This is a genomic window from Streptomyces rimosus, from assembly GCF_008704655.1.
In the GTDB taxonomy this organism is placed as follows: domain Bacteria; phylum Actinomycetota; class Actinomycetes; order Streptomycetales; family Streptomycetaceae; genus Streptomyces; species Streptomyces rimosus.
The window spans coordinates 2,122,396-2,180,066 of sequence record NZ_CP023688.1 but is presented as its reverse complement, the minus strand read 5'-3'; the positions used below and the strand labels follow the sequence as shown (position 1 = coordinate 2,180,066).

Annotated in this window: 45 protein-coding genes and 1 riboswitch (2 of these 46 only partly in view); of the genes, 20 read left to right on the top strand and 25 right to left on the bottom strand. The window is 72.4% G+C overall.

What is annotated here, in order from left to right; all coding sequences use genetic code 11:
* From CP984_RS08955 to CP984_RS08910, 10 genes are all read left to right on the top strand, one after another.
* A protein-coding gene (locus tag CP984_RS08955; protein ID WP_003987290.1) for a tubulin-like doman-containing protein crosses the window boundary here: on the top strand, positions 1-692 show its final stretch. It extends 2,797 nt beyond the left edge of the window; the window shows 692 of its 3,489 coding nt (coding positions 2,798-3,489); its start codon lies off the left edge, out of view; the stop codon is at positions 690-692.
* Complete coding sequence (locus tag CP984_RS08950; protein ID WP_030181874.1) at positions 689-3,343, top strand: hypothetical protein; 2,655 nt, start codon at positions 689-691, stop codon at positions 3,341-3,343. The genes CP984_RS08955 and CP984_RS08950 overlap by 4 nt, the downstream gene beginning before the upstream one ends.
* Positions 3,340-4,416 carry a serine/threonine-protein kinase gene (locus CP984_RS08945; protein WP_050498826.1) on the top strand — a complete coding sequence of 359 codons (1,077 nt, stop codon included), beginning with the start codon at positions 3,340-3,342 and terminating at the stop codon, positions 4,414-4,416. The genes CP984_RS08950 and CP984_RS08945 overlap by 4 nt, the downstream gene beginning before the upstream one ends.
* On the top strand, positions 4,413-5,498 hold the full coding sequence (locus tag CP984_RS08940) for a TRAFAC clade GTPase domain-containing protein (RefSeq protein WP_050498827.1): 1,086 nt from the start codon (positions 4,413-4,415) through the stop codon (positions 5,496-5,498). Before CP984_RS08945 ends, CP984_RS08940 begins: the two co-directional genes overlap by 4 nt.
* Positions 5,495-7,471 (top strand): hypothetical protein, encoded by a 1,977-nt coding sequence (locus CP984_RS08935; protein ID WP_003981112.1) that lies wholly within the window; start codon positions 5,495-5,497, stop codon positions 7,469-7,471. Before CP984_RS08940 ends, CP984_RS08935 begins: the two co-directional genes overlap by 4 nt.
* Positions 7,472-7,551: 80 nt before the next feature.
* Positions 7,552-8,775, top strand: a complete 1,224-nt coding sequence (locus tag CP984_RS08930; protein WP_003981111.1) for an arginine deiminase — start codon at positions 7,552-7,554, stop codon at positions 8,773-8,775.
* 129 nt (positions 8,776-8,904) lie between these two features.
* A complete protein-coding gene (argF, locus tag CP984_RS08925) occupies positions 8,905-9,912 on the top strand; it encodes an ornithine carbamoyltransferase (RefSeq protein ID WP_003981110.1) in 1,008 nt (335 codons plus the stop codon).
* 210 nt (positions 9,913-10,122) lie between these two features.
* Positions 10,123-11,586, top strand: coding sequence for an amino acid permease (locus CP984_RS08920; RefSeq protein WP_003981109.1), 1,464 nt, complete (start codon positions 10,123-10,125; stop codon positions 11,584-11,586).
* Between the two features lie 171 nt (positions 11,587-11,757).
* On the top strand, positions 11,758-12,585 hold the full coding sequence (locus tag CP984_RS08915) for an enoyl-CoA hydratase family protein (protein WP_003981108.1): 828 nt from the start codon (positions 11,758-11,760) through the stop codon (positions 12,583-12,585).
* Between the two features lie 2 nt (positions 12,586-12,587).
* Entirely contained in the window at positions 12,588-14,888 is a 2,301-nt protein-coding gene (locus tag CP984_RS08910) for a bifunctional salicylyl-CoA 5-hydroxylase/oxidoreductase (RefSeq protein ID WP_003981107.1), read from the top strand.
* 222 nt (positions 14,889-15,110) lie between these two features.
* Here CP984_RS08910 and CP984_RS08905 read toward each other — a convergent pair whose 3' ends face one another.
* The 3 genes from CP984_RS08905 to CP984_RS08895 all read right to left on the bottom strand — a co-directional run bounded on the left by CP984_RS08905 (position 15,111) and on the right by CP984_RS08895 (position 17,846).
* Entirely contained in the window at positions 15,111-16,097 is a 987-nt protein-coding gene (locus CP984_RS08905; RefSeq protein ID WP_003981106.1) for a ScbA/BarX family gamma-butyrolactone biosynthesis protein, read from the bottom strand.
* Positions 16,098-16,357: 260 nt separating this feature from the next.
* Entirely contained in the window at positions 16,358-16,954 is a 597-nt protein-coding gene (locus tag CP984_RS08900) for a ScbR family autoregulator-binding transcription factor (RefSeq protein WP_226048631.1), read from the bottom strand.
* A 286-nt stretch (positions 16,955-17,240) separates the two neighbouring features.
* Positions 17,241-17,846 carry a TetR/AcrR family transcriptional regulator gene (locus CP984_RS08895; RefSeq protein ID WP_003981104.1) on the bottom strand — a complete coding sequence of 202 codons (606 nt, stop codon included), beginning with the start codon at positions 17,844-17,846 and terminating at the stop codon, positions 17,241-17,243.
* A gap of 463 nt (positions 17,847-18,309) precedes the next feature.
* Here CP984_RS08895 and CP984_RS08890 point away from each other — a divergent pair, with 463 nt between their 5' ends.
* On the top strand, positions 18,310-19,074 hold the full coding sequence (locus tag CP984_RS08890) for an HAD family hydrolase (RefSeq protein ID WP_050498828.1): 765 nt from the start codon (positions 18,310-18,312) through the stop codon (positions 19,072-19,074).
* A 9-nt stretch (positions 19,075-19,083) separates the two neighbouring features.
* Here the strand turns inward: CP984_RS08890 and CP984_RS08885 are convergent, their stop codons facing one another.
* Both CP984_RS08885 and CP984_RS08880 read right to left on the bottom strand, forming a co-directional pair.
* Complete coding sequence (locus tag CP984_RS08885; protein WP_003981102.1) at positions 19,084-19,953, bottom strand: PaaX family transcriptional regulator; 870 nt, start codon at positions 19,951-19,953, stop codon at positions 19,084-19,086.
* A 153-nt stretch (positions 19,954-20,106) separates the two neighbouring features.
* Positions 20,107-21,732 carry an AMP-binding protein gene (locus CP984_RS08880; protein WP_003981101.1) on the bottom strand — a complete coding sequence of 542 codons (1,626 nt, stop codon included), beginning with the start codon at positions 21,730-21,732 and terminating at the stop codon, positions 20,107-20,109.
* A 267-nt stretch (positions 21,733-21,999) separates the two neighbouring features.
* On the opposite strand from CP984_RS08880, the gene CP984_RS08875 reads away from it, so the two are divergent.
* Complete coding sequence (locus CP984_RS08875; protein WP_003981100.1) at positions 22,000-23,139, top strand: acyl-CoA dehydrogenase family protein; 1,140 nt, start codon at positions 22,000-22,002, stop codon at positions 23,137-23,139.
* Between the two features lie 33 nt (positions 23,140-23,172).
* On the opposite strand, the gene CP984_RS08870 is transcribed toward CP984_RS08875, so the two are convergent.
* The 8 genes from CP984_RS08870 to CP984_RS08835 form a co-directional block, all read right to left on the bottom strand.
* Positions 23,173-25,713 (bottom strand): GmrSD restriction endonuclease domain-containing protein, encoded by a 2,541-nt coding sequence (locus tag CP984_RS08870; RefSeq protein ID WP_003981099.1) that lies wholly within the window; start codon positions 25,711-25,713, stop codon positions 23,173-23,175.
* A gap of 119 nt (positions 25,714-25,832) precedes the next feature.
* Positions 25,833-26,639: an enoyl-CoA hydratase gene (locus CP984_RS08865; protein ID WP_003981098.1), complete on the bottom strand. Its 807-nt coding sequence runs from the start codon at positions 26,637-26,639 to the stop codon at positions 25,833-25,835.
* Positions 26,636-27,595, bottom strand: coding sequence for a 3-hydroxyisobutyrate dehydrogenase (mmsB, locus tag CP984_RS08860; RefSeq protein ID WP_003981097.1), 960 nt, complete (start codon positions 27,593-27,595; stop codon positions 26,636-26,638). Before mmsB ends, CP984_RS08865 begins: the two co-directional genes overlap by 4 nt.
* The gene (locus tag CP984_RS08855) at positions 27,592-28,662 is read right to left on the bottom strand and encodes an enoyl-CoA hydratase/isomerase family protein (RefSeq protein WP_003981096.1); all 1,071 of its coding nucleotides are present in this window, start codon (positions 28,660-28,662) and stop codon (positions 27,592-27,594) included. Before CP984_RS08855 ends, mmsB begins: the two co-directional genes overlap by 4 nt.
* A complete protein-coding gene (locus tag CP984_RS08850) occupies positions 28,659-29,861 on the bottom strand; it encodes an acyl-CoA dehydrogenase family protein (RefSeq protein WP_043979505.1) in 1,203 nt (400 codons plus the stop codon). The genes CP984_RS08855 and CP984_RS08850 overlap by 4 nt, the downstream gene beginning before the upstream one ends.
* Positions 29,862-29,875: 14 nt before the next feature.
* Positions 29,876-31,375: a CoA-acylating methylmalonate-semialdehyde dehydrogenase gene (locus CP984_RS08845; protein WP_003981094.1), complete on the bottom strand. Its 1,500-nt coding sequence runs from the start codon at positions 31,373-31,375 to the stop codon at positions 29,876-29,878.
* Between the two features lie 205 nt (positions 31,376-31,580).
* Positions 31,581-31,753: riboswitch (cobalamin riboswitch) on the bottom strand.
* Between the two features lie 47 nt (positions 31,754-31,800).
* Entirely contained in the window at positions 31,801-33,207 is a 1,407-nt protein-coding gene (locus CP984_RS08840) for a short-chain fatty acyl-CoA regulator family protein (protein WP_003981093.1), read from the bottom strand.
* A gap of 188 nt (positions 33,208-33,395) precedes the next feature.
* Entirely contained in the window at positions 33,396-34,112 is a 717-nt protein-coding gene (locus CP984_RS08835; RefSeq protein WP_003981092.1) for a hypothetical protein, read from the bottom strand.
* 165 nt (positions 34,113-34,277) lie between these two features.
* On the opposite strand from CP984_RS08835, the gene CP984_RS08830 reads away from it, so the two are divergent.
* Positions 34,278-34,643, top strand: coding sequence for a hypothetical protein (locus CP984_RS08830; protein WP_030190279.1), 366 nt, complete (start codon positions 34,278-34,280; stop codon positions 34,641-34,643).
* A 79-nt stretch (positions 34,644-34,722) separates the two neighbouring features.
* Here CP984_RS08830 and CP984_RS08825 read toward each other — a convergent pair whose 3' ends face one another.
* From CP984_RS08825 to CP984_RS08810, 4 genes are all read right to left on the bottom strand, one after another.
* Positions 34,723-35,739, bottom strand: coding sequence for a zinc-dependent alcohol dehydrogenase (locus CP984_RS08825; protein ID WP_003981090.1), 1,017 nt, complete (start codon positions 35,737-35,739; stop codon positions 34,723-34,725).
* Entirely contained in the window at positions 35,736-36,713 is a 978-nt protein-coding gene (locus tag CP984_RS08820) for an inositol monophosphatase family protein (RefSeq protein WP_003981089.1), read from the bottom strand. The genes CP984_RS08825 and CP984_RS08820 overlap by 4 nt, the downstream gene beginning before the upstream one ends.
* Positions 36,710-37,978 (bottom strand): aspartate aminotransferase family protein, encoded by a 1,269-nt coding sequence (locus tag CP984_RS08815; RefSeq protein WP_003981088.1) that lies wholly within the window; start codon positions 37,976-37,978, stop codon positions 36,710-36,712. The genes CP984_RS08820 and CP984_RS08815 overlap by 4 nt, the downstream gene beginning before the upstream one ends.
* Before the next feature lie 697 nt (positions 37,979-38,675).
* Positions 38,676-39,266, bottom strand: coding sequence for an HAD family hydrolase (locus CP984_RS08810; protein WP_003981087.1), 591 nt, complete (start codon positions 39,264-39,266; stop codon positions 38,676-38,678).
* Positions 39,267-39,370: 104 nt separating this feature from the next.
* Here CP984_RS08810 and CP984_RS08805 point away from each other — a divergent pair, with 104 nt between their 5' ends.
* From CP984_RS08805 to CP984_RS08790, 4 genes are all read left to right on the top strand, one after another.
* A complete protein-coding gene (locus CP984_RS08805; RefSeq protein WP_197049352.1) occupies positions 39,371-40,222 on the top strand; it encodes a DeoR/GlpR family DNA-binding transcription regulator in 852 nt (283 codons plus the stop codon).
* Positions 40,223-40,494: 272 nt separating this feature from the next.
* Positions 40,495-41,625, top strand: a complete 1,131-nt coding sequence (locus tag CP984_RS08800; protein WP_231512672.1) for an MFS transporter — start codon at positions 40,495-40,497, stop codon at positions 41,623-41,625.
* Entirely contained in the window at positions 41,622-42,089 is a 468-nt protein-coding gene (locus CP984_RS08795; protein WP_003981084.1) for a PTS sugar transporter subunit IIA, read from the top strand. Before CP984_RS08800 ends, CP984_RS08795 begins: the two co-directional genes overlap by 4 nt.
* A gap of 87 nt (positions 42,090-42,176) precedes the next feature.
* Positions 42,177-44,267, top strand: a complete 2,091-nt coding sequence (locus CP984_RS08790) for a UvrD-helicase domain-containing protein (RefSeq protein WP_003981083.1) — start codon at positions 42,177-42,179, stop codon at positions 44,265-44,267.
* Between the two features lie 14 nt (positions 44,268-44,281).
* On the opposite strand, the gene CP984_RS08785 is transcribed toward CP984_RS08790, so the two are convergent.
* Positions 44,282-46,120: a TerD family protein gene (locus tag CP984_RS08785; RefSeq protein ID WP_003981082.1), complete on the bottom strand. Its 1,839-nt coding sequence runs from the start codon at positions 46,118-46,120 to the stop codon at positions 44,282-44,284.
* A gap of 176 nt (positions 46,121-46,296) precedes the next feature.
* Entirely contained in the window at positions 46,297-47,826 is a 1,530-nt protein-coding gene (locus CP984_RS08780) for a helix-turn-helix domain-containing protein (protein ID WP_003981081.1), read from the bottom strand.
* 112 nt (positions 47,827-47,938) lie between these two features.
* Between CP984_RS08780 and CP984_RS08775 the strand changes: the two genes are divergently transcribed.
* Complete coding sequence (locus CP984_RS08775; protein ID WP_003981079.1) at positions 47,939-48,970, top strand: hypothetical protein; 1,032 nt, start codon at positions 47,939-47,941, stop codon at positions 48,968-48,970.
* 1 nt (position 48,971) lies between these two features.
* Positions 48,972-49,331, top strand: coding sequence for a GntR family transcriptional regulator (locus CP984_RS08770; RefSeq protein ID WP_003981078.1), 360 nt, complete (start codon positions 48,972-48,974; stop codon positions 49,329-49,331).
* A gap of 144 nt (positions 49,332-49,475) precedes the next feature.
* Here the strand turns inward: CP984_RS08770 and CP984_RS08765 are convergent, their stop codons facing one another.
* The 6 genes from CP984_RS08765 to CP984_RS08740 all read right to left on the bottom strand — a co-directional run bounded on the left by CP984_RS08765 (position 49,476) and on the right by CP984_RS08740 (position 55,616).
* Positions 49,476-50,315: an alpha/beta fold hydrolase gene (locus CP984_RS08765; RefSeq protein WP_003981077.1), complete on the bottom strand. Its 840-nt coding sequence runs from the start codon at positions 50,313-50,315 to the stop codon at positions 49,476-49,478.
* Positions 50,312-50,743, bottom strand: a complete 432-nt coding sequence (locus CP984_RS08760; RefSeq protein ID WP_003981076.1) for a helix-turn-helix domain-containing protein — start codon at positions 50,741-50,743, stop codon at positions 50,312-50,314. Before CP984_RS08760 ends, CP984_RS08765 begins: the two co-directional genes overlap by 4 nt.
* Before the next feature lie 117 nt (positions 50,744-50,860).
* On the bottom strand, positions 50,861-52,939 hold the full coding sequence (locus tag CP984_RS08755) for an iron ABC transporter permease (RefSeq protein ID WP_003981075.1): 2,079 nt from the start codon (positions 52,937-52,939) through the stop codon (positions 50,861-50,863).
* A gap of 23 nt (positions 52,940-52,962) precedes the next feature.
* Entirely contained in the window at positions 52,963-53,940 is a 978-nt protein-coding gene (locus tag CP984_RS08750) for an ABC transporter substrate-binding protein (protein ID WP_003981074.1), read from the bottom strand.
* The gene (locus tag CP984_RS08745) at positions 53,937-54,872 is read right to left on the bottom strand and encodes an ABC transporter ATP-binding protein (RefSeq protein ID WP_003981073.1); all 936 of its coding nucleotides are present in this window, start codon (positions 54,870-54,872) and stop codon (positions 53,937-53,939) included. The genes CP984_RS08750 and CP984_RS08745 overlap by 4 nt, the downstream gene beginning before the upstream one ends.
* Positions 54,873-54,959: 87 nt before the next feature.
* Positions 54,960-55,616 (bottom strand): class I SAM-dependent methyltransferase, encoded by a 657-nt coding sequence (locus CP984_RS08740; protein ID WP_003981072.1) that lies wholly within the window; start codon positions 55,614-55,616, stop codon positions 54,960-54,962.
* 261 nt (positions 55,617-55,877) lie between these two features.
* Between CP984_RS08740 and acnA the strand changes: the two genes are divergently transcribed.
* Positions 55,878-57,671, top strand: partial view of an aconitate hydratase AcnA gene (gene acnA / locus CP984_RS08735; RefSeq protein WP_003981071.1) — the 5' portion only. The gene runs 924 nt beyond the window's last position; 1,794 of the gene's 2,718 nt are visible here — the first part of the coding sequence; it begins with the start codon at positions 55,878-55,880; its stop codon lies off the right edge, out of view.

The following is a 57,671-nucleotide window of genomic DNA, read 5'->3' as shown; positions in this document are numbered from 1 at the left end:
GGGCGTACGAGCGCTGGGCACTGCTGGACGCCGGGTCGGCGGTCAAGGACTTCTGCTCGGTGCTGATGGAGGCCCTGCCGGACGGGCTGAGCACCACACCGAGGGACCCGGACCCGCTGTTCTGGACCTTCCTGCGCAAGGTGGCGCCGCAGCAGGCCGCCCGGCTGCGGCAGCGCGCCCGTGACCTGGACGCGGACGACCAGGAGTGGATCGAGCCGCTGCTCCACTTCTGGACCACGACCCTGGAGGGCGCGCTGAAACTGCGCTTTCCCCGGGGCCTGCGGGCCAACCGGCCCTCGCTGCACGCCCTGGCGCAGGCCCGGTCGCCGAAGGACGGCGGCACCCCGCCCCGGCTGCACCAGGTCAACGGGCACGAGCCGGCCGGTGAGGACCGGGCACGCGAGACCCGGCCGTACGGGACCGATCCCTACGGGGCCGACCCGTACGAGACCGATCCGTCCGAGAACGGACGGTACGGGCCCGAACGGCACACGAAGGAACGGCACGCGAACGAGCGGCACACGAACGAGCGGCACACGCCCGACCCGTACGAGCCGCCGCCCCGCCGGAAGACCGGACCGCACGAGCGGCGCCCGGAGGCCGAGGGGACGGCGCGCCCGGCGGGCCGTGACGACGACGACCTGTGGGCCGACCCGTGGGACGAGGAGCCGAGGGAGGAGGACCTGCTGTGAGCTCCCGGACCACCGCTCCGGTCGTCACCCTCGACCTGCGGGACGGCCCCGGCGACCTGGCCGGCGCGGACGGGCTGCACCGCGCCGTCCGCGCCGCGCTCGACGGCACCGCCGGGCAACAGGCCGAACGCTTCCTGCTCGTGGACACCGCCGACGGCCTCGCCCGCCACCAGCGGACCTACGAACAGGTCCTCTCCTACGGATCCGGGCACGCGCTGTGCGTCGCGGTCGGCGCCCCGCCCGCCGAACCGGGCGACGGCATCGCCGTACCGCCCGCGCCGACGCCCTGGGCCCTGAACCGGCCCTCGCCGCTGCGCCCGCCCGCCGTCGGCGTGCTGTGGGTCCTGGACCCGCACGGCGGCACGGCCACCGACCCCGCGCCGGGGGAGGACGCGGGCGCGCTCCGCCCGCTCCTCGAACTCCTCGCGGCACCCGCCGTGTTCGACGCCGTCCTGCACGCCGTCTCGGAGGTCCCCGACGGTGTTGCCGTGCCCGCCCTGCGCGTCCTGGAGCACGACCTCTCGCCCACCGCCCGCGCCCGCGTCTGGCGGCAGGCGCTGGCCGACCTGGTCGGCCAGGACGACCCCGGCGGCCGCATCTCGGTCGCCGACCCGGAGGCGGGCGGCGTGCCCGCCGTCCTGGCGCCGCTGGTCGGCGCGGGCATGCCGCGGAGCGTGGAGCGCGCGGAGTGGCGGCGCGCGGGCGGCGAGGCCGACGAGCGGTTCCGGGCCTGCGAGGCGGCGCTGGACGAGGCCGAGGAGGTGTACGAACGGCAGCGCGGCGCGGGCGGCCTGCTGCGCGGCCCGGTCGGGGACGCCGACCTCGCCGAGAGCCTGGACGCCGCCGCCGGCGAACTGGCCGCCTACCGCGAGACCGTCGCCGAGACCCTGCGTGACGGCGACGGCGTGGGACTGCCCCCGGAACAGCGCCGCCGGCTGTACGAGCACGGCATCGACCTGCCGCGGGTGCCGGAGGCCGCCCGCGACCGGATCGGCCCCGGTCTGCGCGGCTTCGCCCAGAACCTGCTGGCGCGCCGGCTGCCGCTGCGTTCGACGGCGGCCCGGCTCAGTGCGCTGTCCGACCTGGCCACGCCCACCGGCAGCGCGGCCCGCCTCGGCAGGCTCGACGAGCTGTGCCCGCCGGACCTGCCGCGGCAGCTGGCCGGGCCGCGGCCGTTCGAGGTGCGCGGCGCGGCGTACGGGGAGCTGGCCGGCGGCTGTGCCTTCGCCGCGGCGGCGGGGCTGTGGCCGGGGCCCGGCTGGGCGCTGGGCCCGCTGGCGGCGCTGGCCGCCGCCGGGCTGACCGCGCTCGCCCTGGCCCGCCGCCCCGGCCGCGCCGGGGACGGGCACCTGGACGGCGGCGGACAGTCGGGCGCCCTGGCGCAGTTGTGCGCCGGGCTGGCCGGCGCGGCCATCGGCATCACCCTCGGCCACGCCCTCGCGGTCCCCGCCTGGCTCGGGCTGAGCATGCTGCTGGTGGCGCTGATCGCGCTGCCGCTGCTGGCCGTACGCCGGTGGACCGGGGCCCTGGACTCCTGGTGGGCGGCGGGCGGCGGCCCGGAGGGGCGGGACGTGCTGCACTCCCTCGACGGGCTGCTGGCGGACGCCGTCGTACACGACTGGCTGCTGGCGGACGCCCGGCTGTACTGCGCCGACGGGGCGCGGGCGGTGGCCGGGATGATCCGCCGCGCGGCGGCCGCCGCCGAGGGCCGCGAACCGGTGCCCGCGGCGGGCCACGACGGCGGTGGGCGGGCGGGCGCGCAGGCACCGTCGGACGGCCTCCTGGACGACGACTGGTTCGGCCCGTCGTACGACCGGCGGGCCGCGCCACAGCCGTCGTACGACTCCTTCGAGACCCCCGGCCCCCGGTACGACGACACCGCGCAGAGCTGGGACGACTGGGACAACTGGGACCGCGGACCGGAGCCCGGGGGACGGGACGGCGCCGGTGCCGCTGACGCGGACACCGCGCACGGCACCCCCTGGCAGGACCCGCTCGCCGACACCGACCCGCCGCCCCGGCAGGCCGCGGACGGCCCCGCGCCCGCACCGGCCGCCGTCCCGCCCGACGACGTGCCCGTCCCCTGGCTGGAGCGCGAAGCGGGTGACGGCGGGCCGGAACTGGTCGCCACCCTGGTCGGCGACCTCGCCGACGGCATCGCCGGAATCCTCGACCCGTACTGGGGCGCCATCGAGCGCGACCCCGGCGCGGCCGCCGCGCTCCCCGTCGACCGGGAGGTACGGGCCCTGATCGACGGCGAGAGCGCCCGGCTGGCCAGGGACGGCGTCGCCGCGGCCCCCGCCTTCGCCCGGGACCCCGCGTCCCGGCCGGACCCGGCCGTCCTGCTCGGCCTGGCCCCCGACCGGGTCACCCGCGTCCTCCAGGCGCACGGCGACGGCACCGGCACCGTCCCGCTCTGCGCCGCCGAACACCGCCGGCTGCTCTCCCGCGACCGGCACGCCGCCCGCGGGGTGCGCTTCGCGCCGGACGTGACCCGGCACGGCGGCGGCCCGCCGCCCGCCGACGACATGGTGTGGACGCCGGCCGGCCGGTACGCCGGGGTCTTCCGGCTGCTGCCGCTGCGTACCGGATCGGTGCGGACGGTCCGGCTGCGCGGGGACGTCGGCACCCTGAATGAGGGGGCGTCATGAACGAGTGGGGGGAGCGGCCGGAGGCGGTACGGACCTCCGGCCACGCGCCGCAGGACGGTGCGGCGCGAAACGGCGGCCGCCCGGCGCGGGACCGCGTGGAGCTGGCCTTCTTCACGGACGAGGGCACGCCGGCCCGGTTGCCGGCGGTCTGCTGGGACGAGCTGCCCGCCGGGCAGCAGCGGCACCCGCTGCGCGCCCGGCCCATGACGCTGGGGGAGGACTGGCGGGTGATGCAGTACCGCCTCGCGCACACCGCGCGCGGCGACCACCGGGCCCGCGACCGGCTGGAGGCGGAGGTGGGCGTCGGCCTCGCCGTGCGCCGGGCGTTCGGTGACGCCCCGTACCACCAGCTGTTCGCCCGGTTCGGCGGCTACCACCTGGACGTACGGGAGCCGTTCGTCTTCTACGAGCCCGCCCGCGGACGCCCGCTGGCGGCGCTCGCGGGCCGGGCCACGGTCAAGGAACAGGAGCGCATCCGCAGTGAACTCGTCCTGGCGGTACGGCTGTTGGAGGCGGTCGACGTGGTGCACCGCGGGCTGACGCCGCACACCGTACGGTGGGACGGCCGCCATGTCCGGCTGCCCGAACCGTGCCTCGCCACCCGCGCGGGACACCCCCGCGAGGCGCTCGGCGAGGCGCCCTGGGCCGCGCCGGAACAGCGCGCCGGACACGGCACCGCCGACCCGCGCGACGACCTGTGGAGCGTGGCCCAGGTGATGTACCACCTGGTCACCGGCCGCGAAGGGGATCCGGACGGGCCGCCGCGCGACCTCGCACGGCTGCCCGCGCTCGGCGTGCTGTCCGGCGCGTTCGCGCCCACGGCACGCGAGCGCGACCACCCCGCCGAGGTGCTGCGGATGCTCAACAGGCAGGACCCGCTCCAGGGGCGTCCGCTCCCGGCCGACCCCCTGGATCCGGGGCGCCGTGCCTTCGACGATGAACTGGCCCGCAAGCGCGCCGCGTTGGGGCTGGACGGCGATCCGGTGGCGGAGACCGGGCCCGGCCGGACGCCGGGCCGCGGACTGCGCGCGCTCTTCGGCGCCGGCCGTACGGGCATGGGAGGACGCCGGTGAGCACGTACCCGATGGGCCTCGGCCCCCGCCCCGTGGTGTGCCCGTACTGCCTCGACCCGATCGCCTTCGACGAGGACCGGCTGTACGTACGCGACGAGACCAGCACCTTCGTCCGCCTCGACCTGACCGGCGAGCACAACCCGCTGCGCCGCCAGGACGCGCTGCGCGAGGCGTTCCAGATCTGCGGCAACACGGCCGGGATGCCCGAGCACTACCTCCCCGCGCCCTATCTCACCAACGGCGAACCGCTGACGGTGGCCATGGTCGGCAGCTCCCGCGCGGGCAAGACCCACCTGCTCGCCTCGATGATCGGCGAGGTGGAGCGCGGAGCGCTGGACGCGCACGGGCTCAAGGCCGTCCCGCTGCACACCGACTCGCACCGCTCCTACCTCGACGACCGGGTGCTCAGGCTGCGCGCAGGCGAGACGCTGGCGCACACCGAGCAGACCGACTTCGCCGAGTTCGCCGACGGGCTGCTGGTCAGCCGGGGCGGCACCACCCGGCCCGTGGTCTTCTTCGACCTGTCCGGCGAGGACCTGGAGCGCACCGGCCGGGTCACCCGGTTCCTGGCCGCCGTCAGCGCGTTCATCTTCGTCGTCGACCCGCTGCGCGCGCTGCCGCTGCCGTATCTGGACGCGGTGCGCGACCGCACCAAGCAGCGCACCGACGACCTCGGCGACCGCTCGTTCGGTACCGTGCTGGACCGGGTGGGGCGCGACGGCCCGTACGTGGACGCGGCGGCCGCGATCGTGGTGGGCAAGAGCGACCTGATCCGCTTCGAGCCGGCGGTGGCGCGCTGGCTGACCGCCCCCGAGAACGCCCGGCCGTCGGCGCGGGCCCTGCGCGCCGAGAGCCGCGACGTCTACGCCTTCCTGCGGCACCACGGCGGGCCCGCCTGGCTCAAGCCGTTCGCCGACTGCGCGCGGTGCACCCTGCACTTCGCGTCCGCCACCGGCGGCCAGGAGGACGCCGGCGGCTTCCCGCAAGGCGTCCGTCCGCGGCGGGTGCTCACCCCGCTGCTGTCGGTCTTCGCGATGTGCGGGCTCCTGCCGGGAGCCGACCCCCAGGAGGTGGGACTGTGAACGCGACCGAAGCGGTGCACCAGATCGTCTTCCGCTGGGACGCGGACCACGCCGTCGGCGGCGCGGGAGTGGGGCCGGTCGCCTGGTCGGGCAACCGGGACGGGCTCAAGCCCCTCTACCGCAGGATCGCCCCGCTGCTGCGCGTCCCCGACGAAACGGCACGCGAGAGCCTGGCCCGGGTGGAACTGCCCGCCGAGGCGGGCGCCGAGCGGTCGGTCCTGCTGCTCCGGCGAATTCCCGACCGGGACCGCGGCGGCCGCCCCAGCACCTGTTCGCACGCCCTGCTGGGCAGCGCGTCGGTGCTCACGCCCGGCCGCTGCCTGGGCCTGCACGACTGGCGCTGGGAAGGCAGCGGCATCAACCTGCGGGAGGCCGAGGGACGCACCCTGGAGTGCGTACCGGCCCGGACGCTGTGGGCGGCGGCCGACCGTACGGCACCGGCGCTCACCGAGCGGACCGGGCGGTTCCCCGAGGAGCTGACCGCGGTGCTCGCCGAGCGCCTGCGCCGCCCCCGCCGGCGCCTGTCCGTCCTGGACCACACGGGCGGCGAAGGGCCGGTCCCCGTCCTGTGGGGGCTGCGGCAGCTGGTGGGGCCCGCACTGCCCGACTCCTGGTCCTTCGCCACCCACGACACCCGGGACGGCGGACCGTTCCGCTACGTCTTCGTGCCGCGCTGGCCCAAGACGGCCACCCAGGACCAGCAGCTGACCCGACTGGACCCGGCACGGGCGGGGCGCGGCACGTCCGGCGGCGACGGCCCTGACGACGGCCCGCCCGACCACGGCGACCAGGCCAGGGACGCCGCACAGCGGCTGGTCGAGCACTACCTGGAGTACCGCTACGACCCCGAAGCCCTGCGCGAGACGCGCCGCGCGCTGGCCGAACGCCACGTCTTCGAACAGGAGCGCCTCGACGAACGCGTCCGCCTGGTGCACGAGGCGCTGAAGTGGCTCAGCCACGCCGTGGACCACCGCCGCTCCCGTACGGACCCGCCTCGTGAGGCGGTGTACGACCGGCCCGCGGAGGTGCCGTACGACGACCGGGTCTTCGACCACATGCGGCAGGACCAGGAACAGCAGACGTACCGGCGGACGTACGAGAGCCCGGACCGGCCCGCGTACGACCGGGAGACGTACGACCGGCCCCGCGAGGACCGGACCCCGCCGTACGACCCGCCGTACGAGGAGCGCGCCGGGCAGTCCTACGACCCGCGCCAGGCCGTCCGGGCCGACAGCGGCTTCCCGCGCGACGTGACCGCGGACGTCCTGCGCAGGGCGCTCCACCAGAACGGCGACGACGCCGCGCGCTACCTGCACAACAGCACCGACGACGTGCTCCTGGAAGTGCTGGAGGACGGCCTCCCCGCGGCACAGGCCGACCGCGCGGCCCGCGTCCTCATCGACCGCGCCCCGCACCGGCCCGCCAGCGGCATCCGCGTCGTCTGCGAACGCCTCCTGCTGGCCCACCTCTTCCTCGGGCCGGGCGGCGGGCACCGCGACGAGGACCCGGTCACCGGCCCGGACGGCCGGATGCGGGTCCGCACCGCCGTGCTCCTCTACGACGAGCTGGTGCGCCCGTACACCGAACAGGGCAGCGCCCCCGGCCTGTTGCCGCGCTTCCTGCCGGAACTGTGGCACGGCCACGGCGGACGGGGCCGCGCGGTGCTGCGGCAGCTGCTCGACGACGGCCGGCCCACCGGCTTCGGCGACAAGGGCTGGAAGGCGCTGTTCGACACCGCCACCCGGACGGCGGCACAGCCCGAGCGGGAAGAGACACGCCCCGCCCGGCCGCCCGCCCGGGGCACCGGCCGCGGCTTCCGCCTCCCCGCCCGCCGCTCCCGCGACACCCGCCCCCCGGACGACCCCTACGGCGGCACGGACGACACGGCCGGCCGGCTGTGGCTCATGGCGCTGCTCATCCTGATCGTCGTCCCGGTGATCCTGATCGGGGTCATCGCGCTGGCGGGGTCGTAGAGCACCGGCGTCACACGCCGCGGCCACGGCCCTGCCCGTTCGAGGGGCCGCCGCGGCCCCCCAACCGCGAAGATGGCCCCATGGGATTCCACGTCGACTCCGAGGCCGGGCGGCTGCGCCGCGTCATCCTGCACCGCCCCGATCTGGAGCTGAAACGACTCACCCCGACCAACAAGGACGCGCTGCTCTTCGACGACGTGCTGTGGGTGCGCCAGGCGCGCGCCGAGCACGACGCCTTCGCGGACATCCTCCGGGACCGGGGGGTCGCGGTGCACCTGTTCGGTGACCTGCTGGCCGAGACCCTCCAGGTTCCCCAGGCGCGCGAGCTGGTACTGGACCGGGTCTTCCACGAGAAGGAGTACGGGCCGCTGGCGACCGACCGGCTGCGGGCCGTCTTCGACGCGCTGCCCGTCCCGGAGCTGGTGGAGGCCCTGGTCGGCGGGATGACCAAGCGGGAGTACCTGGCGGCGCACCCGGAGCCGACCTCGGTGCGCTTCCACGTGATGGACCTCGACGACTTCGTGCTGCGCCCGCTGCCCAACCATCTGTTCACCCGCGACACCTCGGCGTGGGTGTACGACGGGGTGTCGATCAACGCCATGCGCTGGCCGGCCCGGCAGCGCGAGACGGTGCACTACGAGGCGATCTACCGGCACCACAAGCTGTTCCGGGGCGGCGGCTTCAACGTCTGGTCGGAGGGGCAGGCGGCCTATCCGTCGACCATCGAGGGCGGCGACGTGCTGGTGCTCGGCAATGGCGCCGTACTGATCGGGATGAGCGAGCGGACCACCCCGCAGGCGGTCGAGATGCTGGCGCGCGGCCTGTTCGCGGCCGGGTCGGCGCGCACCATCGTGGCGCTGGACATGCCCAAGCGGCGGGCGTTCATGCACCTGGACACGGTGATGACGATGGTCGACGGCGGGACCTTCACCCAGTACGAGGGGCTGGGCATGCTGCGCTCGTACACGATCGAGCCGGGCGCGGGCGACCAGGAGCTGAAGGTCACCGACCATCCGCCGGAGCACATGCACCGCGCCATGGCGGCGGCGCTCGGCCTGGACGACATCCGGGTGCTGACCGCGACGCAGGACGTGCACTCGGCCGAGCGCGAGCAGTGGGACGACGGGTGCAACGTACTGGCCGTCGAGCCGGGTGTGGTGGTCGCCTACGAGCGCAACGTCACCACCAACACCTTCCTGCGCAAGCGCGGCATCGAGGTCATCACGATTCCGGGCAGTGAGCTGGGACGGGGGCGGGGCGGCCCGCGCTGCATGAGCTGCCCGGTGGAGCGCGATCCCGTATAGGCCCCGGGAGGGGACCGGCCGGGTGCCCGGGGAAGGATGGGGGAGTGGGCCGCCGGGACGGCCTGCATAGAGATGCGAGTGGTCGTATACACTTCCAATCGTATCGATTGCCGCGACCTAGGAGCCACCATGGCGACGGACCTCAAGGGCCGCCACTTCCTCAAGGAGCTGGATTTCACCGCCGCGGAATTCGGCCGGCTCGTCGACCTGGCGGCCGAGCTGAAGGCCGCCAAGCGCGCGGGCGAGGAGGTCGTGCATCTGCGGGGCCGCAACATCGCCCTGATCTTCGAGAAGACCTCCACCCGCACGCGCTGCGCCTTCGAGGTCGCCGCCGCCGACCAGGGCGCCTCGACCACCTACCTCGACCCGGCCGCCTCCCAGATCGGGCACAAGGAGTCGGTCAAGGACACCGCCCGGGTGCTCGGCCGGATGTACGACGCGATCGAGTACCGCGGCAGCTCCCAGGAGGTCGTCGAGGAACTGGCGCGGTACGCCGGTGTGCCGGTCCTCAACGGCCTGACCGACCGCTGGCACCCGACCCAGATGCTCGCCGACGTGCTGACCATGCGCGAGCACGTGCCCGGCCGCCCGCTGCCGGAGATCGCCTTCGCCTACCTCGGCGACGCCCGCTACAACATGGGCAACTCCTATCTGATCACCGGCGCCCTGCTCGGCATGGACGTACGGATCGTCGCGCCCGAGGGCCTGTGGCCGGACGAGGAGGTCGTCACCCGGGCCAAGGAGCTGGCCGCGCGCAGCGGCGCCCGCGTCACGATCACCGCGGACGTGGCGCAGGGGGTGCGCGGCGCGGACTTCGTCGCCACCGACGTCTGGGTCTCCATGGGCGAGCCCAAGGAGGTCTGGGACGAGCGGATCGCGCTGCTCGGCGGGTACGCCGTCACGATGGACGTGCTGCGCGCCACCGGCAACCCGGACGTGAAGTTCCTGCACTGCCTGCCCGCCTTCCACGACCTCGGCACCGCCGTCGGCCGCGAGATCCACGAGCGGCACGGCCTGACCTCCCTGGAGGTCACCGACGAGGTCTTCGAGTCGCCGCACTCGGTCGTCTTCGACGAGGCGGAGAACCGGCTGCACACGATCAAGGCGGTCCTCGTCGCCACGATGGCGGGCCAGTAGGCCGCCGCCGGACCCGCGCGGCCGGGCGCCGCGCGGGTCCCGTACGGCCCGTATTGCATGGCTATACGCCCCAATGAGCGATCATGCAGCCATAACGGCTACCATCGAACCGGCGTACGGGGTCCGGGCCACCGCCCGGACCCCGCCCCGTGCCCGGCCCACCCGCCGCGCGCACCGCACCACCGCACCATCAGAGATGAGAACCACCCCATGCGTCCGTCAGGTTCTGGACTGCGCGTCAAGTCCCCCGACCTCCTCGTCGCCGAATCCGGCACGGACCTCGAAGGCCACGGCCTCAAGCGCACCATGGGGCTCTTCCAGCTCGTGTGCTTCGGCATCGGCGCCATCGTCGGCACCGGCATCTTCGTCGGCCTGTCCGACACCGTCGCCCGGTCCGGCCCCGCCGTCGTCGTCTCCTTCGTGCTCGCCGCCGTGACCTGCGTCTTCACCGCCTTCTCCTTCGCGGAGCTGGGCGGCGCCATCCCGGTCTCCGGCAGCTCGTACTCCTACGCGTACGCCACCCTCGGCGAGCGCGCCGCCTTCCTCGTCGGCTGGTGCCTGCTGCTGGAGTACGGCGTCTCGGTCTCCGCGGTCGCGGTCGGCTGGGGGCAGTATCTGAACGAGCTGCTGAACAGCCTGACCGGCTGGCAGCTGCCCGCTGCGCTGTCGAACCCGCCCGGTGACGGCGGCGTCGTCAACCTCCCGGCCGTCGTCGTGATGCTGCTCGCCGCGGTGCTGCTGGTGCGCGGCATCCGCGAGAGCGCCCGCGCGACCGCCGCGATGGCCGTGCTCAAGCTGGCGGTCCTCGTCCTGTTCTGCGCCATCGCCTTCACCGCCTTCGAGGACGGCAACCTCACGCCGTTCGCCCCCGAGGGCATCGCCGGCATCACCTCCGGCGCCTCGGTCGCCTTCTTCTCGTACATCGGCTTCGACGCGATCACCACGGCGGGCGAAGAGGTGAAGAACCCGCGCCGGAACGTGCCCGTCGCGATCATGATCTGCATCGGTGTGGTCACCGTGCTGTACGGCGTGGTCGCGCTGTCCGCCATCGGCGCGCTCTCCGCCGACCAGGTGGGCGACCGGCCCGCCGCGCTGTCCCTCGTCGTCAACCAGGTCACCCACTCCGCGGTCGGCGGCGGCGTGATCGCCTTCGGCGCGGTCGTCGCCATCGCCTCCGTCGTGCTCGCGGTCATGTACGGGCAGACCCGCATCCTGATGTCGATGTCCCGCGACGGCCTGGTCCCGCGCGTCTTCGAGCGGATCTCGCCGAAGACCGCCACCCCGGTGGCGGGCACCTGGATCGTGGCGGTGGTCTTCGCGGTCCCCGCCGCGGTGGTCCCGCTGGATGTCGTGATGAACCTGACGACCATCGGCACGCTCGCCGTGATGGCCGTCGTCAACGTCAGCGTCATGGTGCTGCGCCGCACCCGCCCGGACCTGCCGCGCCGCTTCCGGGTGCCGCTCTTCCCGCTCTGCCCGCTGCTCGGCATCGCCTTCTGCGGCTATCTGATCTACGGCACGGGCCCGGCGACCTGGCTGCAGTTCGCCGCGTTCCTCGCGGCCGGCGCGGTCGTCTACGCGCTGTACGGGCGGCGGAACTCGCGGCTGGGGCAGGGCGGTATGGAACCGGGCGGCGAAGCCGCGGAGCGCGCCGAGGTGCCCGCGGCCGTGTGAACCCCTCCCGGTCGGGCGCGGCCTCCGGCGGCAACGTGCCGCCGGAGGCCGCGGTGCGTTGCGCGCCATGCGGTATCGCGTACTCGTGACGACAGTCACGCAACGGTGATAACTTCGAAGCGCGATCGCGTTCCGGCACCAGCCCGTCCGGCTGAAGGGGGCAGTGGCCCGATGAGCCCGTTCACAGGTTCCGCCCGCACCACCGACGCATGGCAGCACATCCGCGTGAGCAGGCGGGACGGCATCGCCACCGTCACCCTCGCGCGCCCCGACCGGCTCAACGCGCTGACCTTCGAGGCGTACGCCGACCTGCGCGACCTGCTCGCCGAACTGTCCAGGGAGCGGTCCGTACGCGCCCTCGTCCTCGGCGGCGAGGGCCGCGGCTTCTGCTCCGGCGGCGACGTCGAGGAGATCATCGGCGCCACCCTCGCCATGGACACCGGCCGGCTCCTGGACTTCAACCGGATGACCGGCCAGGTCGTGCGGGCCATCCGGGAGTGCCCGTTCCCGGTGATCGCCGCCGTCCACGGCGTCGCGGCGGGCGCCGGCGCGGTGCTCGCGCTGGCCGCCGACTTCCGCATCGCCGACCCCTCGGCCCGCTTCGCCTTCCTCTTCACCAAGGTCGGCCTCTCCGGCGGCGACATGGGCGCCGCCTATCTGCTGCCGCGCGTCGTCGGCCTCGGCCACGCCACCCGGCTGCTGATGCTCGGCGAACCGGTCCGCGCCCCCGAGGCCGAACGCATCGGCCTGCTCAGCGAGCTGGCCGAGGAAGGCCGCGCGGACACCGCGGCACACGTCCTCGCCCAGCGGCTCGCCACCGGGCCCGCGCTCGCCCTCGCCCAGACCAAGGCGCTGCTCACCGCTGAACTGGACATGCCGCTGGGCGCCGCCGTCGAGATGGACGCCGCCACCCAGGCCCTGCTGATGAACAGCGCCGACTACGCCGAATTCCACGCCGCCTTCACCGAGAAGCGGTCCCCGAAGTGGCAGGGGAAGTAAGGGTGGGCGCCCGGAAGGTGGCCGTCATCGGGGGCGGCCCCGGCGGCCTGTACGCGGCCGTCCTCCTCAAACGCCTCGACCCGGCCCGCGACATCACCGTCTGGGAGCGCAACGCTCCCGACGACACCTTCGGTTTCGGCGTGGTCCTCTCCGACGAGACCCTCGGCGGCATCGAGCACGCCGACCCCGAGGTCCACCGCGCGCTCCGGCGGGAGTTCGTGCGCTGGGACGACATCGACGTCGTGCACCGCGGGCACACCCTGACCTCCGGCGGCCACGGCTTCGCCGCCCTCGGCCGCCGTACGCTGCTGCGCATCCTGCACGAGCGCTGCCGCTCCCTCGGCGTACGGCTGAACTTCCGTACCGAGGCCCCGCCCGCCGCCGTACTCGCCGCGAGCCACGACCTGGTCATCGCCGCCGACGGGGTGCACAGTCCCACCCGTACCGCACACGCCGCCGTCTTCGGCCCGAGCCTGACCAGCCACCGCTGCCGCTACATCTGGCTCGCCGCCGACTTCGCCTTCGACGCGTTCCGCTTCGAGATCGCCGAGACGGAGCACGGCGTCGTCCAGCTGCACGGCTACCCGTACGCCGGTGCCGGGCCCGAGCACCCGGAGGGCGCCAGTACCGTCATCGTGGAAATGCGCGAAGAGGTCTGGCGCCGGGCCGGACTGGACCGCTGTGACGAGCGCGAGTCCGCCGAGTGGTGCGCCAAGGTCTTCTCCGACGCGCTGAGCGGCCGTCCGCTGCGCTCCAACAACTCCGCCTGGACCGCGTTCCGCACCGTCGTCAACGACCGCTGGTCGCATGGCAATACGGTCCTGCTCGGCGACGCCGCGCACACCGCCCACTTCTCCATCGGCTCCGGCACCAAACTCGCCGTCGAGGACGCCCTCGCGCTCGCCGCGTGCCTGGAGGAGAACCCCGCCCTCCCGGACGCGCTGGCCGCGTACGAGGCCGAACGGCGGCCCGTCGTCGCCTCCACCCAGCGGGCCGCCCGCGCCAGCCTCGCCTGGTTCGAGGACCTGGCGGAGTACGCGGACCAGCCGCCCCGCCGCTTCGCCTTCAACCTGCTCACCCGCAGCCGCCGGGTCACCCACGACAACCTGCGGCTGCGCGATCCGGGCTTCGTCGCGGCGGTCGAGGAGGAAGCCGGTGTCCCGCCGGGCACCCCGCCCATGTTCACCCCCTTCCGCCTCGGCGGCCTGACCCTGCGCAACCGGGTCGTGGTCTCCCCGATGGATATGTACAGCGCCGACGGCGACGGCACCCCGGGCGACTTCCACCTCGTCCACCTCGGCGCCCGCGCCCTTGGCGGCGCCGGGCTGGTGATGACCGAGATGGTCTGCGTCAGCCCCGAGGGCCGTATCACCCCCGGCTGCACGGGCCTGTACGCGCCGGAGCACGAGACGGCCTGGCGCCGCGTCACCGACTTCGTGCACGCCCGGTCGCCCGGTACCGCCATCGGCGTCCAGCTCGGGCACTCCGGCCGCAAGGGCTCCACCCGCCTCATGTGGGAAGGCATCGACCAGCCGCTGCCGGAGGGCAACTGGCCGGTCGTGGCACCCTCCGCCCTCCCGTACCGCCCCGGCGTCAACCAGATCCCCCACGCCCTCACCGAACCCGAACTCGGCCTGATACGCGAGCAGTTCGTACGCTCTGCCCGCTCCGCCGCCCGCGCCGGCTTCGACCTCCTCGAACTGCACTGCGCCCACGGCTACCTGCTCTCCGGCTTCCTCTCCCCGCTCACCAACCGCCGAACCGACGCGTACGGCGGCGACCTCGCCGCGCGGCTCCGCTTCCCGCTGGAGGTCTTCGACGCGGTACGCGCCGTCTGGCCGGACGACCGGCCCATGACCGTACGGATATCCGCCACCGACTGGGCCGAAGGCGGCACCACCGCCGAGGACTCGGTCGAGATCGCCCGCGCCTTCGCCGCCCACGGCGCCGCCGCCATCGACGTCTCGACCGGCCAGGTCGTCCCCCACGAGCAGCCCGAATACGGCCGCTCCTACCAGACCCCGTTCGCCGACCGCATCCGCAACCGCCTGGGCGTCCCGGTGATCGCGGTGGGCGCCGTCTCGTCCTGGGACGACGTCAACTCCCTTGTCCTCGCAGGCCGCGCCGACCTGTGCGCCCTGGCCCGGCCCCACCTGTACGACCCGCACTGGACCCTCCACGCGGCCGCCGAGCAGAACTACACCGGCCCTGGCGCCCCCTGGCCCCTCCCGTACCAATCAGGCAACCGCACTCCGCCCACCGGCCGCACGGATGCGCCCAAGCCGCGGTTGCGGTTGGGGTGATGGAGGCCCCGCGCGCCGACACGATCCGCGCGCAAGGACGCGCCTGGGCAGACGACCCCAGGCGCGTCCATGCTCCACATCAATCGCTCGTCACCAGGCGGAGCGACGGTTCCCGTTCCGGTCCCTGAAGGGGAAGTGAGGCACGGACGGCAGACGTCACACGGCCTCCGGTGGGGAGCTCCTGAGTGAAGGGGCGGAACCCGGGGTGTCCCGGGCGTCGGTTCAGCGGATGGACTGGCTTGCCGTGCGCGCGGTGAAAACGGACCGGCCGTTCTGGTGGATGTCGATGTCCAGGAGGATGCGGTCCCGGGCGTCACGGCCCTTCGGGGTCACCTCGACCCAGCACGGCGCGTCCAGTTCGCCGTAGCGGTGGAAGGAGCAGTCCAGCTCGGCGGGGAGCGAGAAACCGGGGCCCGCGGCGGCGTGCGCGGCCTGCCGGGCGGCCTCGACCATGAGCATGCCGGGCGCGTGGTCCACGGGGTGGTCGAAGAGTACCGGGTGGGCGGTGTTCACCCGCAGCTGCCAGCGGTTGGCGCGTGCGGTGGGGGAGAGGACCACGTCGCCGGTGCGGTCGCGGGCCACCAGGGGCGGCGCCACCGGCTCGGCCGGCTCCAGCTTGCGGTCGTTGGCACGCTGCAGGTCGCTGTATTCACCGCGCAGCCGGCGGTAGACGGCGGGGCTGTGGCAGGAAAAAGTCAGCTCGGCGGCGGCCAGCTCGGTGCCGTCGCGCAGTACGCGGTACGACTGCCGGGCACTGGCCAGCCGCTTGCCGCGGTACACCAAGTCGTGGTCGATGATGTGCAGTTCTATCTCGGCAGGCGTACCGGCAACGCGCAGGGCCTCGGGAACGAGAGAGTAATGGAGGTCCTGCCAGATGATCGGGTGGTCCAGGGGTACGCCGTGCGCCACGTGGCTGAGCAGGATGCTGGCCTGCCGCATCGTCTCGACCAGCAGCATCGGGTCGTGCAGACCGTCCACCGGACTGTAAAAACTGTGGGCGCGCGGCCATTGGGCGCTCACCACCCAGGCGTCGGTCCCCGCACGGCGCCAGTCGGTCAGGAACACCTCGGAAATCGCGGTCCGGTGTACATACTGCCGGGGCACGGTCGTCGTCAGCGGCGGCAGGTCGGACAGGCTGATGTGCTCCCGTCCGGCGAACGGACGACGGTCTGCTGCGGTGGACGGCGCGGTGAGCGTGGCGCTGACCATGCGAGTTCCCTCCCATATGGCGGCTCACTCCGCTCGGACGGCGTGAGCCTCGGCGGCGGACCAACGCGGACTAAGATACAAACCGGATGGTTTGTTTTCCAGTGCTTCCACGGGATTTCTTACGCGGAGGTCTCGAAGCGGGGAACCGGTGGTGCGCGGCGGTACGCGGACGGGGCGCCGGCCGCCCGGAGAGGGTGCGCGGCAAGCATGGCGGCGCGCCGGACGCACGTCAACGTGCGGCCGGGCGCGGAGCGTTGGGGTCAGGCCGCGGTCCGCACCGAGCGGCCGTGCGGATCGAGGTGGCTCATCGCGCCCGGCGAGGCCAGCCCGGGAAGGATGTGCTTCCACAGGGCCGTGACGCGTTCGGGCAGGTCGTGCCGGTTGCTGGCGGCGTGCGAGAAGAGCTGGATGCCCATGTAGGCCGAGACGAAGAACTCCGCCGCCCGCTCCGGCGCGATGGCCGGAAGCAGTTCCCCGTTCTCCCGGGCGTCGGCGAACATCTTCGTGATGATGTCGATCCACGCCTGGTACGGGACCAGCGGATCGTCGCTGAACGTCGTCTCGACGGCGATACGGGTGCCGGCCTGGAGCAGCGGATCGTCCCGCAGGGCCACCGCCACCTGGTGGGTGAAGTCGATGGCGTCCTGTAGCCGGGAGTCGCTGACCTGCGGAATGAACGGGTCGGTCTGTTCCGAGATGACGGCCCGGGCGAGGGCGTCCTTGGAGGCGAAGTGAAAGTACAGGGCGCCCTTCGTCACGCCGGCCCGCTGGATGATCTCCGCCATCGTGGCCGCTTCGTACCCGCGTGTGCCGATGACCTGGGCCGCCGCTTCGAGGACGGCACGTCGAGTGCGCACTGCGCGTTCCTGCTTGACCACCGATCGTCCTCCGTATGCTCTCGGGGGGAGTTGTGCCTGGGGCAACCTTACGAGCCCGGTCTTGTCAGTCTATTTTCGAAACCTTAAAAAAGCCAACCATGCGGTATTGAAAAGCGGTTGGTGGTAGTGCGCCGCGCGGGCCCGCGGCCGGACCGCCGAGCGGCTGGGCGCCGCCCGGCTACGGCGGGGTGGTGCTCCGCTGGTTTTCTCTCTCCACGGGCATTCGGACCTGCCGCGGGGATGGATGGGGGAGTTCGGGCGCGGACTACCGGACGGCCTCTTCGGCCGGCGCGGATGTGGCCGCATCGGGCAGCAACTGCGCCCAGATGTCCGTGACCACGTCCTTGTCCCACCACGTCCGGTCCTCCTGGCCGAGGTGCAGCAGGCCCACGACCAGCGCGGCCAGCAGTTGCGCCGAGCGCCGGGGATCGTCGCCGGGCGGCAGCTTCCCGGCCGCCCGGTCGGCGGTGGCCTTCTCCAGGAACAGTTCGTACCACCGCTGTTGGAGTTCCGGCCGGGCGATCCCCGGCGCGGTCTCCGGACGCAGCTGGAGCCCGGCCCGTACGACGACATCCGTGTCCACCCGGCCCAGCAGCCCGATCGCGAAGTCCCGTACGGCGGTGGGTGCCGGATGCGGTGCGCGGGCCAGTTCGTCCTCCAGGTCGCGCACGGCGTCCAGGGCTTCGTCCCGGACCGCGAGGGTGAGGTCGTCCTTGGAGGCGAAGTGGAAGTAGAGGGCGCCCTTGCTCAGCCGGGCACGGCGGCTGATGTCGACCATGCCCGAGGCGGGCACGCCCTTCTCGATGAACGCCTGGGCGGCCGACCGGATGAGGGTCTGGCGGCTTTGTATCGCTCGATGCTGCGTCGGCACAGTGTCCGTCCTGTCTGTAGTCCGGCTGTGGACGCGCCGCAGTCTACATACAAAACCAACCATGCGGTTCGAAAACTGAATCGAGGTGTGGCGTGTGGGGTATGTGTGATCCCGTGGTGCAGAAGAGGTCAGGGAGTTTGTTGATCGTGCTACGCCTCGTCAGTTCCCGTGCTCCGGCGCCGACATGGAACGTTGCACGGCGCCGGGTGCGGACCTGCGGAACGCATTGACAAACAGCGCAGGCGGTTTTTAAATCTGCGAAGGCGAACCATGGAACGTGCTTCTTCCGGCAGGCGTCACTCCGGTGCGAGCACGTCACTTCCGGACACCGGTGTGCCACGGCCCGAACCCCGCCGTCCGCGCGGGCGCGGCCGGCACGTCTTCCCGCGTCCGGCGGCGTCACGGACGCCGGCCGGACCCACAGCTGCACAGGACCCATCAGGAAATCGGAAGGTGTCGAGCAATGCGTGATTCAGCGGGAGCCGTGCCACGTCCCGGGGGCGCCGCGCGGGCCGCGGTCGGCGAGACCATCAAGGCCGCCGTCTTCGACCTCGACGGAACCCTCGCCAACACGCTCCCCGCCATCAGCCGGCTGCTGGTCAAGGTCGCCTCCGAACAGGGCCGCCCGGTCACCGCCCGGCAGGCCGCCGCCGCCATCGGCAAGCCGCCGGGACCGGCCTTCGGCAAGCTGCTCGGCATGCCGGAGGACCACGACGCCGTGGTGGCCGCGATCGGCCGCTACCGCGAGCTGTTCGCGTACGAGGTGCTGCGCGAGGGCCCCCGCCTGCTCTTCCCCGGTGTGGCCGCCGGGCTCTCCGCGCTGCGCGCGCACGGCATCGAGCTGGCCGTGGCCACCTCGAAGGGCACCCGCGGCGCCGAGGCCCTGCTCGACGTGCTGGGCATCCGCGACCTGCTCGGCCCGGTCATCACCCAGGACATGGTCCGGCGCGGCAAGCCGCACCCGGAGATGGTGCTGCGGGCCGCCGCCGACCTGGGTGTGGCGCCCTGGGAGAGCGCGTACGTCGGTGACACGGTCGGCGACATGCGGATGGCGGTCACCGCCCGGATGGAGCCGGTCGCGGTCACGTACGGGGTGGGCAGCTTCGGCGAGCTGGCGGCGGTGGCCGGTACCCGTATGTGCGGCTCCTTCAAGGACGTCGTCTCCACCATCGCCGCTGCCCGGCCCCGCCCGATGGCCGCCGCGGCGGCCCACCCGAGGAAGCGCTGAGCACCGGCGTCAGGCGGTGGCCACCGTCCGGCCCCCGTTCACCGCCGCCTGCACGAACTGCCGCCCGGGCGCGCGCAGTTCGGCGTGCAGCCGGCCGAAGACATCCGCCGCGCGGCCGCCCGGCCAGTCCTCGGGCAGGAGGGGAGAGGGCAGACCGGGGTCCGCGTAGGGGAGCCGGCGCCAGGCGTCCAGCGCCAGCAGATAGTCGCGGTACGCCGCCTCGGGGGGTACGGGGCGGCGGCTCGACCAGTGGCGCAGCACCGGTTCGTGGTCGTCGAGGAAGGCGCGGTGCCGCGCGGCGATCGCGTCCAGGTCCCACCAGCGGGCCACCGCGTCGGCGGTCGGCTCGAAGCCCGCGTGCGCGCCGGTGAACAGGTCGACGTACGCCGAGAGGTGCAGCCGGTCCAGGGTGTGCCGGGTCTCGTCGTACAGATGGGACGGGGCGATCCACACACCCGGCGCGGCGGTGCCGAAGCCCAGCCGGGCCAGCCGGGAGCGCAGCAGGTGCCGCTTGTGGCGCTCCTGCTCGGGCACCGAGAAGACGGCCAGGACCCAGCCGTCCGAAGGTCCGGGCTCCGGGCGACCGTAGATCCGCCGGTCGCCGTCGTCCAGCAGCTGGTGCGCCGCCTCCGAGAGCCCGTACGCGGCGGCCCCGGCCTCCGTACGGGCGGGGACGAGCAGGCCGCGCCGCTTGAGCCGGGAGACCGCGGAGCGCACGGACGGCGGATCGACGCCGAGCACCCCGAGCAGCCGGATCAGCGCGGCGACCGGCACCGGGCCCGGCGCCTCGCCGGGGCCGTCCCCGGCGCCGCGCCCGTACGCACCGTAGAAGGTGACGATCAGGGACCGCGGCGTGCGCTGCGCGTACTGGTCGCTCACGTGGTCGTTTCCCGCCTTGTCATGCTCCGGCCCCCGGCCACGGGGGCGCGCACGGACGGCTGCCGGGCCGTGGCCGCTCCGGGCGCGATCGTAGCCGCAGCCGCCGGGGCGCGGTACGGCGGGACCTCGGACCGCTGTCACCGGCCCGGCCGGTCACGGCGTACGGTCCGGGCCGCCCGTGCCACCCGCGCGTAGCCGGAAGCGCTGGAGCTTGCCGGTCGCCGTACGGGGCAGCGCGTCATGGAAGACGATCTCGCGCGGGCACTTGTACGGCGCGATGGCCGCCTTGGTGAACTCGCGCAGCACCGCGACCGTTTCCGGATCGCGCGGCACGCCCTGCCGCAGTACGAGATGGGCCACCACGACCTGGCCGCGCTCCGCGTCGGGCCGCCCGACCACCGCCGCCTCGGCGACATCGGGATGGCGCAGCAGCGCGTCCTCCACCTCGGGACCGGCGACGTTGTACCCGGCCGAGATGATCATGTCGTCCGCCCGTGCCACATAGCTGAAGTAGCCGTCCGCGTCCCGGACGTAGGTGTCGCCGGTCAGGTTCCAGCCGTCGCGCACGTACTCCCGCTGCCGCTCGTCCGCCAGGTAGCGGCAGCCCGTCGGGCCGCGCACCGCGAGCAGCCCCGGCGTCCCGTCCGGCACCGGCCGCCCGTCCGCGTCGACCACCCGCGCCTCGAATCCGGGCACCGGCAGCCCCGTCGTCCCCGGCCGGACCCGCTCGTCGGCGGCCGATATGAAGATGTGCAGCAGCTCCGTGGCGCCGATGCCGTTGATGATGCGCAGCCCGGTGGCCTTCTCCCACTCCCGCCAGGTCGCCGCGGGCAGGTTCTCGCCCGCCGACACACAGCGCCGCAGCGAGGACACGTCGTGCGCGGCCAGCTTCGGCAGCATCACCCGGTAGGCGGTCGGCGCGGTGAACAGCACGGAGACCCGGTGCCGCGCGATGTCGCGCAGCAGCTGTCCGGGCCCGCCCCAGTCGGCCAGGTACGCCGAGGCCCCGGCCCGCAGCGGGAAGATCACCAGGCCGCCGAGCCCGAAGGTGAAACCGAGCGGCGGGCTCCCGGCGAACACGTCGTCCGGCGTGGGGCGCAGCACCCGCGCGGAGAAGGTGTCGGCGATGGCCAGCACATCGCGGTGGAAGTGCATACAGCCCTTGGGCCGCCCGGTGGTCCCCGAGGTGAAGGCGATCAGCGCCACGTCGTCGGACGCGGTCGCCACCGCCTCGTACGCGGCCGGTTTGCCCTCGGCACGCCGCACCAGGTCCTCCGGCCCGTCCCCGCCGTACGGGGTGATGCGCAGCCCCGGCACCCCGGCGGCCACCAGATCGTCCAGCACCCGTGCGTCGCACAGCGCGTGCCCCACCCGGGCCAGGCCGCAGATGGTGGCCAGCTCCTTCGGGCGCTGCGTGGCCAGCACGGTCACGGCCACCGCGCCCGCCTTCATGACGGCCAGCCAGCAGGCGGCCAGCAGGGGAGTGGTGGGGCCGCGCAGCAGGACCCGGTGGCCGGGGAGCACGCCCAGGTCGTCGGTGAGGACGTGCGCGATGCGGTTGACCCGTTCCCGCAGCTCCCCGTACGTCCAGACGGCACCGGCCGCGTCCCGGAAGGCCGGGCGGCCGGGGCCCCACCGCTCGGCGGAGGCGTCCAGCAGTTCGGCACCGCAGTTGAGCCGGTCCGGGTAGCCGAGGTCCGTGAGGTGCGGCCACCGGTCGGCCGGGGGGAGGTGATCGCGGGCGAAGGTGTCGGCGTGTGCCGACGGCGTCAGTTCCATGCCGGTGTGCCCCCTTGCGGACGACGGTGGGGACGAGCAGAACCGGTCGCCGGACAAGAAGAGCCGGTCAAGTGCGGGTGATTCCTCCGGGTTCTGCCCGGGTACTGCCGTGCCGGTCCGCCGTCAGCGTAACGTGTTCGTGACGGCAGTCAACAGAGCGCGATACGCTCCGGCGGCGCGGCCGGTACGTGCCACGGTGGCCGGCGGCGCCGTACGCACCCGAGCGAACCGCCCGGCAGCCCCGGGCCCGAGACGAGGGAGCCGCCCGTGACCGCATTCGCGCTGGGCCCGCAGGAACAGAAGTGGTGCGCCGAACTGCGCGCGCTGACCGCCGAACGGCTGCGCCCCCTGGCGGACCGGGGCGAGCCGGGCCGCGTGAACCGCCCGCTGGTCGCGGCCCTCGGCGAACTGGGCCTGCTGCGCCGCCTGTTCCCCGCCGAAGGCCCGGTGCGCGCCCTCGACCTGTGCCTGCTGCGGGAGTCCCTGGCCCAGGAATCCACCGAAGCCGAAACCGCGCTCGCGCTCCAGGGCCTGGGCACATACCCCGTCGTCCAGTCCGGTACGGAGCAGCAGCGGGCGCGCTGGCTGCCGGAGGTCGTCGCGGGCCGCGCGGTGTCCGCCTTCGCGCTGAGCGAGCCGGACGCGGGCTCGGACGCCGGCGCGCTCGCCCTGGCCGCCGAGCCGGACGGCCCGCCGGACGCCGGCCGCTGGCGGCTGACCGGCGAGAAGTGCTGGATCTCCAACGCGCCGGAGGCCGACTTCGCCACCGTCTTCGCCCGCACGGGCGGCGGCGCCGGGTCCCGCGGCATCACCGCCTTCCTGGTCCCCGCCGACCGCCCCGGCCTGTCCGGCGCCCCGCTGGACATGCTCAGTCCGCACCCGATCGGCACCCTGGTCTTCGACGGCGTACCGGTGACCCGCGACGACATGGTGGGCGAGCCGGACCGCGGCTTCGGCGTCGCGATGCGCACGCTCAACCTCTTCCGGCCGAGCGTCGGCGCGTTCGCCGTCGGCATGGCCCAGGCGGCCCTGGACGCCGCCCTGGCCCACGCCGCCGACCGCACCGCCTTCGGCGGCCCCCTCAAGGACCTCCAGGCCGTCTCCCACCAACTGGCCGAGACCGCCACCCGTATCGAGGCCGCCCGCCTCCTCGTCTACGCCGCGGCCACCGCGTACGACAACGGCGCCCCCGACATCGCCAAACGCTCCGCCATGGCCAAACTCCTCGCCACCGAAACCGCCCAGCAAGCCGTGGACACCGCCGTCCAGATCCACGGCGCCCGCGCCCTGCACCGCGGCCACCTCCTCGAACACCTCTACCGCGAGGTCCGCGCGCCGCGCATTTACGAGGGGGCTACGGAGGTGCAGCGGTCGATCATCGCTAGGGAGCTGTATCGGGGGCGGTGAGCGGGCCTCGCCCACTCCCGCCCCCTGCGGGGGTCACAGACTCTGCTGCCGGAACCATTCCAGCGTCTCGGCGAAGATGACGAGCCCCTCACCGCGCAGCGCCCCCAGCGGGAAACTCGGCCGCCGCCGGGTCAGTTCCTCGTCGGGAACGGCCAGCTCCACGCCGGGGATCGACCGCAGCCGGTCGCGCAGCTCGGCGAGGAGTCCGAGCCGGGTGAAGGGTTCCCGGCCGGCGAGGTATTCGAAGACGACTTCCACGGTTCCCGAGCGCGGGTACACACTCACCGGCCAGATGCTGCCCTGCGGACCCTTTCCCTCCCGCAGCACGGGTGCACAGCTGGTCTCCGCGGCGGCACCGTACTGGAGCCGGCCGCCCTCCGCTTCCCACTTGCCCAGCCAGGCCAGCAGCTCGTCCGCGACATCCGGCTGGTGGGCACGCAGCAGCGCGGCGAAGTTCTCCGCCCGGTCGGCAGGGGCCTCGGGATGCCGCACTGCCGTGTCCTCGGCGCTCCCTCCCGGGGCGTCGAGCCCGGCGAGAGCGGCGAGCTCGGACAGGAGCAGCCGCTGCTCCGCGTCGGCCACCGTTCCGTCGAACCGGACGCCTTCTCGTTCCAGCGCCTCCTGCTGCGATTCCGTACGGCCGTCGAACCAGGCGAATCCGGGGGAGGACGTGCCGTCGGCCGTCAGGACGCGGTGTGCGTTCGGCACATCGGCGTGCTTGGCCAGGTAGCTGCCGACGGTCTGCGGCGAACCCGCTCCGGTGACCGTGGACAGGTCCTTGTACGTCGTCCACTTCCCGGCCGGAACGGCTGCCAGCACCTTCCGCAGCCGCAGCCACTCCGACCGCTCGTCGGCGCGCGGATCGTCGGCGGCCAGCGGACCCGGCCAGATCCGCACCGCCCGGTCGGCGAGGCGCTCGGCGCGGTCCAGGATCTCGCGGCGCCCCCAGCGGCCGGCGGCGGCTATCTCCCGGTTCATGCGCAGCGCGCTCTGGTCGAGGATCTGCTGCTTGCGCTCGTACGGATGGTTGGACAGCCGTGCGTTCTCGCCGGAGAGCGTCAGGTTGCCCAAGGTGTGCACCAGCGCCGCGTGCAGCTCCTCGGCCCGCTCCCCCTCTTCGGCGTCCTCGGCCAGCATGGCCAGCCACTCCTGTCCCGCCCGCTGCGGCAGGACATGCTCGATCGACGCCCAGGCGCGGGAGAAGTCCACGGGTTCCGGAGAGGCGTAGTCCTCCTCGAACCGCCGCAGCACGTAAGAACGATGGCGGCCGCTGCCCTGCCAGTAGAACGGCTGCGTACGGATCGCCTCGCGCAGCTCCTCGTCGCGTGGCCACCCCCGTCGCGGCCCGGACAGGAAGCGGCGTATCGCTTCGGGCAAGGGCCGGTCCCGTTCCAGACCCGACGGAACGGTGGCCAGCAGCTGCCGGACACTGTGCGAGGGCTCGCGGCAGATCATGCGCCGGACCAGGAAACTCTCCACGCAGGTCAGCGCCTCGACAGCCTGCGCGGTCCCGGTCACGCCCCGGTCCACCTGGTCCAGCACGTGCAGTGCGGGCGGGTAGTGCGCCTCGCCTCCCCACTGTGCGAGCCGCGTTAGAGCCGCCCCGAGCTCCGCGCACGGTTCCCGGTCGGGTTCGAAGACCCGCAGCAGGAGACGACCGAGACGGCGCAGCCGGACGAGGTCCTCCCGCAGCCCCTCTTCGCCCTCCGCGGCCACGATCCGGCCCATCCGGCGCCGCTGTCCTTCGTAGACCTCACTGCTGGTGAGCCGGGGCTGGCCCTGCAGCACCAGGTCGAGCCAGGCGAGTGTGGTGAGCCGGTCCGGGCCGAGTTCCGTCTGGAGAGGCAGCCATACGCGGTCGTACACCTGCTCGCCGAGGGTCGGCAGCTGCATGAACACGTAGTTGCGCAGCAGGTCGGCCTGGCTGAGCGACTTGCCGGTGTTGTTGAGCGACTCGAAGATCCGGAAGGCGTTGTCCCGTGGCCCGGCCGTGATCGTCACCAGGGTCAGCCGGTGGCGCAGCGCCTGGTCGATGTGGCGCACGGCCTCCCACTCGCCGACGGGGTCGTACTCGGCGAGAGTGGCCCGGAAGAACCGGTAGGCGGCACCGATACTGTCCTCCCCGCCCGCTGTGGGATCGCTGTTGAGGCAGGCGAGGTACGACGGCCGGTCGGCCTGGGTCGGCAGCAGCTTGTAGGAGTCGAGCCCGGTGTAGTCCTCCTCGTTGACCAGGTACCGGCGGTGGACGAGGTCCGCCTTCCCGGCGTCGAAGACCCGTACGTGATCGCGCATCGCGCAGGCCAGCAGCATCAGCGTCGTCAGCCGCTGCTGCCCGTCGATGACCACCCACCGCTGGACCGTGTCCGGCAGGGGCGCGCGGGGGTCGAGCACCAGCGACCCGAGGAAGTGCCCGGTCGGCGCATCGTCGCCGCCCACGACGGTCTGCTGTAACAGGTCGTCCCACAGTCGCTGGTGGTCCTTGGCGTCCCAGCTGTAGGTGCGCTGATACAGGGGGATCTGGAACTGGTTGTCCCCCTGGATCAGCCGCTCGAACGTCGTTTCCCGTGCTTCCATCGTCCCCTCGCCCTGTACTCAACTAAAGCCCTGCTTACGGGTGTTCAAGGCGATCACCCTAGCCGGACCGAGCCCGGGGCGAGGCACTCCGGGGCGGGCGGCGGCTGCCGGCCGTGCGCCTAACGGTGCCGGAATTCCGCCCCCCGCTTCTCCACGAACGCCGCCATGCCCTCCTTCTGGTCCTCCGTGGCGAACACCGCGTGGAACAGGCGGCGCTCGAAGCGGACGCCCTCGGCGAGGGTGGTTTCGAAGGCGCGGTTCACGGCCTCCTTGGCCATCATCGCCACCGGCGCGGACATCGCGGCCACCTTCTCCGCCACGGCGCGGGCCTCGGTCAGCAGGTCGGCGGCGGGCACGATCCGGGAGACCAGGCCGGCCCGTTCGGCCTCCGTCGCGTCCATGGTGCGGCCGGTCAGGCACAGGTCCATCGCCTTGGCCTTGCCCACGGCGCGGGTCAGCCGCTGTGAGCCGCCGATGCCGGGGATGACGCCGAGCTTGATCTCCGGCTGGCCGAAGACCGCGGTGTCGGCGGCGAGCAGGATGTCGCAGAGCATGGCCAGCTCACAGCCGCCGCCCAGGGCGTGTCCGGCCACCGCCGCGACGGTCGGTGTGCGCAGGTCGCCCAGCCGGTCCCAGGCGGTGAACCAGTCGCTGAGATACATGTCCATGTACGACTGGGGACGCATCTCCTTGATGTCGGCCCCGGCCGCGAACGCCTTCGGCGAGCCGGTGATGACGATGCAGCCGATGTCCGGGTCGCGGTCCAGCTCGGCGGTCGCCGCCACGACCTCGTTCATCACCTGGAGGTTGAGGGCGTTGAGGGCCTTGGGGCGGTTGAGGGTGAGGACCGCGGTGCGGCCGGTGCGTTCGACGAGGATCGTCTCGTACGGCTGCGCCTTGATGGCGGCCGGGACGGTGTCGGTCATGCGGGCGTTCCGTTCTGCTCGGTCTGCTGTGGTGTCGGTGCGCCGCCGGACTGCTGCCTGATCGTTCGGATGATTCCGGAGAAGTCCTGTTCCGCTCCCTCGTTCCCGGCGAACGCTGCGTACAACTCGGCGGCGCGCAGGCCGAGTTCGGCCTGTACGCCGCTCGCGCGGACCGCGTCCGCGGCCAGGCCCAGGTCCTTGGCCATCAGCGGAGCCGCGAAGCCGGGGCGGTAGTCGCGGTTGGCGGGGCTGGCCGGTACCGGGCCCGGCACCGGGCAGTTGACGCTGAGCGCCCAGCACTGCCCGCTCGCCGTGGACGCCACGTCGTACAGGGCCTGATGGGACAGGCCCAGGCTCTCGCCGAGGACGAACGCCTCGCTGACCCCGATCATCGAGATACCGAGGATCATGTTGTTGCAGATCTTCGCGGCCTGTCCGGCGCCCGCCGCGCCGCAGTGCACCGCCTTCCGGCCCATCGCCGCGAGCAGCGGTTCGGCCCGCGCGAACTCGGCCGCGCCGCCGCCCGCCATGAACGTCAGCGTGCCCGCTCCGGCCCCGACCACGCCGCCCGAGACCGGTGCGTCCAGTGCCTGGTGACCTGCGCGTACGGCGGCCTCGTGGGCGGCGCGTGCGTCGGCCACGTCGATGGTCGAGCAGTCCACGAACAGGGTGCCGGGGCGGGCCGCGGCGAGCAGGCCGCCGTCCTCGTAGAGCGCCAGGACGTGGCGTCCGGCGGGCAGCATGGTGATCACCACGTCCGCGTCCGCTGCGGCCGCGGTCGCCGAGGCGGCGGGCTCCACGCCTGCCTCGGCGGCCGCCGCCAGCGCCTCCGGTACGAGGTCGAAACCGGTCACCCGGTGACCGGCCTTGACCAGGTTGGCCGCCATCGGCCCGCCCATGTTGCCGAGCCCGATGAAGCCGACCGTGCCGGTCCCGTTGTCCGCCGACGCGCTCACCACGGCACCTCCTGCGTACCGGCACCGTCGGCGAGCCCCAGCTCGTCGTCGCCGAGCGGCGCGAAGAACCGGGCCACGTCCTCGTCCGTGACCTCGGCGAGGGTGGCGGGGGACCAGCGCGGCGCACGGTCCTTGTCGATCACCTGGGCGCGGATGCCCTCGACCAGGTCCGGCGCGGACAGCGCCGCGCACGAGACGCGGTACTCCTGGTCCAGGACGCGTTCCAGCGGCCCCAGATCGCGGGCCCGGCGCAGCGCGGCCAGGGTCACCTTCAGCGAGGTGGGGGACTTGGCGAGGATCGTCTCGGCGGCCTCCTTGGCCTCCGGGACGCCGCTGCCGAGCAGCCGGTCCACGATCTCCTCGACGGTGCCGGCCGTGTAGCAGTGGTCGATCCACTCCCGGTGGGCCGCCAGTTCGCCGCCCGGCGCGTCCCGTACGTAGCGGGGCAGCACCTCGGGCACCGGGGCGGTGGCGAGGTCCGCCACCAGCCGTCCCACCCCCTCCGACGGGACGAAGTGGTCGGCGAGCCCGCACAGCAGCGCGTCACCGGCCCCGACCGGCGCGCCGGTCAGCGCCAGATGGGTGCCCAGTTCGCCGGGCGCGAGCGCCAGCAGGTACGTACCGCCGACGTCCGGTACGAAGCCGATGCCGGTCTCGGGCATGGCGACCTTGGACCGCTCGGTGACGATCCGCACGCTGCCGTGCGCCGAGACGCCGACGCCGCCGCCCATCACGATGCCGTCCATGACGGCGACGTACGGCTTGGGGTAGCGGGCGATACGGGCGTTGAGCCGGTACTCGTCGCGCCAGAACGCGGCGGACGCCGCGCCGCCGCCGGACCGCGCGTCCTCGTGGATGGCGCGGATGTCGCCGCCCGCGCACAGCCCGCGCTCACCCGCGCCGTCGATCACCACGGTCTCCACCGCCGGGTCGTGCTCCCACCCGGCCAGCGCCGCGCCGATCCGGCGCACCATGGTGTGGTCGAGGGCGTTGAGGGCCTTGGGGCGGTTGAGGGTGAGGTACGCCGCGCGCCCCTCCGTCCGCAGCAGTACGGAGCCGTCGCTCATCGGCCGGCCCCCGTCCCGGCCTTGGTGCGGCTGCTGCCGCCGGCCCCCGCTCCGGTCAGCCCGCGGGCCACGATCAGGCGCATGATCTCGTTCGTCCCTTCCAGGATCTGATGGACACGAAGATCGCGGACGATCTTCTCCATGCCGTATTCACTCAGGTAGCCGTAGCCGCCGTGCAGCTGCAGCCCGCGGTCGGCGACGGAGTAGCCCGTGTCGGTGGCGAACCGCTTGGCCATCGCGCACAGCTGCGGTGCCTGCGGATCGCCCCGGTCCAGCGCCTCGGCCGCCTGCCGTACCAGCGCGCGGGCGGCGGCCAGCTCCGTCGCCATGTCGGCGAGACGGAACTGCAGCGCCTGCGCGTCCAGCAGCCGTCCGCCGAACGCCTCCCGGTCCGCGAGGTACGCCTGCGCCGCGTGCAGGGCGCTCTGCCCGCCGCCGAGGGAGCAGGCGGCGATGCCGAGCCGGCCGCCGTTCAGGCCGCTCATCGCGATGCGGAAACCGTCGCCCTCCGCGCCGAGCCGCCGATCGGCGGGTACGCGCACTTCATCGAGGATCACCTGCCGGGTGGGCTGCGCGTTCCAGCCCATCTTCTTCTCGTTCGGGCCGAACGACAGTCCCGGATCGTCCCGCTCGACGATGAACGCGGAGATGCCGCCGGGACCGTCCTCGCCGGTACGGGCCATCACCACGTACACCCGCGAGGTCCCGGCACCGGAGATGAACTGCTTGACGCCGGTGAGCACGTAGTCGTCGCCGTCGCGCACCGCGCGGGTGCGCAGCGCCGCCGCGTCGGACCCGGCGCCCGGCTCGGTCAGGCAGTAGCTGCCCAGATCCGCCATCGAGCACAGGCCGGGCAGCCAACGGGCGCGCTGCGCCTCGTCGCCGTACCGGTCGATCATCCAGGCGACCATGTTGTGGATGGACAGGTAGCCCGCGATGGACGGGCAGGCGGTGGCCAGCACCTCGAAGACCAGCACGCCGTCCGCCCGGCTCAGCGCGGAGCCGCCGGACCGCTCCCGTACGTAGATCCCGCCGAGCCCCAGCGCGGCGGCCCTGCGCAGCACGTCCACGGGAAAGTGCTTGTCCTGGTCCCAGGCCACGGCGTGCGGCGCGATGTGCTCCTGCGCGAAGTCCAGCGTCGTCTCCACGATGGCGAGCTGGTCCGGGGTGAGGGAGGCGGCCGTGGTGGCGGTGGTCATGACGCTCATCGCGCTCAGCCCATCGTCGGGATGGTGAAGCTCGCGCCTTCCTTGACCCCGGAGGGCCAGCGCGAGGTGACGGTCTTGGTGCGGGTGTAGAAGCGGATCGCGTCCGGGCCGTGCTGGTTCAGGTCGCCGAAGCCGGACCGCTTCCAGCCGCCGAAGGTGTGGTACGCGACCGGCACCGGGATCGGCACGTTGACGCCGACCATGCCGGTGTTCACCCGCCGGCTGAAGTCCCGTGCGGTGTCCCCGTCCCGGGTGAAGATCGCCACGCCGTTGCCGTACGGGTGCTCCGTGGGCAGCCGCAGCGCCTCCTCGTAGTCCGCCGCCCGTACCACCGACAGCACCGGGCCGAAGATCTCCTCCTGGTAGATGCGCATGTCCGGGGTGACCCGGTCGAAGAGCGAGGCGCCCGCGAAGAAGCCGTCCTCATGGCCGGGCAGCGTGAAGTCCCGCCCGTCCACGACCAGTTCGGCGCCCTCCGTGACGCCCAGATCGACATACGCGCGCACCCGGTCCAGCGCGTCCCGGCCGACCAGCGGCCCGAAGTCGGCGTGCGGGTCGTCGCTGCGGCCGATGCGCAGCGCGCCGATCCGCTCCTTGAGCCGCGCCACCAGCGCCTCGGCCGTCTCCTCGCCCACCGGTACGGCGACCGAGACCGCCATGCAGCGCTCGCCCGCCGACCCGTACCCGGCGCCGACCAGCGCGTCCACCGCCTGGTCGAGGTCGGCGTCCGGCATCACGATCAGGTGGTTCTTGGCGCCGCCGAAGCACTGGGCGCGTTTGCCGTGCGCCGCGGCGGTCGCGTAGATGCGCGCGGCGACGGGCGTCGAGCCGACGAAGCCCAGCGCCTCGACGCGCGGGTCCTCCAGCAGCGTGTCCACCGGTTCCTTGCCACCGTGCACGACGTTCAGGACGCCCGGCGGCAGCCCCGCCTCCAGGAACAGTTCGGCGAGCCGCAGCGGCACCGACGGCGCCCGCTCGGACGGCTTGAGCACGAACGCGTTGCCGCAGGCGAGGGCCGGGGCAGCCTTCCACAGCGGGATCATCGCGGGGAAGTTGAACGGGGTGATCCCGGCGACCACGCCGATGGGGCGGCGCAGCGAGTGCACGTCGATGCCGGTCCCGGCGTTGTCGGTGAACTCGCCCTTGAGCAGGTGCGGAATGCCCGCGGCGAACTCCACCACCTCCAGCCCGCGCTGGAGGTCACCGTGCGCGTCCGGAATCGTCTTGCCGTGCTCGCTCGACAGCAGCCGGGCCAGCGACTCCCGCTCGCCCTCGACCAGGCGCAGGAAATCGAGCAGCACCCGGGCGCGCCGTTGCGGGTTCCACTCGCCCCACTCCGGCTGGGCCGCCGCCGCGTCGGCGATCGCGGCCGTCGTTTCGGCCCGGTCCGCGAGCGGGACGCGGGCCTGCACGGTGCCGGTGTTGGGGTCGTACACATCGCCGAAAGCACCCGATGTTCCCGGTGTGTGCTTGCCGCCGATGAAATGGGTCAGTTCTCGGACCATGGGAGCCTGCTCTCGTCAGGTGAGACCCGGGGATGGCACGGCCGGGCGCGCGGGCGGCGCGGATGGCGCGCGGCACGCGGCGGGGCCGTGGGACGCGAAAGGCGTGGAACCGTCAGTCCGCGGGCGGCGCCGCGGGCCGGGCCGGATCACCTGGGCCGTGGGTACGCACCGGTGCCATGCGTGTCTGCTCCATCCTCGTGGACAACACGGAACAACACCCGCGGCCGGTATCCTGGCTTCCGGATCACCGCGCGCCGCCCGCCTTCCCGACGCGTTCGCGTCAGTGGCGTCCTGCTCGGCAGCGCACTCCCCGGTCACAGTGGCGGGACCGCGCCGGTTTCGCACCGGCTTCCCTGCACCGCGGGCCGTGCTCACGAACATATAGTTGGACGTCCTAGTAAGTCCAGAGCGACCGGCCGCCGGCCTCACTCCTCCCGCACCGGATACGGCACGAACGTGCTGCGGTTCTCGTCGATGGCCAGCGCCCGGCCGAGCGGCGGCACGGACCGCTGCGGGCACTCCAGCCGTTCGCAGACCCGGCAGCCCATGCCGATCGGCGTGGCCGCCGCGGCGTTGTCCAGGTCCAGCCCGTCGGAGTAGACGAGCCGCGACGCGTGCCGGATCTCGCAGCCCAGGCCGATGGCGAAGGTCTTGCCCGGATCGCCCCAGCCGCCGCGATGCCGGGTGACCGTACGCGCCGTCCACAGGTAGCGGCGGCCGTCCGGCATCGCCGCGATCTGCACATGGATGCGGCTGGGCGCGGTGAACGCCTCGTAGACGTTCCACAGCGGGCATGTACCGCCCGCCCGCGAGAAGTGGAAGCCGGTCGCGGACTGCCGCTTGGACATGTTGCCCGCCCGGTCGACCCGCACGAACGAGAACGGCACCCCGCGCCGGCGCGGCCGCTGCAAGGTGCTCAGCCGGTGGCACACCGTCTCGTAGCCGAGGCCGAAGCGGTCGGTCAGCCGCTCGATGTCGTACCGCAGCTCCTCGGCCGCGGCGTGGAACGGCCCGTACGGCAGCACCAGCGCCGCCGCGAAGTAGTTGGCCACGCCGATCCGGGCCAGTGACCAGGTCGCCGAGCCCTCCTCGAAGTCCTCCGAGGCGGGCCGCGACAGCTCGTCACCGGCCTCCAGCAGCGCCAGCTGGGTGGCCATGCGGAAGGCCCGCTGGCCGGGGCGCAGCCCCGCCGACAGGCGCAGCACCCGGGCGGTCGGGTCGTAGTGGTGCAGCGGCCCGTCGGGGGTGTCGACGAGGCGTACGCCGTGCCGTTCGGTGAGCCGGGCGGCCAGCGCGCGTCCCACCTCGCCGGGTCGGATGCCCAGTTCGGCCGCGAGCGCCTCGGCTGCGGTGTCCGCCTCGTGGAGATAGTTCTGCCGCCGGTAGAAGAACTCGCGAATCTCCTCGTGCGGCGACAGCGGCGCGGCCGGGTCGGCACCCCCGTCCCGCCCCTCCGCCACCTCCGCCAGCCGTTCGGTCAGCGCCCGGTTGCGCCGCCCCAGACCCAGCAGGACGGAGGCCACGGCGGGCTGCCGCGAGGCGAGTTCGGACAGCTCGGCGGGGGAGACCCGGGCGGCGGCCAGCTCGTCGGCCAGCGCCTCGCGCAGGTCCGCCAGCACCCGGCTGGCGTCCCGCTCGGCGAAGAACCCCGGGTCCACCCCGAACGCCTCGGTCAGCCGCAGCAGTACGGGCACGGTCAGCGGCCGCGAGTCGTGCTCCATCTGGTTCAGATAGCTGGGCGAGATGGCCAGTACGCGGGCCAGCGCGGCCTGGCTGAGCCCGCGCTCCTCCCGCAGCCGGCGCAGCCGCGCCCCGGCGTAGATCTTGCTCACGGTGCCCCCTCCGTCGCTGCCGCGCGGCACACCTTAGTGGCCGTACGGGGTGGCGGGGCTTCGCAACCTTGGCAGAAGGGAGGAGAGAGGGGCGGAACTCTGCTGCGGGGGCTGGTTGGCGACACCAGGCGCTCAGGGGGCGGAGATTTGCAGCGTTCACCGGCCGAGCGCCCCGCGCAAGTGCGGCGTTACCGCTCCGCCTCGTCCCACGCCGTGCCGAGAAGGCCGGCGTGGCTGGTCAGCAGGGCGACGAGGGCGGCGGTCACCCGGGGGTCCCACCCCTCGGCCGGTACGTCCAGCTCGAAGTCCTCCACGCCGCTCGCCCAGTCCAGGACCGGGGTCCGCCGCCCGCCGGCGTACCACCGGATACGGCGCGGCATCCGGGCACCGTCACCACTGCCGGACACCAGGCTGCCGACCGCGATGAGCACCTGCACGGGCAGGATCAGCCACCACACCCACCACCAGAAGAGCCGCCCCTTGAGGCCGACGGCGGGTACCCGGCCGGTCTGCTGCACCGTCCAGCGGGTCCGGCCCGCGCCGTCGCTCCGGGCGGGTGTCCGCGTGACGACCGCCAGGGACGCGCCGTCCGCGTCCTGCACCTCGTAGGACGTGGGCTGCCCCTTGGCGGCGGCCCGCGTGACCACGCGTGCCAGCAGCCGCTCCCGATACGGCGACTCCCACAGGGCGAAAGAGCGCACACCGTCCTTGCGCGCCGTGCGGTAGGCGTCATGGCCTCCGGACGGCAGCTGCCGCTCGACGTACGCGACGGTCCGCGCGGCCTTGCGGTCGTACGGCGCTGCCTGGCCGACCGTCGTCCGGATCTCGCGGAACACCCGCCCGTCCGGCGGCGCTTCCCAGCGCCCGCCCCGCAGGCTCGGGTCGTACAGCCACACCGTGCTCATCTCGCGTCCCCCTGGTGGATCTTTCGCGGCAGGGGCGGACTCTACCCATACGCTTTCGGCCACTCGTATGGGGGCCGGGCACGGGGGCGGCTGAGTACGCGCCCACCGCCCCTCTGAGTACCCGCACCGATGCCGCCCCCTCCCGCCGCGGGAAGACTGGCGATCATGAGCACACCAGCCCCTTCGACCTCACCCGCACCAGCCTCCGCCCCCACCGGTCTGCCGGAGAGCGACCCGTTCGCGCCCTCCAAGGCGGCCCTGCGGGTGTTCGCCGTCCTCGGCTTCCCGCTGCTCGCCGTCGCGTGGGTGCTGTTCGCGATCATCGTCCTCCACCAGGCGTACAGCGGCGACGGGGCGAGCGGGCCGCTGGCGGGCGCGGCTCAGGTGGCGCTGATGCTCTCCCCGGTCGCGGGCCTGGCCTCGTTCTGCATCCCCGACGCCCCGGGCCACCGCGCCCGGCGCACCACCATCTGGATCCAGTACGGACTCCTCGTCGCCGGCCCGGTGCTGGCAGCCGTCGACTTCTCCTGACGGCCCGCCGGCCGGGAACGCCGCGACGGCCCTTCCGGCCGGCAGGTGTTCCACCGGCCGAAAGGGCCGCGCACCGCGGTCACTCCGGTACGAGCACCACCTTGAGCGCCGAGTACGGGGACCCGGGCGCCGCGGCGAGGGCCGCGAACGCCTCCTCGTGCCGCTCCAGCGGGAAGCGGTGGGTCACCAGCCGCTCCAACGGCAGCCACCGGGCCAGCTCGATCGCCCGGGGGAACAGCCGGCTGTTGTAGTCCCCGGCCCCGATGATCTGCAGCCCCCGCTGAAGGATCTCCAGCGGCCGCACGGTCGCCGACGCCTTGCTGTTGTAGCCCATGACGACCACGCGGCCGCGCGTCGCCGCGTACGCCATGCTCTGTTCCAGCAGGTTGCCGACGGTGTCGATGACCACGTCACCGCGCCCGGCGAGGTCCGGATCGTCCGGCGGACGCACGGTGACCCGACCGCCGAAGTCCCCGGCGAACACCTCGCGGCACAGCTCCTGCCGGTACGGGTCCGGCTCGGTCAGCAGGACCCGGGCGCCGTAGTAGTGGGCCGCCATCGCGCAGACCACGCCGACCGGGCCGCCGCCGACGATCACCGCGGTCTCACCGGCCCGCAGACGGCCCGCCTCGACGTTGTTCAGCGCGCAGGCCAGCGGCTCCACGCCCACCGCCCGGTCGAAGTCCATGCCCTCGGGCACGGCGTGCACGAACCGTTCGGGCAGCCGGATGAACTCGGCGAACGCGCCGTCCAGGTCGAGCCCGACCTCCGTACCGGCCTTGTTGGCGCAGAAGTCCCAGTGCCCGCGCAGACAGGGCGGGCAACTGCCGCAGTACAGCGTGGGGTTGATGACGACCCGGTCGCCCGGCTTGTGCGCGGTGACCGCGGCCCCCGCCTCCTCGACGGTACCGACCGCCTCGTGCCCCATCACCACGCCCGGCTCGGCGGGGAACTTGCCCACCAGCACGCTGCGGTCGGTGCCGCAGATGCCGGTCTGCACGACCCGCACCACCACGTCGTCGGGCGCCGTGGCCGCCGGCTTCGGGTGGTCGACCAGTGACACCGTGCGCCGCTCGGTCAGGACCAGGGCCTTCATCGCGTACCTCCTGAGGTCGTGGGGGCGGCGCCCGGAATGTCCCACCGGATGGCGCCGAGCAGTTCCTTGTGCAGCTGTGGCGTGGCCGCCGCGACGCACGACTTCTGGTTCATCGGGTCCAGGTCGAGCAGCGCGGTGGTGCCCAGGTCGCCGCCGTACGCGTCGGTGATGGTCACCCCGCTGCGCTTGGCGAGGTACACCGCGGCGGCGATGTCGTACGGGAACAGGTGCAGGATCGAGCCGCGCCCGGCCGCCAGGAACGCCGCCTCGGTCCCGGGGTGGTCGCGCAGGACGCGGTTGCCGATGTCCACGTACGCGTCGAGCTGGCCGGTGATGATGCGCGAGATCGAGAACGTCGCGCTGTTGAAGACGAAGACGCCGCCGGTGTTCGCGGACCGGTCCACCAGGTGTCCGTAGGCTGCCGTCATCAGGTGCATCGGATGGCCGTTGAACTCGATCGACCAGAACATCTTCGCCGGGTCGGTGGTACGGCTCAGCCTGGGCAGCGCGTGCGGGAACCCGCCGTACGACAGCCCTTCGTCGTCACCGTGGATCCAGGCGCCGGACTTGATCTCCAGCAGGTGTGCCGCGGTGACATCGTCCAGCGTGGGCGCGGACGACGTCAGCGGCGCCGCCGCGATCGAGACCATGCCCATCTCCAGGCCCGCCGAGGTCGGCCGGGTGCCGTCGATGGGGTCCACGACCAGCACGTACTCCGGATCGGGCGCCAGCTCGACCAGCGAGCCGTCCTCGGTGTAGACCGCGAGCGGTACGTGGGCGTGCGCGCGCAGATAATCGAGTACGGCGCGCTCGGCGACCTCGTCCACGTCGAACTGGGCGTCGCCGCCCGGCGAGTCACCGTGCACCTGCCGGACCGGACCCCGGTCGGCGTACGCCATCAGCTCGGCCCTGACATACCGGCCGAGACCGGTCAGCAGGTCCTTCATGGTCGTCTTACCGGTCGGCTCGGTCATGCGGACAGCTCCGCGCGGAACAGGCTCTCCAGGCGGTCGCACAGCAGCTCCGCCTGGTCGAGGGTGAGGATCAGCGGCGGCCGGATCTTGAGCACATTGCCGTAGCCGTACCGCGAGGTGCGCAGGATCAGGCCGTGCTGCCCGGCCGCGCCCGCCAGGTGGTTGGTCAGCTTGACGGCGGGCTTGCCGTCGGGGTGCGCGATCTCGAAGCCGATCATGAGGCCGACCCCGCGTACGTCCACGATGGCCGGGTAGCGGGTCCGCATGTCCGCGAGCCGGCCGAGGATGTAGTTGCCGGTGGCCCGTACGTTGGCCAGGAACTCCGGCTGCCGGACGATGTCGAGGGTGACATTGGCGGCCGCGGCCGCCAGCAGGTTGGCGCCGTAGGTGAAGGAGTGGTGGTTGGCCGGCAGACCCGCCAGCCGCTCGTTCGTCAGGATCGCCGCCACCTGGGCGCCCGAGCCGCCCAGGCCCTTGGCGGTGGTGATCGCGTCCGGCTCCACGTCGAAGTGCTGCGCCGCGAACATCCGCCCCGTACGGCCGATGCCGGTCTGGATCTCGTCGAAGATCAGCACGATGTCGTGCTCGTCGCAGAAGGCCCGTAACTTCGGGAAATAGCCGTCCGGCGGAACGATGTTGCCGCCGTTGCCGGAGATCGGCTCGACGATGACGGCGGCGACCTGCCCGGTGCTGGCGTATTCCAGGAAATCCTCGATGCGGTCGACGCACATCATTCCGCAGGTGTCCGGCCGCTGCCCGTAGAAGCAACGGAAGCAGTACGGGTCCGGCACCTGGAGGGTGCGCGGAAAGAGCGAGGGGAACGGCTCCTTGCGGAACGCGTTGCCCGACATCGAGGTCATCATCATGGTCTGCCCGAGGTGGCTGCGGAACAGGGAGATGACCTCCGAACGTCCCGTGGCTTGCTGCGCCATCTTGATGACGCCCTCATTGGCGGTCGAGCCGCCGGAAACCTTCGGATGCACCTTGGTCAGGTTCCCGGGGGAGACCTCCACGAGCCGGCGCACCAGCCCGTTGACCGGCTCGCTCTGCACGGACGAGGTGAGATGGGCGAAGACGTCCAGCTGCTCCTTCATCGCCGCGATCACGGCCGGATGGGAGTAGCCCAAACTCAGATTGAAGGTGGCGGAGGCGCAGTCGAGGTATTCGTTGCCGTCCTCGTCGTACAGGAAGATCCCCTCGCCACGGACCATCTTCCGGGCGCTGACCGGGTAGTAGAGCAGATCGCGGACGTTCGTGGTGTCCATGAACGGTTCTCCTTGTGAAGGCATGGTGGTGCCGTGCCGTGGTGCGCGTGGGCTGCCGGGCGTGCCGAATCGCCGCGTGGCCGGTTGTGGCGTCGTGGAGGCGGGCGGCTCCGGCTGTCGACAGGCGGACGCACGCCCGCGCGGCCGGACCTCGCCGGCAGCGGTGTGGGATTGATACGTGCTGTCCGGTGCACGGCGTGGGCTCGGTGAGAGCGACGCGCGGGCCGGACGCTTCAAGCTTTGACGAGACCGACCCTAACAGGGGGTGTGTTCATTTCGGCTGATCGATTGCCAATCGGCTGGAATACATCAGGCAGGTGTGCGGGCCACGCTGTCCGGGGGGATCAGGGGAGCGCTCCTGGCCTGCGCGGAGGCGGAGTTGTGCGGCGGATCGGACGCCTAAGTGGACGTTGGCGCAGTTCCGTCGCCGATGCGGACCGGGCCTTCGACAACACTCCAAGAAGCGGCATACGGAACGGAGCACCGTTCGTTTCGATGCCTTACGCAAAATTCAAACAGCGTTGATGGGACTTTGAACGGAGTTTGCGTGGACGTAGAGGAGTGGGGCGGGAGGGAGGGGCGGGGCCGGGAGACATGGCCGTTTCAACGGCAAGGCGCCGGGGCGGGGGTGTCAGGTCCCCCGCCCCGGCGCCGGCATGAGGGGCGCGTGCCGATCTACGGCGCGTACCCGCCGCACTCACTCCAACACCGGCCGCAACTCCCGCAGCGAGGTGAACACATGGCCCCGCATGCCCAGCGCTTCCGCAGCCCGGACGTTGGCGTCCCGGTCGTCGACGAACAGGATGCGCTCGGGCGGCAGGCCGAAGGCGGTACTGCACCACGTGTACGCGCCGGACTCCGGCTTGGCGTGGCCGATGCGGCAGGAGAAGGCCAGGACCGAGAAGCGCTTCAGCCACTCCTGGTGTTGCTCGTAATGCGCCGCCAATTCCGCCGGAATGTTGGACAGAAGGCCGATGGTGGTACCGCGGTCCGCCAGCCGTCCGACGTACTCCACCATTTCCTCGTCGACCCGGCTCCAGCTCGCCACGTCCGCGGCGATGAGTTCCGCGATCCGCTCCTCGTCGAAAGGTGTACCGAGCGCGTCGGCGACCTTCCGCCAATATTGCGTACCGTTCTGGTCGCCCCGGTCATAAGGCTGCCGCAGATTCCAGTAACTCTCCCAGAAGGCGTCACCGGACACCCCGGCCGTGTTCTCCAGCCGGTCGCAGGCGGCCGGTGACTGGTGCCGGGCGAGCACGCCGAACATGTCGAAGAGCACCGCGGTCATGACATCACCCCTACGAATCCGCTCCCGGCGGCGGGACGCACACGGTCCGCCCGGCCGGCCTTGCTCTCACAAGGTGCGTGCGAGTACACACGTGCCATGGGTGCATGTCAACCGTCACCCTCTCCACAGACCTCCACACCCAACGGGCGGACCGGCGAAAACTCGCACCCGATGTGTTGATGTGCTACATCAGCGACATGAATGTCTCCGAACGCCACCGGTTCATCCTGGCCCTGCTGGCCGAACGCAACCGGGCCTCCGTGGCCGAACTCGCCCGCTCCACCAAGACGTCGGAGATGACCATCCGCCGGGACCTCGAACTCCTGGAGTCCCGGGGCGCCCTGCGCCGGGTGCACGGCGGCGCGGTCAGCACGCTGCTCAGCGGGGTGGAACCGCCGTACGCGGTACGGGCCATGGTCGGCGGCGAGACCAAGGCGAAGCTGGCCGACGTGGTGGTGCGGATGCTCAACGACGGGGAGACCGTCGCCCTGGACACCGGCACCACCGCCGTCGCCGTCGCGCACGCCATGGCGGGCCGCCGGCTGACCGTCACCCCGCTGTCCCTGCACGCGACGATGCCGCTCGCCGAACACGAGGGCATCCGCCTGCTGCTCCCCGGCGGCCAGGTCCGGCCCGGCGAGCTGTCCTTCTACGGGGAGACGGCGCTGCGCACCTTCGAGGACCTGCGGTACGACACCTTCATCCTCGGGTGCTGCGGCGTGGACGCGGCCAACGGCGCGACCGCCTACAACCTGGACGACGTACACGTGAAGCGGGTGGCCGCGCGGGCGGCGCGGCGCATCATCCTGGTGGCCACCGCCGAGAAGCTGGGGCGGGTGGCGCTCGGCCGCATCTGCTCGGTCGAGCAGCTCGACGTGGTGGTGACCGACGCGCCCCAGGGCACGCCGGTGGTGGAGGAAATGCGCGCGGCGGGCGTGAACATCGTCCACGTGTGACGCTCCGTTCCCCACCGCCGGGAGGGTGTCGAAAACCCACTCACCGCCTTCCCGAACAAACGTGGTGTGCGTTACGGTCACCGGTGATGAGCGAATCGACTGCCCCAGCCGCTGGATCGCCCGACCGATCGCCCGACGGATCGCCGGGCGGGGGACCCGCCGGGTCCCCCCTCGCGCCTTCCCTCTCCTCTTCCCCCGGGACATCGCCGTCCCGGCGCCTGCGCATCGCACGCGCCTGCACCTTCACGGCCTTCGCCCTCAACGGTTTCGTGATGGGGATGTGGATCGTGCACATCCCCGCGATCGAGCACCAGGTCGGCATCACCCATGCCGTACTGGGCTGGCTGCTGCTCTTCCTGGGCGGCGGCGCCTTCGTGGGCATGCAGGTCTGCGGGCCGCTGGCCGACCGTTTCGGCAGCCGCGCCATCGTGCTGGCCGGCGGCGCCCTGTGCAGCGCCATGGTCGTCCTTCCGGGCCTGGCGAACTCGCCCTGGACCCTGGCGGCGGCCCTCCTCGCCCTCGGCTTCGGCAACGGCTGCCTGGACGTCAGCATGAACACCCAGGCTGTTCAGGTCGAGCGCGGTTACGGCCGTCCGGTGATGTCGGCCTTCCACGCGGTGTTCTCGGTCGGCGGCGTCATCGCGTCGCTCATCGGCGCCCGCACCATCAGCTGGGACTGGAGCCCCTCCGCCACCCTCGCCGCCGTCGCGGTGACCGGCGTACTGATCACCTTCGCCCTGGTCCCCGGCATGCTGCCCCCCGAGCGATCCTCACCAGCCACGAATCCCTCGCGGACCGGCGCCCCCACCAAACGCCGCACACCCTCCCAGGTCTGGGCACTGGGCATACTCGCCCTGCTGCTCATGCTGTGCGAAGGCGTGGCGAACGACTGGAGTGTGCTCCACCTCAAGGACGTCCTGGACGCGCCCGCCGCCACGGCCGCCCTGGCATACGGCGGTTTCGCCACCGCCATGACCGTCGGCCGTTTCCTCACCGACCGCGCGGTGGGACGTTTCGGCCGGGTCTTCATCGTCCGGTACGGAGCGGGCCTGGCGGCCCTCGGCCTCGCCGCCGCCGCCCTGTCCCCCTGGGTACCCCTGGCCCTCCTCGGCTGGACCCTCTTCGGAATCGGCCTCTCCGGCTGCATTCCGCAGTTCTTCACCGCGGCCGGCAACGTGGACCCGGAATCGTCGGGCGCGAACGTCTCCAGAGTGGCCGGCCTGGGCTACATAGGAATGCTGGCCGGCCCCGCCATCATCGGCCCACTCACCCACCTCGTCCCCCTGAACCTCGCCTTCTTCCTCCCCGTGGCATTCTGCGCCGCCGCGGCCTTTTCTGCGGGGATCCTCCGGCCGGCCCACAGGAAGAGCACCGCTGAAGAACCCGCGAGGGCCGAGGCATGACGAGCCCTCGAACCCTCGCCGACTACTTACCCAAACAACAAATTCACCCCCACGCCCAGGCAATCACCGCCAACGAACTCTTGGAGACCCTGACTCACGACCTCCACGCCGCAGGAACCATCTCTGACCCCCACACCTTCACCCGCGCACTACACACCTGCCTGACCCACGGCACGCACGGCTTCCACGGCATCGCCCTGCTGACCACCCGCAACCGCACCGTCAACACCCCGGCGGCAGCCTTCGCCCGCATATCACCGGACCTCGCCTGGCACGGCGCCGACAACCACCAGATCCGCGACGTCTTCCTCCTAACAGCCCCCCACAAACCAAAGCACCACTCCGGCTGCCTCCAGACATACTCCACCCTCGCCCGCCACACTGCCCACGCCGGCTTCCGCCGCATGCTGGCCGGGGCCTGTACGGCGGAGGAGCTGTATGAACTGTTCTGCCTTATCCGGTGATTGAGGGCCCCTGAGTCGTTGTGTGCCCTGCCGTTCCGGTAGCGGGGCGCCCTATGATCGCTTCACCGCGTACGAGGGGGGCTCGCAATGGCGGCAGGCGGATCGGCGTCGCGGAGGGCGCAAGAGGCGCGGCGACAGGAGCGGCTGCTGCGGGAGCAGTGGCAGTCCGCTCGCCGGCAGGCTCAGCAGTGGGAAGCGGCGAGCGAGGGTGAACGGCGGATCGCGGCGCAGCTGCTGGTGCTGACGGAGCGCGGGTGGCGCCTGCTCGTGGACCGTCGATGGCCGGGCACCCGCACCGCCAATGTGGACATGTTGCTGGTGGGCCCCGGCGGCGTCTTCGTCATCGATGTGAAGAACTGGCGCTCTGCGCCCGAGGTTTCGGACGGAAGGCTCTGTGCCGGAGGCGAGCGGCGGGACGAGCACGCGGCGAAGCTGCTCGCGGTGACGAAAGCCGCCGAAAGCGCGGTCGCGTCGCTGGGTATGTCTCCCGTGGCGGTCCAGCCACTCATGGTGTTCGCGGGGCACCGGGTCGACACCGCCCTCGGCCGTATCCGACTCCTGGGGGAACACGAGATCGGCCCTGCGCTGCTGTCGGAGTGCCGCAGACTGCGGACGGAGTCGGTCCGTGCGATGGCCGACCTCCTGGAAAGGGTCTTCCCCGACTACGAGGGATCGGCCGTCGCGCATGAGGCGCCACCGACACCCGTGACACAGCAACAGGTCATGCCAGACGGCCTGCTGGACCTCGAAAGCCTGCGCGATGCGGCGCTGGAAGGGGCGCTGCGGGCCCCGATCGAGCAGTGGATGACCTTCCTGCACCCCGATCAGGTCGCACTGGTGCGCCGCAACTGGTCGGGCCCGGCGCGCATCAGCGGCCCGGCGGGCACGGGCAAGACGGTGGTCGGGCTGCACCGAGCGGTCCACCTGGCCAAGCGCACCGGCGGCCGGATCCTCTATGTCACGTTCGCCAACAACCTGCCGCGCGTGCAGGGCACCTTCCTCAAGACCATGTCCCCGGCTGTCGCGGACCGGGTGGATTTCCGCAGCCTGCACTCCTGGGCGCAGGAGTTCCTGCATGCGCGCGGCGTCCCCGTACGGCTCCACGGGGACAAGGCCGAGACCGCCTTCAGCCTCGCCTGGAAGCACGTCGGGCGCGGCAGCCGCCTGGCCGAGATCGATCCGCGGCCGGGCTACTGGCGTGAGGAGATCGACCACGTCATCAAGGGCCGGGGCATCACCACGTTCGAGGAGTACGCGAGCGTGCCCCGGCGCCGACGCCGGACGGTCCTGCGCAGGGCGCACCGACAGGCGGTGTGGGAGCTGTACGAGGCGTACGAGTCGCGGCGCACCGAGCGTGGTGTGCACGACTTCAACGACGTGCTCTCCCTCGCGCTGGCGGAAGCGAGGCGCCACGCGGACCGGTCCCCGTACACGTCCGTCATCGTGGACGAGGTCCAGGACCTCACCCTTGTCGGCGTCCGCCTCCTGCACGCGCTCGTCGGCGACACCCCCAACGGGCTGCTTCTGGTCGGTGACGGCCAGCAGGCCGTATATCCGGGCGGATTCCGCCTCGCCGAGGCCGGCGTCGATATCCGCGGTGACCGCGGGCAGGTACTGAAGACCAATTACCGCAACAGCAAACAGGTTCTGGACGCCGCGCTCACGGTCGTGGCCGACGACGCTTTCGAGGACATCGACGGCCTGCGTACACCCGGCCGCCGCGAGGTCGACCTCACTTACCACGACGGGCGGGTCGTCCGCGTGACGAAGCCGACCGCGGACGCACACGACCAGGCGCTCCTGGACGCTCTGCGTGCCCTGCGGGACGGGGCACGAGCCGATGCCGCCGTGCTGTGCCCGTCCATGCGGGCCATCGGCCACTACCAGCGGCTGCTGAGTCAGGGGGGCATCCCGGTATGCCTGCTGGAACACTACGACGGCCGCGCCGTCGACTCGGTGAAGCTCGGCACCTACCGCAGGGCCAAGGGCCTTGAGTTCAAGTACGTCTACCTGCCCCAGCACGACGCTGCCCTGGCGAACGAAGCGGCTACCGGCGGCTCCGGTGCGACGGAGGTCCCCGAAACCGCGAGGGAACGGGAAGAACTGCTCCGCAGCCAGCTCTTCGTGGCCATGACACGTGCCCGGGACCTGCTGTGGCTGGGGAGCGTCAGCCCGTAGGAGCGGCGGGGGGCTCAGTCCGTGATGTCCACGCCGTACCCGCGTGCCAGGGTGTCGAGGCCGTGGTCGTACCCCTGGCCGACCGCGCGCAGACGCCACAGGGGGCCTCTGCGGTAGACCTCGGCGAGCAGCATGGTGCGTTCCGTCGTCGCGGCGTCCAGCGTGGCCCTGGCGAGTGGCGCCCCGCTGCTGCCGGGGGCGGCGCCGATCTGGATCGCGCCGACATCGCCGAAGGTGGCGGTGCCGTCGATGGCCGCGGCGACGACGATCTTGCGGGTGGCAGGCGGCAGCGAGCCCAGGTCGATGGCGATGCTCTGTTCGGCCGGGCCACCGGTGAGCAGGCGCACCGTCCCGGCCGGGCTCTCCGGAGCACCGTAGAAGACGAAGTCCTCGTCACAGGTCACCTGTTCCTGCTCGTCGAGGAGGAAGGCGACGACATCGATCTCGCAGCCGGCCTGTGGTGCCCAGGTCGCGGTGACGTGCCACTCGGCTGCGAGAGCTCCGGTCCTCACGGGCAGGTCGATGACGCCGCCCCTCGGCAGGACCTGCGGCTCGTGTGGCCGGGGAGCCGACGGGGCCGGCGCGGTGATCGCCGGTGCGACGAGCCAGCGTTGGTCGCGTACCGGCAGCTCAAGAGCGGTGATGCGACGCATGCGGCGGTCCTCTTCCCCGCCGGGAAGCAGTAGGACATCCGTGACGCTGGCCGAGAGATTGACCGCCGCCGACCCGCCCAGATCGACGACGCGCGTACGGGCCGCCACGGCGACGGCATGCGTACCACCGAGGACCAGGACCCGCCGCCCCGCCAGCGGCTTGCCCGGCGTAGCGGCAGGACGTGCGGGGCGGCGCGGGGCGGGAACGGGCGCGTCGGAGGGAGGCGCAGGAAGGGAAGGCGCTTCCGGGGCGGGTGCGGCGGCGGCAGCCGCTCCCTCATGGGGCGTTCCGGGCCGTACGTCGGCCAGCAGACGAAGGAACGTCCGCTCGTCGATGACCGGCACCCCTTCGGCGACCGCACGCCGGGCCTTCGCCGATGCGGACGCGGGCTCGTTGCTGACGAGAGCGCTGGTGTGCCCGCTGACGGACCTCATCATGTTCAGCCCGGCGGATACGCCCCGTGCGACCAGTTCGGCGCGGGAGACAGCCGTCGGACCGGTGATCGCGATCTTCATTCCCTGCCGGAGCGGCCCGCCGGGGGCCAGGCGCCCCGGGTTGCTGTACGCGCAGGGCGTCTTGGGCGGCTGCGGCATGAACGCCGGGTCCTGCCGTGGCGGACAGGGGACGAGCGGCAACGGCAGGCCGAGCCGGGCCGCATCGCGCAGCGAAGCCCGCAGGATCCCGGCCAGCACACGGGTGTCGTCCAGCGCATCGTGCGCGCGTTGCTGCGGCACGCCGTAGTGGGCGGCGAGGGTGCCCAGCTTCATGTCGTCCGTCGGCGGATCCACCTGACGGCTGAGGGCCAGCGTGCAGAGGCGCTGCGACACCGGCAGCCACATCCGCGCGCGGGCGAATTCATGGGCCAGGAAGTCGTAGTCGAACTGGGCGTTGTGCGCCACGAAGACACGGCCCTGGAGCATCTCGGCGATCTTCCCGGCGACCTGGTCGAAGGTCGGCGCTCCCCGCAGCCGCTCGGAGGGCAGCCCGTGCACGTCCACCGGCCCCGGATCGCACCCGGGGTTCAGCAGCGTCGAGAACTCCCCGGTCCGCTCGCCGTCCCGGCCGACGGTCACCACCGCAACGGACAGCACCCGGTCCCGCCTGGCGATGAGACCGGAGGTCTCGACGTCGACCAAGGCCCAGTCGTGGACGTAACCGCCCGTGGCGGACAGGTCGAAACCGCTGGTGGAGAGGCTCATAAAACCTAGGATGATCCGGTATGCGCCCCTGCTTCAACCTTCATGCACGGTGCTTTGGCCTTCATGCACGTTGCTCTGGTTCGAGCAGGCCATTCGGCAGCCGGTAACAGCCCGGGCCTCCGGGGCCGGTCGCCGAGAGGCCCGGGAGGCATCAGCGCCGCCTCCGCACTGTCCGGTCAGATATCCCGAAAGATCTCAATCTGCGCCCCCACAGAATTCAACCGCTCCGCCAAATCCTCATACCCCCGATTGATCACATACACATTGCGCAGCACCGACGTCCCCTCCGCCGCCATCATCGCCAGCAGGATGACGACCGCGGGGCGCAGGGCCGGGGGGCACATCATTTCCGCTGCGCGCCAGCGGGTGGGGCCGTCGATGAGGACGCGGTGCGGGTCGAGGAGTTTGACCTGGGCGCCGAGGCGGTTGAGGTCGGTGAGGTAGATGGCGCGGTTGTCGTAGACCCAGTCGTGGATGAGGGTCTGGCCCTGGGCGCTGGCCGCGATGGCCGCGAAGAACGGGACGTTGTCGATGTTCAGGCCGGGGAACGGCATGGGGTGGATCTTGTCCAGGGGGGCCTGGAGCTTGGAGGGGCGCACCGTCAGGTCGATGAGGCGGGTGCGGCCGTTGTCGGCGGCGTACTCCGTGCTGCGCTCGTGGTTGAGGCCCATCTCCTCCAGGACGGCGAGTTCGATCTCCAGGAACTCCACCGGGACGCGGCGGATGGTCAGTTCGGACTCGGTGACGACGGCGGCCGCCAGCAGGCTCATCGCCTCGACGGGGTCCTCGGACGGGGCGTAGTCCACGTCGCGGTCGATGTGCGCGACGCCGTGCACGGTCAGCGTGGTGGTGCCGACGCCCTCGACCCGTACGCCCAGTTCCTCCAGGAAGAAGCACAGGTCCTGGACCATGTAGTTGGAGGAGGCGTTGCGGATGACGGTGATGCCGTCGTGGCGGGCCGCGGCCAGCAGCGCGTTCTCGGTGACGGTGTCGCCGCGCTCGGTCAGTACGATCGCGCGCTTGGGGGCGACGGAGCGGTCCACGACGGCGTGGTAGGTGCCCTCCGTCGCGGTGACCTCCAGGCCGAAGTGGCGCAGCGCCGTCATGTGCGGCGTGACCGTACGCGTACCAAGGTCGCAGCCGCCCGCGTACGGGATCTTGAAGTGGTCCATGCGGTGCAGCAGCGGACCGAGGAACATGATGACGCTGCGGGTGCGGCGGGCCGCCTCCGTGTCCATGGCGTCCAGGTCCAGCTCGGCCGGCGGCACGATCTCCAGGTCGTTGCCGTCGTTGATCCAGCGGGTGCGGACGCCGATGCTGCCCAGCACCTCCAGGATCCGGTAGACCTCCTCGATGCGGGCCACTCGGCGCAGCGTGGTGCGGCCCGCGTTGAGGAGCGTGGCGCACAGCAGGGCCACGCACGCGTTCTTGCTCGTCTTGACGTCGATGCTGCCGGAGAGGCGGCGGCCGCCGACGACGCGCAGATGCATGGGACCCGCGTACCCGAGCGAGACGATTTCACTGTCCAGCGCCTCGCCGATCCGCGCGATCATCTCAAGGCTGATGTTCTGATTGCCGCGTTCGATGCGGTTGACTGCGCTCTGGCTGGTGCCGAGAGCCTCCGCGAGCTGCGTCTGTGTCCAGCCCCGGTGCTGCCGCGCGTCGCGGATGAGCCTGCCGATGCGTACGAGGTAGTCGTCTGCCATGAGGTAGACGGTATCTCAGATATGAGATCGATGAGTAATCGGGTGGTGGAGGGTGGGTGTTGACTGGTTGGCCGGGTTGTTCTACTACTATGCAAATAAAGGGGGAGTGTCGATGAACTTCTTGAACACCACGCAAGCCCGCCCCGCCGCCGGACCACCCGTGCTCCGTCCCTGGCGGGCGCTGATCGCCGTACTGCCGTTCCTGGCCGCCGTCGTGGCCGTCACCGCGGTCTTCTGGTCCGTACGGGACCGGATTCCCGAGCCGCTGGCCATGCACTTCACTTCCGACGGCACGAGCGACGACTTCACCACCGCCTCCCACTTCCTCACGGTCATGCTGGGCCTGCCGGCCGTCCTCGGCGTCTCCATCGGCGTACTGGTGCTGCGCGACGCGGCCGCGGGCGCCCTGCGCGGGGCCATCGCCACCGGCTACGCCATGGCGGGGCTGTTCGGCTGTTTGGGTGTATCGCTGCTGCTGCAGAACGTGGACGCGGGCGACGCGGCCGCGGTCCGGTTCCCGCCGTCGTACCTGGGCCTGGCCCTCGGCGTGGCGGCCCTCGCCGCGGTGGTGGGCGGGCTGTGCGCGGGCCGCGACCGGGTACGGGCGGACGAGGTGGCCGGGCCGGCGCGCCCGACACCGCCGCTCGGCCTCGCGGACGGCGAGACCGCCGGCTGGTCGCGGACCGTCGGCTCGCCCACCCTGGTCGTGCTCGGCCCCGGGCTCCTCGCCATCGGTGTGCTCATCGGCCTCGCGATGAACTGGGTCGGTGCCGTGGGCTTCGCCGTCGCCGCCCTGTCCTGCCTGGTGTTCGCGGGCGTACAGGTGACCGCCGACCGCCGGGGCCTGACCGTCGCCTCGCCCCTCGTACCGCGCCCCCGCCTGCGCATCCCGCTCGCGCGCATGGAGGAGGCCGGTGTCCAGCAGATCAGCCCGCTGGGCGACTTCGGCGGCTGGGGCTACCGCCTGCGGGGCGGGCGCAGCGGCATCGTGCTGCGCCGCGGCGAGGCGCTGGCGCTGCGGCTGACCAACGGCCGGGTCTTCGTGGTGACCGTCGACGACGCGGCCACCGCCGCGGCGCTCCTGAACGCCCTGCTCACCCGGGAGCGCGAGAAGCGCGCCACCGGCCCCGGTCAGGAGGACTGACGTGCTCTTCCGTGTCGACCACGCCTCCCCGGTCCCGCTCGGCGACCAGATCGCCGCCTCGGTACGCGGCGCCCTCGCCGACGGCTCCGTACAACCCGGCGAGCGCCTGCCCGCGGCCCGTACGGTCGCCGAGTCCCTGGGCGTCAACGTCCACACCGTGCTGCGCGGCTACCAGCGCCTGAAGGACGAGGGCCTCATCGACCTCCGCCGCGGCCGCGGCGCCGTCGTCACCGGCCACGCCTCCCCGGCCCGCGCCCGCCTCACCGAACACGTGGGCCGGCTGGTGAACGAAGCCCGCACCCTCGGCCTCAACGACGAGGAGGTCGTGGCGTTGGTCCGGAGCGGGTTGGCGACGGGGTGAGGGGGACGGGCCGGCGGACCGTCTCCGACCGGGCCCGCCCCCTCGGCCCCCACGCGAAGGCCAGCACGGCTCCCACCACCCCGACCCCCGCGGCAGCGGCCAGCACCCGGGCCGGGCCCCTCCTCCTCCCCTGAACCCCCACCCTCACTTCCGCAAGAACGCCAGCACCTCATCCGTCTGCCCGAAGATCGCGTGCCCGACGCCCGGCAGCAGCCGTACGGTCGCGTTCGGGACGTTGTCCTGTATGCGCCGGGCCGTGCCTGCCGAGTCGAAGAGGGCGTCGTCGGTTCCGGCGATCAGCAGCAGCGGGATGTTCAGGCCGCGCAGCTCGTCGTCGGAGAACACCGGGAGTTGCTCCGTGCGTGGCTTGAACTGCTGGAAGGTCAGGACCACTTGGTCGAGGACGGGGGACGCCTGCGGTGTGTTCAGGCCGGTGGCGCTTCGTGCGGAACGGAGCATGCCCCGGCGTCCGAACGGGCGCAGGAGCAGGGCCTTGAAGAGCAGGCCCATCCGTTGTTTTCCGACGCCGCCGGGGCACAGCAGGGCCAGGCGTGTCACCCGGCCGGGGCGGCGGGTGGCGTGGTCGAGGGCCATCCAGCCGCCGAGTGAGGTGGCGACGACCGCGGTGGTCGCGATCTCCAGGCCGTCCAGTACGTCGTCGAGCCACTGCGCGTACGCGTCGGAGGCCAGGGGTGGGCGGGACGGCGCGCTCAGGCCCGGTTCGCCGATGAGGTCGACCGCGTACGTACGGAAGTGCCGCGACCAGGTGGCGATGTCGCCCAGCCACATGCTCGTGTTGGCGCCCGCGCCGTGCAGCAGGACCAGCGGCGGAGCCTCCTTCGGGCCGGAGGCGACGACGAACGTTTCGCCTTCGCGGGTCGGTATCCGCAGGTGTTCGGCGGGGACGGGCCAGGCGGCCAGTGCTTCCTGGTAACGCTGCCGCAACTGTTGTTCTCCGGCCGCGGACTTGTAGATCGTGCTCACGAGTCGAGCACCCCCTCGATGTAGTCGAACAGCCGGGCCGTGTCGGCCAGGCCGCCAAGGATGATGACCTTCATCCGGGCCCGCTCCGGGTCGTACGCCGTCTCGATCCGCAGGGGCCGCTCGCCGTGGCCGCGGTGGGCTACCGAGGCGGTCAGCAGGGTGGCCACCCGGTCGGCGGTACGGGCGTCGACCGCTTCGATCTCCACGATGCTCGACACCTCGCTGTGCCGCGGCCCGCCGGCCGGGTCCCCGGGCGCGGCGGGGGCCGGGCGGCCGGTGAAGGCTTCCAGGTCCTCGTGCGCGATCCGGTACTGCTTGCCGATGCGGACGGCGGCGAGGCGTCCGTCGCGCACGTAGTTGCGGACGGTGCGTACGTGCAGGCCCAGGCGCTCGGCGACTTGTTCCACGGAGTAGAGGCGGTCGGTCATGAAAGTACCCTAACCTTCCCTATCGAGGGAGTGATAGGGAAGGTTAGGGTATTCGGTGGGGAATGTTGAGGAAGCTTGGCGGCCTCGCGTGCGGGCGGCGTGGCCGGTGCAGCCGCTCTACCGGCCTCCGCCCCGCGTCCGCACCAGCAGCCACAGGAAGTACGGCGTCCCGATGACCGCTGTGAGGAGTCCCGCTCCCAGCTGCGCCGGTGCGATCACCGTCCGGCCCACCACGTCCGCCGTACCCACCAGTGCCGCGCCCAGCAGCACTGCCACCGGCACCACCCGTACATGCCTGCGGCCCACCAGGGCGCGGGCGGCGTGCGGGGCGACCAGGCCGACGAAGGCGATGGTTCCGGACGCGGCGACGGCCGCCGCGCTCAGCAGGACGCCCAGCGTCAGGAGGCCGAGGCGCGCCCGGGGTACTCCGAGGCCCAGGAGTCTCGGGGTGTCCTCGTCCAGGGAGATCAGGTCGAGTTCGGTGCGCCGGGCGACCGCCACGGCCAGTCCTGCCGCGAGGACGACGGCCAGCGGCAGCAGGTCGGGCAGCGTCCGCCCGTACGTCGAACCGGACAGCCAGGTCAGCGCCTTGGTGGCGTTGAACGGATCGGTCAGGACGATGAACAGGCTGATCAGGGCGGCGCTCGCGGTGGCGACGCCCATACCGACCAGCACCAGGCGGTTCTGCCGGAAGCCGCCGCGCGCGGACAGCCCGAAGACGAGCGCCGCGGCGAGGGCGGCGCCCGCGAACGCGGCGGCGGCCAGACCCGCCGGCCCGGCCCCGGGCGCGCTGGTCACGAGGATCACCGCGCCCAGCGCCGCGCCGCCGGAGACGCCCATGACGCCCGGTTCGGCGAGCGGGTTGCGGGTCACGGCCTGGACCAGGGTGCCCGCGAGGGCGAGGGCCGCGCCCGCGAGGAGGGCGGCGAGCACCCGTGGCACCCGGGTGTCCAGGACGAAGGAGACGGCCCGTCCGGCCCTGCCCTGCGCCCAGTTGACGACGTCGCCGAGCAGCAGCTTGGAATCGCCGAGCAGTACGGAGGCGATGATCACGGCGATCAGTACCGCCACCAGCGTCCCGGTCACCGTCAGGAAGACGGTCCGGCTGCGGATGCGCAGCCGGTCGGGCGGGGCGGCGGCGCCGGTGTCCCGGCCCCGGGTCGCCAGCACCACCAGGAACACGGCGCCGACCAGGCTCGTCACCACGCCGGTCGGCACGGCCACCGCCACGTCGGCCGGTACCACCGCCCGCAGCGCGACATCCGAGCCGAGCACCAGCGCCGCGCCGGTCAGCGCGGACCGCGTCACGCTCGCGCGCGTCCGGGAGAAGCCGCCGTAGCGGCGCGCCAGCAGGCGGACGAGAGCCGGGGCGCTCAGCCCGACGAAGCCGATCGGCCCGGCGAGGGTGACGGCCGTGGCGGACAGCAGCGCCGCCAGCACGACGGTGATCACCCGGGTGGCCCGTACGGGTACGCCCAGCCCCCGCGCGGCGTCGTCGCCGAGGGCCAGGGTGTCGACCCGGCGGGCGACCAGCAGCAGCCCCGCCAGTCCGGCGACGGCGAGCGGCAGCAGCCACAGCACTCCGCCGAAACCGTTCTGCGCGATGCTGCCCTGGTTCCAGGCGTACAGCCCTTCCGTCCGCTCGGGGAACAGCAGCAGCAGTCCTTCGGTGACGGAGGTGAGGCCGAGGGTCAGCGCGCTGCCCGCCAGGACCAGCCGGACGGTTCCGCCGCCCAGCCCGGACACCCCGAGGACGACGGCCGCGGCCGCCAGTCCGCCGACGAAGGCGACGCCGGAGGAAGCGAGCAGCGGCAGCGAGACACCGGTCGCGGCGGCCAGGCCGAGCGCGAGGTACGAACCGGCGTTGACCGCGAGGGTGTCGGGCGCGGCGATGACGTTGCGGCTGACGGCCTGGAGCGCGGCACCCGCCATGCCGAGCGCCGCGCCGACCAGGATTCCGGCGGTCATGCGCGGCAGCCGGGAGGCGACGACGACGGAGGCGTCCGCCGCGTCGGCCTGCCCGGTGAGCGCCTTCCACACCTCCGCGGCGCCGACGCCGGAGGTGCCCTGCGCGATGTCGGCGAGCGCGAGGGCGGCGATCAGCAGGACGAGCACGGCCGTCACCGCGACCGCGCCGCCTCTCCGGGACGCCGCCGCGGCGGTGGGGGCAGGGGGAGCGGTGGTGGTGACGGCCATGATCTTCGGTGCGGGCCCCGTCGTCACTTCGTCAGCGCGGCGACGACGGAATCGACGTACGACTCCATCGACCCGGTGCCGCCGAACATCCACACACCGTCGGGCAGCCGGTGCACCGTGCCCGCCTTCACGAACGGCAGCGACTTCCACACCGCGTTGTCGGCGAGCACACCGGTGAACGGCGTGGCGCTCTTGTCGTCGTCGCTGCCGATGTACGCGAACTCCACGTCACCGAGCTTGGTCAGCCCCTCGACGTCGGTCTTGCCGAGCCCGTAGGCCGGGTCGCCCTTCACCGTCCAGGGGTTCTCCAGCCCGAGCTTCTCGTTCACCGCGCCGAGCAGCGAACCGGCGGTGTACGGCCGGATCGTCACCTGGCTGCCCTGCACATAGCCGTCCGCGAAGGCGAACTTCGTGCCCTTGCGCCCGGCCTGCTCCAGCTTCCGCCGGCCCTCCGCGAGCTTCGCCTCGAAGCCCTTCTTGAGCGTGCCGGCCCGCTCCGTGGTGCCCGTGGCCTTGGCGATCAGGTCCAGGTCCCTGGTCATCTGCCCGATCGGATCGGCCGAGTCGGCGGACTTCAGCACCAGCACCGGGGCGATCTTCCGCAGCTGCGTGACGGCGGCCTGGGGCAGGTCGCTGGTGGCGACGATGAGATCGGGCGCGAGCGCGGCGACGGTGTCCATGCTCGGCTCGCCGCGAGTGCCGATGTCCTTCGGCTCGTTCTTCAGCGGTACGGCCTTGTCCCAGGACTTGTACCCCTTGACGTCGGCGACACCGGCCGGCGCGACGCCCAGCGCGGCCAGGTGCTCGACGACGTTCCACTCGGTGCCGACGACCTTCTTGGCGGGCCCGTCCAGCTCCACCTTCGTACCGGACGCGTCCGTGAGGGTGAGGTGCCCGGAGGACTTCTTCGCCTCGTCGGCGGCGGGCTGGGTGGTACCGCACGCGCCCAGGGTGAGGGCGGCGGCGGTGGCCGCCGCGACGGTGAGCAGGAGTCGTCTCATGAGGTGGCACCGAGCCTTTCGCTGTGCGCGTCGCGCGCGTTGTGCTTGTCGTTCCGGGGGGTGTGGCCGGCCCGCGGTGTGTCTCCGTCCGGCGTCCGCCGGGTGTGGTGCCGGCCGATCGCGCGGGTGCGCAGCCGTCCTGTCGACGGGTCGGTGGAGACCTCGATCCGGATGCCGTACGTGTCCGACAGCCGCTCCGGGGTGAGGACGTCCTCCGGCTCCCCGTCCGCGATCACCCGGCCCGACCGGAGCAGTACGATCCGGTCGGCGACGGCCGCCGCCTGGTCCAGGTCGTGCAGCACCACCCCGACGGCGATGCCGTGGTCGTCCGCCAAGTCCCGTATCAGGTCCAGGAGTTCCACCTGGTAGCGCAGGTCGAGGTAGGTCGTCGGCTCGTCCAGCAGCAGTACGCCGGTGTCCTGCGCCAGGCAGCCCGCGAGCCACACCCGTTGCAGCTGGCCGCCGGAGAGGTGCTCGGCACCCCGCTCGGCCAGGTCGGCGACCCCGGTCATCCGCAGCGCCCGCTCCACCGCCTCATGGCCGCCCGGGTCGGCCCGGCCCCAGCGCCCCCGGTACGGATACCGCCCGAACTCCACGACATCGCGCACGGTCAGGCCGCTGGGCGTGGGCCGCCCCTGCGGCAGCAGCGCGACCCGCCGCGAGAACTCGCGGGGCGTGAGCGCGAAGCCGTCCGTCTCCTCGCCGAGAGTCAGCGCGGCACTCCGGGCCCGCTGCAGCCGCGCCACGGTACGCAGCAGCGTCGACTTCCCGCTGCCGTTCGGGCCGACCAGTACGGTCACCTGCCCGGGCGAGAGCTGGAGGGACGCCTCGTGGACCACGTCGACACCGTCGTACGCCACGGTGACATCCGTGGCGGAAAGGGTGTGGCCGCGGGGCTGCGCGGACTGGGGGAGTTCTTCACCGGCCTTCACGCGGCAAAGGTTAGCCTAACCTAACTTATGGCCGAAGCCTGGCCCTTCGCGGAGCGGTGGTCAAGGGAGAGGGCCGGTCCGGGATGCTCAACGGCGCCGCCATACGAGCGTGTAGCGCCAGAACAACCGGCGGCGCAGTCGCGCGCCGGGCAGGACCGAGCGGGCCTGGCGGGCGATGTCGGGGAAGGTCATGTCCGCCGGGCGGGTCATGGCCGTCATCGAGACCGGCCGGGGCGCTGTGCGGCCCCTGTTCTTGAGCCAGCCTGTGGCGGCGTTGAGTGGGGCGGCCGCGGTTCCGAGCAGGTAGTCAACTGGCGTCGCCGGGCGGGACAGTCCGAGGATCACGAGGGTTCCGCCGGGCGCCAGGTGCCGCCGGAAGGCGGCGAGGGCGTCGGTGAGCGGCAGATGGTGGAGTACGGCGACACATGTGATGACGTCGTAGGAGCCCGCGGGGATTCCGGTCAGCGCGTCCGCGGTCGTGAAGGTGACGGGGGTCGACGCGGGGGTCAGCTCCCGTGCCCGGGCGGTGATCTCCGGATCGGAGTCGATGCCGTGCACCGTGCCGGCGCGCGCGGCCAGAAGTCTGGCCAGGTCACCACTGCCGCAGCCGACATCCAGAGCGCTGCCGAAACGCCGGGGGAGCTGCCGGAGGATCCACGGGTGGTAGTGGGCGTTGTGGTCCCACGGGCGAGCGGCGTTGAACTGCTCAAGGGCTCGCAGGGCGCGGTGCGCGAGTGCGGTCATGTTGTCACTCCATCAAGCCCGCCGCGCCTGCGTCACTTGTATGGGCATCCGTCTCGATCGGGGCAGTCGGCGGCCGGGCACGCATGACCTCGCCGCGCCGATGTACTAGAGTTATCTCGACATCGAGATATCTGCCGGGAGGCGTACCGCTGCCGCGCTAGTAAGGCTTGCCTAACTTAGCCTTACCTTAGCTGATCGGCAAGGATCTGTGACGGCAGGATTGCGGTGGTACGCGCGAATCATGCATTGAAGGAGACTGTCGTGTCGGCGAACAGCTTCGACGCCCGCAGCACGCTGCAGGTGGGCGACGAGTCGTACGAGATCTTCAGGCTGGACAAGGTCGAGGGCTCCGCCCGCCTTCCCTACAGCCTGAAGGTGCTGCTGGAGAACCTGCTCCGTACCGAGGACGGCGCGAACATCACCGCCGACCACATCCGTGCGCTGGGCGGCTGGGACTCCCAGGCGCAGCCGAGCCAGGAGATCCAGTTCACGCCGGCCCGCGTGATCATGCAGGATTTCACCGGCGTGCCCTGCGTCGTGGACCTCGCCACCATGCGTGAGGCCGTCAAGGAGCTGGGCGGCGACCCGGCGAAGATCAACCCGCTGGCCCCGGCCGAGCTGGTCATCGACCACTCCGTCATCGCCGACAAGTTCGGCACCGCCAACGCCTTCCAGCAGAACGTGGAGCTGGAGTACGGCCGCAACAAGGAGCGCTACCAGTTCCTGCGCTGGGGCCAGACCGCCTTCGACGAGTTCAAGGTCGTCCCGCCCGGCACCGGCATCGTCCACCAGGTCAACATCGAGCACCTGGCCCGTACGGTCATGACCCGCAACGGTCAGGCCTACCCCGACACCCTGGTCGGCACCGACTCGCACACCACGATGGTCAACGGCCTGGGCGTCCTGGGCTGGGGCGTCGGCGGCATCGAGGCCGAGGCCGCGATGCTGGGCCAGCCGGTCTCCATGCTCATCCCGCGCGTCGTCGGCTTCAAGCTGACCGGTGAGCTCAAGCCCGGCACCACCGCCACCGACCTGGTGCTGACCATCACCGAGATGCTGCGCAAGCACGGCGTCGTCGGCAAGTTCGTCGAGTTCTACGGCGAGGGCGTCGCCGCCACCTCGCTGGCCAACCGCGCCACCATCGGCAACATGTCGCCGGAGTTCGGCTCCACCGCCGCGATCTTCCCGATCGACGACGAGACCCTGAACTACCTGAAGCTGACCGGCCGCTCCGAGCAGCAGGTCGCCCTGGTCGAGGCGTACGCCAAGGAGCAGGGCCTGTGGCTGGACCCGGCCGCCGAGCCGGACTTCTCCGAGAAGCTGGAGCTGGACCTCTCCACGGTCGTCCCGTCGATCGCCGGTCCGAAGCGCCCGCAGGACCGCATCGTCCTGGCCGAGGCCGCCCAGCAGTTCACCCACGACGTACGCAACTACGTCAGCGAGGCGGACCTGGACGAGGCGGGCAAGGAGTCCTTCCCGGCCTCCGACGCCCCCGCGGTCTCCAACGGCACGCCGAGCAAGCCGACCCAGGTCGTGGCCGCCGACGGTTCGGTGTTCGAGATCGACCACGGCGCCGTCACGGTCGCCGCGATCACCTCCTGCACCAACACCTCGAACCCCTACGTCATGGTCGCCGCCGCCCTGGTGGCCAAGAAGGCGGTCGAGAAGGGCCTGTCCCGCAAGCCCTGGGTCAAGACCACCCTCGCCCCCGGCTCGAAGGTCGTCACCGACTACTTCGACAAGGCGAACCTGACGCCCTACCTGGACAAGCTGGGCTTCAACCTGGTCGGCTACGGCTGCACCACCTGCATCGGCAACTCCGGTCCGCTGGACGAGGAGATCTCGAAGGCGATCAACGAGAACGACCTCGCGGTCACCTCGGTGCTCTCCGGCAACCGCAACTTCGAGGGCCGGATCAACCCCGACGTCAAGATGAACTACCTGGCGTCCCCGCCGCTGGTCGTCGCGTACGCCATCGCCGGCTCCATGAAGGTGGACATCACCACCGAGGCGCTGGGCACCGACCAGGACGGCAACCCGGTCTACCTCAAGGAC

Excerpts from the sequence above, each read along its gene's own strand:
- CP984_RS08740 (WP_003981072.1), bottom strand. The coding sequence starts at position 55,616 with ATGACCGCACTCGCGCACCGCGCCCTGCGAGCCCTTGAGCAGTTCAAC.
- argF (WP_003981110.1), top strand. The coding sequence starts at position 8,905 with ATGGCGACGGACCTCAAGGGCCGCCACTTCCTCAAGGAGCTGGATTTC.
- CP984_RS08865 (WP_003981098.1), bottom strand. The coding sequence starts at position 26,639 with ATGACCGACACCGTCCCGGCCGCCATCAAGGCGCAGCCGTACGAGACG.
- CP984_RS08920 (WP_003981109.1), top strand. The coding sequence starts at position 10,123 with ATGCGTCCGTCAGGTTCTGGACTGCGCGTCAAGTCCCCCGACCTCCTC.
- CP984_RS08855 (WP_003981096.1), bottom strand. The coding sequence starts at position 28,662 with ATGAGCGACGGCTCCGTACTGCTGCGGACGGAGGGGCGCGCGGCGTAC.
- CP984_RS08805 (WP_197049352.1), top strand. The coding sequence starts at position 39,371 with ATGTCAACCGTCACCCTCTCCACAGACCTCCACACCCAACGGGCGGAC.
- CP984_RS08905 (WP_003981106.1), bottom strand. The coding sequence starts at position 16,097 with ATGGTCAGCGCCACGCTCACCGCGCCGTCCACCGCAGCAGACCGTCGT.
- CP984_RS08815 (WP_003981088.1), bottom strand. The coding sequence starts at position 37,978 with ATGGACACCACGAACGTCCGCGATCTGCTCTACTACCCGGTCAGCGCC.
- CP984_RS08870 (WP_003981099.1), bottom strand. The coding sequence starts at position 25,713 with ATGGAAGCACGGGAAACGACGTTCGAGCGGCTGATCCAGGGGGACAAC.
- CP984_RS08785 (WP_003981082.1), bottom strand. The coding sequence starts at position 46,120 with ATGAGCCTCTCCACCAGCGGTTTCGACCTGTCCGCCACGGGCGGTTAC.
- CP984_RS08945 (WP_050498826.1), top strand. The coding sequence starts at position 3,340 with ATGAACGAGTGGGGGGAGCGGCCGGAGGCGGTACGGACCTCCGGCCAC.
- CP984_RS08835 (WP_003981092.1), bottom strand. The coding sequence starts at position 34,112 with ATGAGCACGGTGTGGCTGTACGACCCGAGCCTGCGGGGCGGGCGCTGG.
- CP984_RS08795 (WP_003981084.1), top strand. The coding sequence starts at position 41,622 with ATGACGAGCCCTCGAACCCTCGCCGACTACTTACCCAAACAACAAATT.
- CP984_RS08790 (WP_003981083.1), top strand. The coding sequence starts at position 42,177 with ATGGCGGCAGGCGGATCGGCGTCGCGGAGGGCGCAAGAGGCGCGGCGA.
- CP984_RS08890 (WP_050498828.1), top strand. The coding sequence starts at position 18,310 with ATGCGTGATTCAGCGGGAGCCGTGCCACGTCCCGGGGGCGCCGCGCGG.
- CP984_RS08760 (WP_003981076.1), bottom strand. The coding sequence starts at position 50,743 with ATGACCGACCGCCTCTACTCCGTGGAACAAGTCGCCGAGCGCCTGGGC.
- CP984_RS08850 (WP_043979505.1), bottom strand. The coding sequence starts at position 29,861 with ATGACCACCGCCACCACGGCCGCCTCCCTCACCCCGGACCAGCTCGCC.
- CP984_RS08915 (WP_003981108.1), top strand. The coding sequence starts at position 11,758 with ATGAGCCCGTTCACAGGTTCCGCCCGCACCACCGACGCATGGCAGCAC.
- CP984_RS08810 (WP_003981087.1), bottom strand. The coding sequence starts at position 39,266 with ATGACCGCGGTGCTCTTCGACATGTTCGGCGTGCTCGCCCGGCACCAG.
- CP984_RS08750 (WP_003981074.1), bottom strand. The coding sequence starts at position 53,940 with ATGAGACGACTCCTGCTCACCGTCGCGGCGGCCACCGCCGCCGCCCTC.
- CP984_RS08845 (WP_003981094.1), bottom strand. The coding sequence starts at position 31,375 with ATGGTCCGAGAACTGACCCATTTCATCGGCGGCAAGCACACACCGGGA.
- CP984_RS08830 (WP_030190279.1), top strand. The coding sequence starts at position 34,278 with ATGAGCACACCAGCCCCTTCGACCTCACCCGCACCAGCCTCCGCCCCC.
- CP984_RS08780 (WP_003981081.1), bottom strand. The coding sequence starts at position 47,826 with ATGGCAGACGACTACCTCGTACGCATCGGCAGGCTCATCCGCGACGCG.
- CP984_RS08880 (WP_003981101.1), bottom strand. The coding sequence starts at position 21,732 with ATGGAACTGACGCCGTCGGCACACGCCGACACCTTCGCCCGCGATCAC.
- CP984_RS08755 (WP_003981075.1), bottom strand. The coding sequence starts at position 52,939 with ATGGCCGTCACCACCACCGCTCCCCCTGCCCCCACCGCCGCGGCGGCG.
- CP984_RS08825 (WP_003981090.1), bottom strand. The coding sequence starts at position 35,739 with ATGAAGGCCCTGGTCCTGACCGAGCGGCGCACGGTGTCACTGGTCGAC.
- CP984_RS08775 (WP_003981079.1), top strand. The coding sequence starts at position 47,939 with ATGAACTTCTTGAACACCACGCAAGCCCGCCCCGCCGCCGGACCACCC.
- CP984_RS08800 (WP_231512672.1), top strand. The coding sequence starts at position 40,495 with ATGGGGATGTGGATCGTGCACATCCCCGCGATCGAGCACCAGGTCGGC.
- CP984_RS08930 (WP_003981111.1), top strand. The coding sequence starts at position 7,552 with ATGGGATTCCACGTCGACTCCGAGGCCGGGCGGCTGCGCCGCGTCATC.
- CP984_RS08820 (WP_003981089.1), bottom strand. The coding sequence starts at position 36,713 with ATGACCGAGCCGACCGGTAAGACGACCATGAAGGACCTGCTGACCGGT.